General features: G+C 52.9%; 56 protein-coding genes and 12 tRNA genes (1 of these 68 running past the window's edge). 53 read left to right on the forward strand and 15 right to left on the reverse strand.

The window, feature by feature from the left end; genetic code table 11:
• The first annotated feature begins 14 nt into the window (after positions 1–14).
• The 12 genes from ACFQ88_RS37010 to ACFQ88_RS37065 all read left to right on the forward strand — a co-directional run bounded on the left by ACFQ88_RS37010 (position 15) and on the right by ACFQ88_RS37065 (position 1088).
• A tRNA-Asp gene (locus tag ACFQ88_RS37010) sits at positions 15–91 on the forward strand.
• An 18-nt stretch (positions 92–109) separates the two neighbouring features.
• Positions 110–185: transfer RNA gene (locus ACFQ88_RS37015), tRNA-Phe, on the forward strand.
• A 13-nt stretch (positions 186–198) separates the two neighbouring features.
• A tRNA-Thr gene (locus tag ACFQ88_RS37020) sits at positions 199–274 on the forward strand.
• Between the two features lie 32 nt (positions 275–306).
• Positions 307–392: transfer RNA gene (locus tag ACFQ88_RS37025), tRNA-Tyr, on the forward strand.
• Positions 393–399: 7 nt separating this feature from the next.
• Positions 400–473: transfer RNA gene (locus tag ACFQ88_RS37030), tRNA-Trp, on the forward strand.
• A gap of 13 nt (positions 474–486) precedes the next feature.
• Positions 487–562: transfer RNA gene (locus ACFQ88_RS37035), tRNA-His, on the forward strand.
• Between the two features lie 10 nt (positions 563–572).
• Positions 573–644 (forward strand) — tRNA-Gln (locus ACFQ88_RS37040).
• A gap of 8 nt (positions 645–652) precedes the next feature.
• A tRNA-Gly gene (locus ACFQ88_RS37045) sits at positions 653–727 on the forward strand.
• Between the two features lie 9 nt (positions 728–736).
• A tRNA-Cys gene (locus ACFQ88_RS37050) sits at positions 737–810 on the forward strand.
• 7 nt (positions 811–817) lie between these two features.
• A tRNA-Leu gene (locus tag ACFQ88_RS37055) sits at positions 818–906 on the forward strand.
• A gap of 20 nt (positions 907–926) precedes the next feature.
• A tRNA-Arg gene (locus ACFQ88_RS37060) sits at positions 927–1003 on the forward strand.
• A 5-nt stretch (positions 1004–1008) separates the two neighbouring features.
• Positions 1009–1088, forward strand: a tRNA-Leu gene (locus tag ACFQ88_RS37065).
• A gap of 86 nt (positions 1089–1174) precedes the next feature.
• Here ACFQ88_RS37065 and ACFQ88_RS37070 read toward each other — a convergent pair.
• The gene (locus ACFQ88_RS37070; RefSeq protein WP_239629494.1) at positions 1175–1396 is read right to left on the reverse strand and encodes a hypothetical protein; all 222 of its coding nucleotides are present in this window, start codon (positions 1394–1396) and stop codon (positions 1175–1177) included.
• A gap of 144 nt (positions 1397–1540) precedes the next feature.
• Here ACFQ88_RS37070 and ACFQ88_RS37075 point away from each other — a divergent pair, with 144 nt between their 5' ends.
• On the forward strand, positions 1541–1834 hold the full coding sequence (locus ACFQ88_RS37075) for an alpha/beta-type small acid-soluble spore protein (protein WP_239629491.1): 294 nt from the start codon (positions 1541–1543) through the stop codon (positions 1832–1834).
• A gap of 83 nt (positions 1835–1917) precedes the next feature.
• Here ACFQ88_RS37075 and ACFQ88_RS37080 read toward each other — a convergent pair whose 3' ends face one another.
• The 3 genes from ACFQ88_RS37080 to glpX form a co-directional block, all read right to left on the reverse strand.
• The gene (locus tag ACFQ88_RS37080; protein ID WP_379462682.1) at positions 1918–2961 is read right to left on the reverse strand and encodes a polysaccharide deacetylase family protein; all 1044 of its coding nucleotides are present in this window, start codon (positions 2959–2961) and stop codon (positions 1918–1920) included.
• Positions 2962–3047: 86 nt separating this feature from the next.
• A complete protein-coding gene (locus ACFQ88_RS37085) occupies positions 3048–3857 on the reverse strand; it encodes a sulfite exporter TauE/SafE family protein (protein ID WP_379462684.1) in 810 nt (269 codons plus the stop codon).
• Between the two features lie 66 nt (positions 3858–3923).
• Positions 3924–4895 carry a class II fructose-bisphosphatase gene (gene glpX, locus ACFQ88_RS37090; RefSeq protein WP_379462686.1) on the reverse strand — a complete coding sequence of 324 codons (972 nt, stop codon included), beginning with the start codon at positions 4893–4895 and terminating at the stop codon, positions 3924–3926.
• A gap of 259 nt (positions 4896–5154) precedes the next feature.
• Here glpX and ACFQ88_RS37095 point away from each other — a divergent pair, with 259 nt between their 5' ends.
• The 3 genes from ACFQ88_RS37095 to ACFQ88_RS37105 all read left to right on the forward strand — a co-directional run bounded on the left by ACFQ88_RS37095 (position 5155) and on the right by ACFQ88_RS37105 (position 8161).
• Positions 5155–5781, forward strand: a complete 627-nt coding sequence (locus ACFQ88_RS37095; RefSeq protein ID WP_379462688.1) for a helix-turn-helix transcriptional regulator — start codon at positions 5155–5157, stop codon at positions 5779–5781.
• A 39-nt stretch (positions 5782–5820) separates the two neighbouring features.
• A complete protein-coding gene (locus tag ACFQ88_RS37100; RefSeq protein WP_239629479.1) occupies positions 5821–6627 on the forward strand; it encodes a pyruvate, water dikinase regulatory protein in 807 nt (268 codons plus the stop codon).
• Positions 6628–6841: 214 nt separating this feature from the next.
• Positions 6842–8161 (forward strand): molybdopterin-dependent oxidoreductase, encoded by a 1320-nt coding sequence (locus ACFQ88_RS37105; RefSeq protein ID WP_379462691.1) that lies wholly within the window; start codon positions 6842–6844, stop codon positions 8159–8161.
• Positions 8162–8178: 17 nt separating this feature from the next.
• Here the strand turns inward: ACFQ88_RS37105 and ACFQ88_RS37110 are convergent, their stop codons facing one another.
• A complete protein-coding gene (locus ACFQ88_RS37110) occupies positions 8179–9318 on the reverse strand; it encodes a GerAB/ArcD/ProY family transporter (protein ID WP_239629473.1) in 1140 nt (379 codons plus the stop codon).
• A 184-nt stretch (positions 9319–9502) separates the two neighbouring features.
• Between ACFQ88_RS37110 and ACFQ88_RS37115 the strand changes: the two genes are divergently transcribed.
• The 4 genes from ACFQ88_RS37115 to ACFQ88_RS37130 all read left to right on the forward strand — a co-directional run bounded on the left by ACFQ88_RS37115 (position 9503) and on the right by ACFQ88_RS37130 (position 13163).
• The gene (locus ACFQ88_RS37115) at positions 9503–10147 is read left to right on the forward strand and encodes an MOSC domain-containing protein (protein WP_379462693.1); all 645 of its coding nucleotides are present in this window, start codon (positions 9503–9505) and stop codon (positions 10145–10147) included.
• Between the two features lie 8 nt (positions 10148–10155).
• Positions 10156–10818, forward strand: coding sequence for a molybdenum cofactor guanylyltransferase (mobA, locus tag ACFQ88_RS37120; RefSeq protein WP_379462849.1), 663 nt, complete (start codon positions 10156–10158; stop codon positions 10816–10818).
• 83 nt (positions 10819–10901) lie between these two features.
• Positions 10902–11906: a GTP 3',8-cyclase MoaA gene (gene moaA, locus ACFQ88_RS37125; protein WP_379462695.1), complete on the forward strand. Its 1005-nt coding sequence runs from the start codon at positions 10902–10904 to the stop codon at positions 11904–11906.
• Between the two features lie 6 nt (positions 11907–11912).
• Positions 11913–13163: a molybdopterin molybdotransferase MoeA gene (locus tag ACFQ88_RS37130; protein WP_239629465.1), complete on the forward strand. Its 1251-nt coding sequence runs from the start codon at positions 11913–11915 to the stop codon at positions 13161–13163.
• Between the two features lie 60 nt (positions 13164–13223).
• Here ACFQ88_RS37130 and ACFQ88_RS37135 read toward each other — a convergent pair whose 3' ends face one another.
• Positions 13224–13316 carry a YjcZ family sporulation protein gene (locus ACFQ88_RS37135; RefSeq protein ID WP_239629462.1) on the reverse strand — a complete coding sequence of 31 codons (93 nt, stop codon included), beginning with the start codon at positions 13314–13316 and terminating at the stop codon, positions 13224–13226.
• Positions 13317–13562: 246 nt separating this feature from the next.
• On the opposite strand from ACFQ88_RS37135, the gene ACFQ88_RS37140 reads away from it, so the two are divergent.
• Both ACFQ88_RS37140 and ACFQ88_RS37145 read left to right on the forward strand, forming a co-directional pair.
• Entirely contained in the window at positions 13563–14915 is a 1353-nt protein-coding gene (locus ACFQ88_RS37140) for an ATP-binding protein (RefSeq protein ID WP_239629460.1), read from the forward strand.
• Positions 14912–16111 carry a GNAT family N-acetyltransferase gene (locus ACFQ88_RS37145; RefSeq protein ID WP_379462699.1) on the forward strand — a complete coding sequence of 400 codons (1200 nt, stop codon included), beginning with the start codon at positions 14912–14914 and terminating at the stop codon, positions 16109–16111. The genes ACFQ88_RS37140 and ACFQ88_RS37145 overlap by 4 nt, the downstream gene beginning before the upstream one ends.
• A 4-nt stretch (positions 16112–16115) precedes the next feature.
• Here the strand turns inward: ACFQ88_RS37145 and ACFQ88_RS37150 are convergent, their stop codons facing one another.
• On the reverse strand, positions 16116–16592 hold the full coding sequence (locus tag ACFQ88_RS37150; RefSeq protein WP_379462701.1) for a hypothetical protein: 477 nt from the start codon (positions 16590–16592) through the stop codon (positions 16116–16118).
• 255 nt (positions 16593–16847) lie between these two features.
• On the opposite strand from ACFQ88_RS37150, the gene ACFQ88_RS37155 reads away from it, so the two are divergent.
• From ACFQ88_RS37155 to ACFQ88_RS37185, 7 genes are all read left to right on the forward strand, one after another.
• A complete protein-coding gene (locus tag ACFQ88_RS37155) occupies positions 16848–17150 on the forward strand; it encodes a LiaF transmembrane domain-containing protein (protein WP_239629446.1) in 303 nt (100 codons plus the stop codon).
• 42 nt (positions 17151–17192) lie between these two features.
• On the forward strand, positions 17193–17882 hold the full coding sequence (locus tag ACFQ88_RS37160; RefSeq protein ID WP_379462703.1) for a PspA/IM30 family protein: 690 nt from the start codon (positions 17193–17195) through the stop codon (positions 17880–17882).
• Complete coding sequence (locus tag ACFQ88_RS37165; protein ID WP_239629441.1) at positions 17879–18391, forward strand: PspC domain-containing protein; 513 nt, start codon at positions 17879–17881, stop codon at positions 18389–18391. Before ACFQ88_RS37160 ends, ACFQ88_RS37165 begins: the two co-directional genes overlap by 4 nt.
• A 2-nt stretch (positions 18392–18393) precedes the next feature.
• On the forward strand, positions 18394–19092 hold the full coding sequence (locus ACFQ88_RS37170) for a PspA/IM30 family protein (protein ID WP_379462706.1): 699 nt from the start codon (positions 18394–18396) through the stop codon (positions 19090–19092).
• A 206-nt stretch (positions 19093–19298) separates the two neighbouring features.
• Positions 19299–19964, forward strand: coding sequence for a cell wall-active antibiotics response protein LiaF (liaF, locus tag ACFQ88_RS37175; protein ID WP_379462708.1), 666 nt, complete (start codon positions 19299–19301; stop codon positions 19962–19964).
• 71 nt (positions 19965–20035) lie between these two features.
• A complete protein-coding gene (locus ACFQ88_RS37180) occupies positions 20036–21130 on the forward strand; it encodes a sensor histidine kinase (RefSeq protein WP_239629417.1) in 1095 nt (364 codons plus the stop codon).
• Entirely contained in the window at positions 21108–21758 is a 651-nt protein-coding gene (locus tag ACFQ88_RS37185) for a response regulator (RefSeq protein ID WP_379462711.1), read from the forward strand. The genes ACFQ88_RS37180 and ACFQ88_RS37185 overlap by 23 nt, the downstream gene beginning before the upstream one ends.
• On the opposite strand, the gene ACFQ88_RS37190 is transcribed toward ACFQ88_RS37185, so the two are convergent.
• Positions 21736–22350: a TetR/AcrR family transcriptional regulator gene (locus ACFQ88_RS37190; RefSeq protein WP_239629407.1), complete on the reverse strand. Its 615-nt coding sequence runs from the start codon at positions 22348–22350 to the stop codon at positions 21736–21738. The two genes, ACFQ88_RS37185 and ACFQ88_RS37190, sit on opposite strands and share 23 nt — an antisense overlap.
• Positions 22351–22894: 544 nt before the next feature.
• On the opposite strand from ACFQ88_RS37190, the gene ACFQ88_RS37195 reads away from it, so the two are divergent.
• The 5 genes from ACFQ88_RS37195 (at position 22895) to ACFQ88_RS37215 (ending at position 28214) form a co-directional block, all read left to right on the forward strand.
• Positions 22895–23956: a BMP family lipoprotein gene (locus ACFQ88_RS37195; protein WP_239629405.1), complete on the forward strand. Its 1062-nt coding sequence runs from the start codon at positions 22895–22897 to the stop codon at positions 23954–23956.
• Between the two features lie 99 nt (positions 23957–24055).
• The gene (locus ACFQ88_RS37200) at positions 24056–25597 is read left to right on the forward strand and encodes an ABC transporter ATP-binding protein (protein WP_239629403.1); all 1542 of its coding nucleotides are present in this window, start codon (positions 24056–24058) and stop codon (positions 25595–25597) included.
• 3 nt (positions 25598–25600) lie between these two features.
• The gene (locus ACFQ88_RS37205; protein ID WP_239629400.1) at positions 25601–26677 is read left to right on the forward strand and encodes an ABC transporter permease; all 1077 of its coding nucleotides are present in this window, start codon (positions 25601–25603) and stop codon (positions 26675–26677) included.
• Position 26678: 1 nt separating this feature from the next.
• Positions 26679–27641, forward strand: coding sequence for an ABC transporter permease (locus tag ACFQ88_RS37210; protein ID WP_379462714.1), 963 nt, complete (start codon positions 26679–26681; stop codon positions 27639–27641).
• A gap of 285 nt (positions 27642–27926) precedes the next feature.
• Positions 27927–28214 carry a hypothetical protein gene (locus tag ACFQ88_RS37215; protein ID WP_239629390.1) on the forward strand — a complete coding sequence of 96 codons (288 nt, stop codon included), beginning with the start codon at positions 27927–27929 and terminating at the stop codon, positions 28212–28214.
• Here ACFQ88_RS37215 and ACFQ88_RS37220 read toward each other — a convergent pair.
• Positions 28209–28937, reverse strand: a complete 729-nt coding sequence (locus tag ACFQ88_RS37220) for a hypothetical protein (protein ID WP_239629387.1) — start codon at positions 28935–28937, stop codon at positions 28209–28211. The genes ACFQ88_RS37215 and ACFQ88_RS37220 overlap by 6 nt on opposite strands.
• 289 nt (positions 28938–29226) lie before the next feature.
• Here ACFQ88_RS37220 and ACFQ88_RS37225 point away from each other — a divergent pair, with 289 nt between their 5' ends.
• Positions 29227–29676: a GNAT family N-acetyltransferase gene (locus tag ACFQ88_RS37225; protein ID WP_239629385.1), complete on the forward strand. Its 450-nt coding sequence runs from the start codon at positions 29227–29229 to the stop codon at positions 29674–29676.
• A 120-nt stretch (positions 29677–29796) separates the two neighbouring features.
• Here ACFQ88_RS37225 and ACFQ88_RS37230 read toward each other — a convergent pair whose 3' ends face one another.
• Positions 29797–30129: a hypothetical protein gene (locus tag ACFQ88_RS37230; protein WP_239629382.1), complete on the reverse strand. Its 333-nt coding sequence runs from the start codon at positions 30127–30129 to the stop codon at positions 29797–29799.
• 236 nt (positions 30130–30365) lie between these two features.
• Between ACFQ88_RS37230 and zwf the strand changes: the two genes are divergently transcribed.
• The 5 genes from zwf to ACFQ88_RS37255 all read left to right on the forward strand — a co-directional run bounded on the left by zwf (position 30366) and on the right by ACFQ88_RS37255 (position 36522).
• Positions 30366–31886: a glucose-6-phosphate dehydrogenase gene (gene zwf / locus ACFQ88_RS37235; protein ID WP_239629380.1), complete on the forward strand. Its 1521-nt coding sequence runs from the start codon at positions 30366–30368 to the stop codon at positions 31884–31886.
• A 214-nt stretch (positions 31887–32100) separates the two neighbouring features.
• On the forward strand, positions 32101–33162 hold the full coding sequence (locus tag ACFQ88_RS37240; RefSeq protein ID WP_379462720.1) for a metallophosphoesterase family protein: 1062 nt from the start codon (positions 32101–32103) through the stop codon (positions 33160–33162).
• Between the two features lie 31 nt (positions 33163–33193).
• Complete coding sequence (locus ACFQ88_RS37245) at positions 33194–34771, forward strand: peptide chain release factor 3 (RefSeq protein ID WP_379462851.1); 1578 nt, start codon at positions 33194–33196, stop codon at positions 34769–34771.
• Between the two features lie 65 nt (positions 34772–34836).
• The gene (locus ACFQ88_RS37250; RefSeq protein ID WP_379462853.1) at positions 34837–35352 is read left to right on the forward strand and encodes a CcdC protein domain-containing protein; all 516 of its coding nucleotides are present in this window, start codon (positions 34837–34839) and stop codon (positions 35350–35352) included.
• Positions 35353–35754: 402 nt separating this feature from the next.
• On the forward strand, positions 35755–36522 hold the full coding sequence (locus ACFQ88_RS37255) for a YheC/YheD family protein (protein ID WP_239629373.1): 768 nt from the start codon (positions 35755–35757) through the stop codon (positions 36520–36522).
• 74 nt (positions 36523–36596) lie between these two features.
• Here ACFQ88_RS37255 and ACFQ88_RS37260 read toward each other — a convergent pair whose 3' ends face one another.
• Complete coding sequence (locus ACFQ88_RS37260; protein ID WP_379462723.1) at positions 36597–38057, reverse strand: ATP-binding protein; 1461 nt, start codon at positions 38055–38057, stop codon at positions 36597–36599.
• Between the two features lie 2 nt (positions 38058–38059).
• On the reverse strand, positions 38060–38770 hold the full coding sequence (locus ACFQ88_RS37265; protein ID WP_379462730.1) for a response regulator: 711 nt from the start codon (positions 38768–38770) through the stop codon (positions 38060–38062).
• 148 nt (positions 38771–38918) lie between these two features.
• Here ACFQ88_RS37265 and ACFQ88_RS37270 point away from each other — a divergent pair, with 148 nt between their 5' ends.
• The 4 genes from ACFQ88_RS37270 (at position 38919) to ACFQ88_RS37285 (ending at position 43108) form a co-directional block, all read left to right on the forward strand.
• Entirely contained in the window at positions 38919–39992 is a 1074-nt protein-coding gene (locus tag ACFQ88_RS37270; protein ID WP_379462732.1) for a LacI family DNA-binding transcriptional regulator, read from the forward strand.
• 43 nt (positions 39993–40035) lie between these two features.
• A complete protein-coding gene (locus ACFQ88_RS37275) occupies positions 40036–41196 on the forward strand; it encodes a Gfo/Idh/MocA family protein (RefSeq protein ID WP_239629364.1) in 1161 nt (386 codons plus the stop codon).
• A 15-nt stretch (positions 41197–41211) separates the two neighbouring features.
• Positions 41212–41931: a ThuA domain-containing protein gene (locus tag ACFQ88_RS37280; RefSeq protein WP_379462735.1), complete on the forward strand. Its 720-nt coding sequence runs from the start codon at positions 41212–41214 to the stop codon at positions 41929–41931.
• A 73-nt stretch (positions 41932–42004) separates the two neighbouring features.
• Entirely contained in the window at positions 42005–43108 is a 1104-nt protein-coding gene (locus ACFQ88_RS37285) for a Gfo/Idh/MocA family protein (RefSeq protein WP_379462738.1), read from the forward strand.
• Positions 43109–43205: 97 nt separating this feature from the next.
• Here ACFQ88_RS37285 and sspI read toward each other — a convergent pair whose 3' ends face one another.
• Positions 43206–43409: a small acid-soluble spore protein SspI gene (gene sspI, locus ACFQ88_RS37290; protein WP_239629357.1), complete on the reverse strand. Its 204-nt coding sequence runs from the start codon at positions 43407–43409 to the stop codon at positions 43206–43208.
• Between the two features lie 180 nt (positions 43410–43589).
• On the opposite strand from sspI, the gene ACFQ88_RS37295 reads away from it, so the two are divergent.
• The 5 genes from ACFQ88_RS37295 to ACFQ88_RS37315 all read left to right on the forward strand — a co-directional run bounded on the left by ACFQ88_RS37295 (position 43590) and on the right by ACFQ88_RS37315 (position 48599).
• Positions 43590–44249 carry a potassium channel family protein gene (locus ACFQ88_RS37295; RefSeq protein WP_239629354.1) on the forward strand — a complete coding sequence of 220 codons (660 nt, stop codon included), beginning with the start codon at positions 43590–43592 and terminating at the stop codon, positions 44247–44249.
• A gap of 8 nt (positions 44250–44257) precedes the next feature.
• On the forward strand, positions 44258–45076 hold the full coding sequence (locus tag ACFQ88_RS37300; RefSeq protein WP_379462741.1) for a TrmH family RNA methyltransferase: 819 nt from the start codon (positions 44258–44260) through the stop codon (positions 45074–45076).
• Positions 45077–45238: 162 nt separating this feature from the next.
• Entirely contained in the window at positions 45239–45391 is a 153-nt protein-coding gene (locus ACFQ88_RS37305; RefSeq protein WP_379462743.1) for a hypothetical protein, read from the forward strand.
• 27 nt (positions 45392–45418) lie between these two features.
• Positions 45419–46162, forward strand: coding sequence for an IclR family transcriptional regulator (locus ACFQ88_RS37310; protein ID WP_379462745.1), 744 nt, complete (start codon positions 45419–45421; stop codon positions 46160–46162).
• Between the two features lie 253 nt (positions 46163–46415).
• The gene (locus ACFQ88_RS37315; RefSeq protein ID WP_379462747.1) at positions 46416–48599 is read left to right on the forward strand and encodes a malate synthase G; all 2184 of its coding nucleotides are present in this window, start codon (positions 46416–46418) and stop codon (positions 48597–48599) included.
• Between the two features lie 220 nt (positions 48600–48819).
• On the opposite strand, the gene ACFQ88_RS37320 is transcribed toward ACFQ88_RS37315, so the two are convergent.
• Together ACFQ88_RS37320 and ACFQ88_RS37325 are read right to left on the reverse strand one after the other, a co-directional pair.
• Positions 48820–50253: an NAD-dependent malic enzyme gene (locus ACFQ88_RS37320; protein ID WP_275590434.1), complete on the reverse strand. Its 1434-nt coding sequence runs from the start codon at positions 50251–50253 to the stop codon at positions 48820–48822.
• A 5-nt stretch (positions 50254–50258) separates the two neighbouring features.
• On the reverse strand, positions 50259–51038 hold the full coding sequence (locus ACFQ88_RS37325) for a fumarylacetoacetate hydrolase family protein (protein WP_379462749.1): 780 nt from the start codon (positions 51036–51038) through the stop codon (positions 50259–50261).
• 351 nt (positions 51039–51389) lie between these two features.
• Between ACFQ88_RS37325 and ACFQ88_RS37330 the strand changes: the two genes are divergently transcribed.
• The 4 genes from ACFQ88_RS37330 to ACFQ88_RS37345 all read left to right on the forward strand — a co-directional run.
• Positions 51390–52700, forward strand: coding sequence for a Gfo/Idh/MocA family protein (locus ACFQ88_RS37330; RefSeq protein WP_379462751.1), 1311 nt, complete (start codon positions 51390–51392; stop codon positions 52698–52700).
• A gap of 69 nt (positions 52701–52769) precedes the next feature.
• Entirely contained in the window at positions 52770–53669 is a 900-nt protein-coding gene (locus ACFQ88_RS37335) for an ABC transporter permease (protein ID WP_379462855.1), read from the forward strand.
• 21 nt (positions 53670–53690) lie between these two features.
• Complete coding sequence (locus ACFQ88_RS37340) at positions 53691–54569, forward strand: carbohydrate ABC transporter permease (protein WP_379462753.1); 879 nt, start codon at positions 53691–53693, stop codon at positions 54567–54569.
• 69 nt (positions 54570–54638) lie between these two features.
• On the forward strand, positions 54639–55352 hold the 5' portion of the coding sequence (locus ACFQ88_RS37345) for a mandelate racemase/muconate lactonizing enzyme family protein (protein ID WP_239629336.1). The gene runs 375 nt beyond the window's last position; the window shows 714 of its 1089 coding nt (coding positions 1–714); the start codon lies at positions 54639–54641; its stop codon lies beyond the right edge, outside the window.

The following is a 55352-nucleotide window of genomic DNA, read 5'->3' on the forward strand; positions in this document are numbered from 1 at the left end:
TTTTCTTCTAGTGTGGAGCCGTGGTGTAGAGGCCTAACATGCCTGCCTGTCACGCAGGAGACCGCGGGTTCGAATCCCGTCGGCTCCGCCATTTTCAACATTTTCATAAGGCTCGGTAGCTCAGTCGGTAGAGCAGAGGACTGAAAATCCTCGTGTCGGCGGTTCGATTCCGTCCCGAGCCACCATGTAAGTTTACATGCCGTTGTAGCTCAATTGGTAGAGCAACTGACTTGTAATCAGTAGGTTGGGGGTTCAAGTCCTCTCGACGGCACCATTGCTTTCTTAGTAAAGCGTTGATTTGAATATGGAGGCTTAGCGAAGTGGCCAAACGCAGCAGACTGTAAATCTGTTCTCTGACGAGTTCGGTGGTTCGAATCCATCAGCCTCCACCATATTTATAGGGGCATAGTTTAAAGGTAGAACAAAGGTCTCCAAAACCTTTGGTGTGGGTTCGATTCCTGCTGCCCCTGCCAATAAACTTTTGTGGCGGTCGTGGCGAAGGGGTTAACGCACTGGTCTGTGGCTCCAGCATTCGTGGGTTCAAGTCCCATCGATCGCCCCATCTTTCTTATTGGGGATTAGCCAAGCGGTAAGGCAACGGACTTTGACTCCGTCATGCCTAGGTTCGAATCCTAGATCCCCAGTATTACATGCGGAAGTGGCTCAGCGGTAGAGCATCGCCTTGCCAAGGCGAGGGTCGCGGGTTCGATTCCCGTCTTCCGCTCCATAATTACCTGGCGCCATAGCCAAGTGGTAAGGCAGAGCTCTGCAAAAGCTTTACCCCCAGTTCGAGTCTGGGTGGCGCCTCCATCTTTACGCCGGAGTGGCGGAATCGGCAGACGCACAGGACTTAAAATCCTGCGGTAGGTGACTACCGTACCAGTTCAAGTCTGGTCTTCGGCACCACAGTAACAACTATATAATATGTGCCCTTAGCTCAGCTGGATAGAGCGTTTGACTACGAATCAAAAGGTCAGGAGTTCGAATCTCTTAGGGCACGCCATACTAGCCGGTGTGGCGGAATTGGCAGACGCGCGCGACTCAAAATCGTGAGGGAAACCGTGGGGGTTCGAGTCCCTTCACCGGCATACAAAAGACCAAGAATATTCTTGGTCTTTTTTGTTTTCGTATTATGCTGCCAAACTGCACTGCATGATTAAGCTCACTAAGCTCTCTACAATCGGGCGTAATATTGATTCAAGGAATCCAATATTTCCTCGCAATAGGCCGTCTCCTCTTCGCTGTTCGATTCAGAAGAGTCGTCCTTTTGAATCTGCTCGAAACGTTGAACCAATGCATCTGTAACGAATTCGGCACTAACTCCGTAATGCTTGATAATGGCAAACAATCCATCCAGGTTCTCATGGTTATCTATGATTTCAGATAAGTGGCTCATTGGGTTTGTAATCCTCCCGTTCGTATTAAGGTGATGGCCCTTCGTTAGTGTTCTCGTGAAGAAATCATTTTATGTAGAGTATAGTGTTAGGCTCAAGCGCTCATTCTATAAATAATCTGCAGACATAAGGGATGGTGCCCAAGCATGGCTAGAAGAAGGAGCAGTAACAGGTTAGTCGTTCCTAACGCATCTCAAGGCGTGGAACGGTTCAAGGCAGAGGTCATGAAGCAGCAAGGGTACACGGTCAATGTGAACAGGCCGGAGGACGTAAAGTATGAAGTAGCCCGTTCCTTAGGGATCCCTCTACAGTCGGGAAGCAATGGACAGCTAACTACGGAGCAAGCGGGTAAAATCGGCGGCCAAATTGGCGGATCGATGGTACGCGAAATGATCCGCATGGCGCAGCAGAAGCTGCTGGAAAACCAAAGCAGAACATAAGGCTGATCAACAAGAAAGAGCCTGGCGTGACAGCCAGACTCTTTTTTTATGCAAAAACAGAAAACAAACAAAAGCTAGTCGCGCTATAACCGCTCGGATACTTTAAGAAGCTCAGGTAAGGTTACGAGCTCGTAACCGCGGTCTCGAAGCGTTTTGATGATGACAGGGAGTGCGGAGACAGAACCAGACAAGTTTTGATTGGGTCCCCCTCCAGAATGCTGCAGTATTATGGAACCGGATCCTGCATGGTCCAGTACATTAGATGTCACCTGGTCCTGGCTCAGCTGTCTCCAGTCCTTGGAGTCCACATTCCAGTTCACAATGACATAGTGGTTCCGTGAAGCCCATAGAAGCTGGCTCTCCGATATTTCCCCATAAGGCGGGCGAATAAGCTTTGGGGTGTAGCCGACTTGATTTTGGATAATCTTCTGCGTTTTCGTAATTTGCGATTGAAACTGGCTGTCGGACAATTTGGTTAATAACGAATGATTATACGTATGATTTCCGATCACATGGCCTTCCCGGCTCATTCTTTTGATCACATTCGGATGGCGCTCCGCCATTCGTCCGACTACGAAAAAAGTAGCCTTCACATTATGCTGCTTTAAAATGTCCAGCACTTGCAGCGTATACTTTGTATCCGGAGCATCATCGAAGGTAAGGGCGATTTGCTTCTTTTGAGAGGAACCCTTCAGGAGAAGCAAATTCGGATATTTTTTTACGAGCTGGGAGAGGGTTAGTGCTTTGGAGCTCGTGCGTTTGGTGCTTTCTGTCGATGTCGGCTTTCCTTCGCGCCGCTCAATCGGCTTCTTATTCGCCTGGCGTTCCGGCTTCGGTGAAGGAGCGGCCGGCTGAGCGGAAGGAAGAGGTTGCTCCGGGCTTGGCGCAGGCGTTGTCACTGGTGCAGGCGTTTCCTTGGCCTTGGCTTGCTGCGTCAGCGATTTTTGCAGCAGATCGGCACGATTCGGCGCCGCAGACTTCGGCTGTGGATTCGTTTGTTCGGCTTCCGTATGTAGAGACGGAGGCAGCGGACTGGCGTCCTGCGGATGCTGGGCCGTACATCCTGTTACCACTGCAGCTCCAATCGTAATGGATAAAGTGATTTTGCCAAGGGATGTCAGTTTCATTTCAGGCTCCTCCTTACACAGTGATGTACTTAGTGTTGGTGGTGCGAAGCCCGATTATCCTTCCCAAAAAATATGATAATGATACGTCAGACGCCTTCCCAAATCATTTTGAGAGCAACGAGGAAAAAGGTTACTCGAAGTACCCAGAGCAGTACTTTGCTGCTCAGCTTGCTGGCAATTTTCGCGCCTAACCAGCCTCCTACAAGTGCGCTTGGGGCCAGACCAAGCACCATCCAGCCGTCAATTTCGCCTAATGACAGATGGGTTATGGAGCCCATAATGGAGGAAAGAAAAATAACAAACATCGATGTCGCCGTAGCAATATGCGGCGGATAACGAAAAATGATCACCATCGCGGGAACGAACAAGGAGCCGCCTCCGATCCCGAACAAACCGGATATAAAGCCGACACAGAGGCCGATAGCAAGCGCTGGGACAACGCCATAACCGTATTCATGCGTGCTGCCCTTATAGTCCGTAAAGGACCTCTGGATGCCCCATTGAATGTTGAGTGGCTTCATATAATCCCGGGCGACTAACAAGCTGGCCATCAGGAGCATAAACAGGCCGAATATAAGCTGAAACGATTTGGCGTTAACAAATTGGGTCGTGTAGGAACCAAGCATGGCGCCGGGACCGCAAGTGATGAAATACAGCCAGCCGCTTTTGAAGTCGACGCGTTGTTGTTTATAGAACGTAAGGGTGGAAGAGAATGCGGTAAAGATCAGAACGGCAAGAGAGGTGCCGACGGCGGTAGCGACCGAGACTTCTTGACCGATCAATAAGGGGCCCAAATATACAAGCGCAGGAACGATGATCACCCCGCCTCCCAATCCGACCAGGCTACCGAAGGTAGCGGAGAGCAGACCGATGACCGAGTAAAACAAGATGGACATAAAAAGACCTTCTTCCCTGTAGTAATGTCCAACACATTGTATCATACAAGGAAGAAGATCGTTTGATTATAATTTGAAGCCGATTTGCGGCTTGTTCGGCAAGAAATGGATGGAACGGATGAAGCGGACGGTTTTCGTTTTGGCTCTCATCACAATCGAGTGGGATTCAGCACGCTGGTTGCCCAAATACTGCACTCCGCCCAAAAATTCACCCGGCGTAATCCCGGTAGCGGCAAAAATAACATCCTCGGTACCCACCATATCCTCCATAGTGAGAAGCTTCAGAGGGTCTGTAATGCCCATTTGCAGGCAGCGGTTATATTCTTCGTCATTGGCCGGCATCAGTCGTCCTTGGAGCTCTCCTCCCAGGCAAGAGAGCGCTGCGGCAGCCAATACCCCTTCGGGCGCTCCGCCGGAGCCTACATACAAATCAATACCGGATTCAGACAACGCTGGCGCCATCGCACCGGCTACATCGCCGTCGCTAAGCAATTTGATGCGCACGCCGACCTGCCGAAGCGTTTGGATCATCTCTTGATGACGTTCCCTGTCCAAGATCATTACGGTCAAATTACTCAGAGGCTTATCCAGATGCTCGGCAGCCTTTTTCAAGGTCAGCTCCAGCGGATCGTTCAATTGCAGCTTTCCAGCCAAAGCTGGACCTACGGCAAGCTTCTCCATGTACATGTCAGGCGCATGCAGGAGGCAGCCTTTATTCGCAATGGCAATAACGGCCAAAGCATTATTGAGCCCTTTGGCAACAAGCTCGGTGCCTTCCAACGGATCGACGGCGACATCCACCTCCGGTCCTTGACCGTTGCCCACTTGTTCGCCTATATAGAGCATCGGGGCTTCATCCATTTCGCCTTCCCCGATAACGACTGTCCCTTGAATGGATACGGAGTCAAACATCGTTCTCATGGCCGTTGTAGCGGCTCCATCCGCCGAAATTTTGTCCCCACGGCCCATCCATTGTGCTGCAGACAATGCTGCAAGCTCCGTTACCCGTACGATTTCCAGTGCCAGTTCTCTTTCCATTCTGCTTGCCTCCATATCCGAAAAGTAGTTGTCTTTTATCTAATGAGAAAATAGGATATACTATTACTGAATACAGTATAATAATTAACGATAAAACGTGCAATATATTTTCGAATAATGACACATTTATAGGTCATTTATGTCCTAATTGTAGACACTAATATATTATTTATTCAACTAGAGTTCAATATTTGATACAATACAAGTAATACAACGGTTAGGTTGGGAGGTTAAGGCTATCGAACTGACAGCACGGCAATTGCAGATTGTAGAGATAATCAAGCAGCACTCTCCCATCACAGGAGAGCAGATCGCAGAGATGCTGGGGCTGAGCCGGCCGACATTGCGCTCCGATTTGGCGCTGCTTGTCATGCTGGGGTATGTGGATGCGAAGCCGAAGGTCGGCTATTCGCCGGGCTCTGCCATGTCCACCGGAAGCCAGGCTTCCCGTAAGCTGCAGACGATGAAAGTAAAAGACGTGCAATCGATGCCGGTCATCGTGCGTGAGAATGCTTCAGTGCATGATGCAGTAGTATCGCTTTTTATGGAAAATGTTGGTAGTCTCATTGTGGTTGATGAAGAGAACTGCTTGTCCGGAGTGATATCGCGAAAAGATTTGCTGAAGTTCACGCTGGGGAACACCGCGGCGGCTTCGATGCCGGTCAGTATGGTAATGACCAGAGAGCCTAACGTTATTCATGCCGAGCCGGATGAGACCGTCATTGATGCGGCACGCAAAATGATTCATCACCAGGTTGACAGCCTTCCGGTCGTAGTCCGCTCCAAGCAAGAATCCGTACAAGGCCGCAATCGCTGGGAAGTCGTCGGACGGGTGACGAAAACGATCATGACGCAAATTTTGCTGGAGCTCGCCACGGAGCCTTAACACCAGGCAAAAGCAAGAGGTAAAGGAGAATACCGGACAATGAATGACAACCAACATTATGAAATCACGATATGCTCGGATTCGGTTGGGGAAACGGCCGAGGCGGTTGTAAAGGCGACGATGCGGCAGTTCAACGCTCAGCAGGTCAAGACCAAAAGGATCGGACACATCAAGCATGAAGACGAGATCCGCAGCATCATGGAGGAAGCGGCCAAGCGAGGGGGCTTCGTGGCCTATACGCTCGTCCAGCCGGAGCTGAGAGAAATGATGCGGGAGGAAGCGGTGCGCCTGGGGGTCCGGGCTGTGGACATAATGGGACCCATGATGCAGGCGTTCATCGATACGTTCAACGATTCGCCCAAGAGAAAGCCGGGGCTGCTCCACGAGCTGGACGACGATTATTTCAAGCGCGTTGAAGCTATTGAGTTCGCCGTCAAATGCGATGACGGGCGCGATACGAGCTCGCTGCTGAAAGCGGATATCGTATTGATAGGCGTATCGAGAACCTCCAAAACGCCGCTGAGTATTTTTTTGGCGCATAAGGGGATGAAGGTGTCCAATCTGCCGCTCGTTCCGGAGGTAAAGCCTCCGAAGGAGCTGTTTATGCTGCCGGGCAACCGGATTGTAGGTCTTATTATGGATGCAGACAAGCTGCTGAAAATACGGACCGAACGTCTCAAGGCCGTCGGCTTGCCGTTCGGCGCCAAATATGCCGCGATGGAGCGGATTATGGAGGAGCTGGATTACGCGCAGAAGCTGATGAAGCAGGTAGGCTGCCCTATCATTAACGTGACCGACAAGGCGATCGAGGAAACAGCAGGCATTATTATGGGTTATCGGCAATAAGAGCAGCAATGAATAACTAAGGTGTGCGGACCGACGCTGTGTGGCGTTGACTGCATGCTTTTTTTATGTGAAATCCATACGATTTAATGTTTTTGTAATATTCCCAAAGAGCCGATATGCTACAATGAAAGCGATAAAAAAAAGATGCTGGGTATGACCCGCGAGCGGAAACATTATTAGGGTAAAAGAATCTTGAAGGGCGGGCGGTGTCTGGATGGACGCATGGAGAAGCTGGTTGAAGGAGTCTTTTGGTAAAAAGCTGGTAAAGCTCCACAGTTGGAACGCATGGCTCGTACTGCTGCTCACGGTAACCGGGATTGTGCTGTTCATCCCTGCGCTGCGCGGCGAGATGGGCGGATTTCGCGTATGGTTGAAGCAGCTGCATATTGTGCTTGGGATTGTGTCCATCGCAGTTATCGCCTTTTACATACCGTTAATCCCCAAGCATTGGAGGCAAATTCGGAAGCAGGCGAATCAGAGGTGGAACTTAGGTATTGTTCTGCTGCTGCTGGCGGGCTGGAGCATTACAGGGCTTATCCTGTGGCAATTTCGCCAGCTGCCGCCGGCATGGAGCAATGCGGCGCTCGTACTGCACGACCTGTTCACCTGGGTCGGCGTGCCGTATGCCATCTATCACTCCGTTTCGCGGAGCCGATGGCTGAAGCGGATGCGGCAGCAAGAGCAGCGTGAAGCGATTGCTGCGCGGCAAAGTACTGAGCCTGCAGAGAGTGAAACGGAACGCACGAACGGGGCCGGAAGCCTCTCTCCTCAGGCGTTCGTAGATTATTTGAAGAAGGCGCCGATTTCGCGTTCGGCTTTTATTAAACTGGTGGCCGGATTGCTGATCGTGTTCGGAATCGGGCCCGCATTTTACCGGTGGCTGAAGACATTGGGCGATTCCGGAGGTTCTGCGCTGGAACACATTGCCGCCTCCGATGATAACCGGATGGTTCCCGCGCCCGAAGCGCTTCCCGATTCAAGTCCGCCTGTAGGCGGCGGGGGGCAGGGTCAGTTTCGGATTTATACCGTAACGGATATCCCTGCTTTTACAAGCGATAATTGGCAGTTCGTCATTTCCGGTCTTGTCGAAAAGCCGCAGTCCTGGAATTGGGAGCAGTTTTTGAAGCTTAAGAGGAAGGTGCAGGTTAGCGATTTTCACTGTGTAACCGGCTGGTCGGTTTATAAAATGACATGGGAAGGCATCCTGCTGTCGGACCTGCTTGATATCGCTCAAGTCAAGGCTAGCGGCAAATTCGTCAAGATGTACTCCGGAGATAAGGTGTATACCGACTGCTTGTCGCTGGAACAGGCCCGTATGGACGATGTCATGGTCGCGGTGCTTATGGACGGTCAGCCAATCCCACAGAAGCTGGGCGGTCCTGTCCGGTTGATCGTTCCGAAAATGTATGCCTACAAGTCGGTGAAATGGCTGCAGGCGATCGAATTGATCGACAAGGAGCATATGGGGTATTGGGAAGTTCGAGGGTATGATAACGATGCATGGGTAAACGGAAGCAACGGTTATAAGGCATAATTAAGAAAGAGGAGAGCTTAGCCCTCCTCTGAAGAAGCCCTTGGGACGGCGGATCCCCCGGGCTTGTTTTGTTTTTGAAACCGTGCTCGGATGAAGGCTGCGGCGAAAATTACGGTTGGGATAAAAACCTGGATGAAAATGTAAAAGAAAACATAACTGGTGGATAGCATGACGGCTAAGGTATGAAGGTTCGGCGCGATCCAAAGGCTGAAAGGCAGCAAAGCAAAGGCGAGAGGCAGTACGATCGGGTGATAATCAGGAAGCTTCAGCCATTGGGATACCATGAGAACCAGCACATAATAGACGACGCAAATTTTAATAAACATGGCCAATACCCATATGGCCATAGCCACGGATTCCAGATGCGTTAGAAAATCCGCTAAACTGATATAACGAGCTACAAGCATGATGGGGTAGCTCACTTCGGACGTTAAGTCGCCGAGCAAAAGCAGAGCAACCAGATTGGAAACAACCATCGAGATCATGACGGCTAGCACAGAGAGCATGCCCAAGCGGAAGCTGTCTTTGCGATTGACTACAAAAGGAAGCAGGAATGACACGTCTACAAACTCGCTAAACCATGTATGAGTTGGGATAGCAGCCATGAGGGACGGTGTTATACCATTTTCAAACATTGGAATCAGGTGGTGCGGATCAAGATCGGGAATGACGAGGAACATGATCAGCAGGATCAGCACGATAACAATGGGTACGAAGATTTGCGCGCAAAAGGCTAACGTCTTCAATCCGCCGTGTATGGCATAGGCACATACGAGAATCATGCTGCCCATCACTATGATGACCGGAGTATGCTGAAGAAAAGCGCCTGTGACAAATTCTCCGTATTCTCTAAGAATGATGCCGTCGTTAATAAAGTAGGCGAATATATAAATCAGGCCGAGCAGTTTTCCTGCGATTTTGCCGATAATGCGCTCGCTGTATTGGATCAAGCTTTCATTCGGGTACAGCCGGTTTAACCAATATAAGATGTACACGAGATACACACCTACCGGCGCTGCCCATATAGGAGCTATCCATGCATCCTTGCCGGAATATTCCGCATCGATTCTAGGGATGACAAGAATTGCGGTTGCAATGATTGTCGGGTACATCATGACGGCCATCTGGAATGCGGTAATCTTGCCTTTCTCCATCATGCTGCCGGTTACCTCCATCCATGGTACTTTTAACAGCTTGTCCTTTAAGTAAATCCCTTAAACCGGCGGAGGAACGTTCCTAAAAATAATGTGGCTTTGCGGGTCGTTTTCTTTTATAGTAGTAAGAAATTATTAGCAGTCGGTTCAAGGAGAGCCCGATCAAGCATAAGGAAGGTTGATTCTAATGCAATTGCTGTCGCTTAACCTAGGGAAGCCCGCCGTCGTCCAATATAACGGGAAGCCGGTAGAGACGGGAATTTATAAGAGACCGGTTGAAGGTGCCATAACTTTGTCCTCCGTCCAATTGGAGGGGGATGGTCAAGCCGATAAGGTGAATCACGGAGGCGAGGATAAGGCGGTCTGCGTTTACTGTGTGGAGCATTACCCTTACTGGCGGAAGGAGCTGAATGCGGAGCTGCCGTATGGAGCGTTCGGCGAAAATTTCACGGTAGCCGGCATGGTGGAAACGGATGTGCATATCGGGGATATATTCGAAACCGGCGGCGCCCTTGTGCAGATCAGCCTGCCGAGAAGGCCCTGCTTCAAGCTAGGGGTAAGGCATAACCGGCCGGATATGCCGCTTTTATTCCAAAACACCGGATATACAGGATATTATTTACGCGTGTTGAAAGAGGGAGCGGTCACCGGCGGCACGCCGATCCGGCTCGTGGACCGGCATCCGAAGGCTATATCGGTGGCGGAAGTGAACCGGCTCAAATATCATGATAAAGACGACCTCGAAGCGATTAAGGCGCTGCTGGAGGTTAAAGAGCTGGCGGAGGGCTGGCGCGAATCGTTCCGCAAGAGACTGGACGGGAGCGGGGAATAAAGGTGGAGATGGTGAACGGTATCGTTAAACCGATGACCGGCGTCGTGCTGGCGGGAGGACAAAACCGCCGTATGGGAGGCAGAATGAAGGCTCTGTTACCGATGGACGGGCGTTTGTTCATCGAACGTCAGCTGGAAGAGCTCGCCAAAGTATGCGGCGACATATGGATTGCGGTGAGTGAACACGCGCCATTCGAGCGCTGGCTTACGCAGGAGCAGCCGGGGCTGCCAAGCGGAGTGCCCGTTAGGGCGGTTCGCGACATGCATCCGGGCAGCGGTCCGCTGGCGGGCCTGCAGGCGGCAATGGCAGCCGCACAAGCCGAGACGCTCTGGGTTGTTGCATGTGACATGCCATTCGTTTCCGCCGATGCGGCAAGGGCGATGGCGCAGCTGCTGCATGCGAGAGAAAGCGCCGATGCGGTAGTACCTGTGATCGGCGGCAAGGTTCATCCGCTGCATGCGGTATACCGCAGACGATGCGGCAAGGTTGTAGATGAGCTTCTGGAGCAGGGACAGTACAGAGTGATGGAGCTGCTGCGCAGGCTGAACTATACGGCGGCAGAGGAGGAATTCTTCTCGAGCCAGGGGATTTCGCCGCGATTTGCCGTTAATGTCAATGGGCCGGACGATTACGAGAAATTGCAGCGACAAACGGATGAGTCAGGTGTGTGAGATTATATCACACAACCTATGCATATTTATTGAATTATGACATAATAAGAGAAAACGGTCTGCGGTTATGGAGGTGATCGGTTGTGTCAGTCATATTAACGGATCGTTTCGGAAGAGTTCACGATTATTTGCGAATTTCGGTTACAGACCGCTGTAATCTGCGCTGCGTGTATTGCATGCCGGAGGAAGGGATGCAGTTCGAGCCGGAAGAGCATATGCTTACCTTCGATGAAATCGTGGACGTCGTCAGGGTGCTTGCCAAGCTCGGATTGCGCAAGCTGAGAATTACCGGCGGCGAGCCGCTGGTCAGAAAGCATATAGAACAGCTGATCGCCCGTTTGTCAGCGATTCCCGGCATTGAAGATATCGCTGTGACGACCAACGGCATCTTCTTCGCCGCCAAAGCGGAGCAGCTTCGTGCCGCGGGCTTGACGCGGATTAATATCAGCCTTGATTCACTGCGGGCGGACCGTTTCTCGCTGATCACCAGAGGCGGAGATATCCGCAAGGTTCTGGATAGCATTGAGGCGGCCTATCGTGTCGGTCTAGATCCCATCAAATTGAACGTAGTGCTGATGAAAGGGATCAATGACGACGAGATCGATGACTTCTTGCAAATGACGATAGACCGCAAGGTGCAGGTCCGATTTATTGAATATATGCCGATCGGTCATGACGATTCCGGATGGAAGTCGAGGTATGTGCCGCTTAGCCTCGTTACGGAACGGTGCGCTGAAAAAGGATGGACGGTCCAGCCATACGGGGAAATTTACGGCAACGGGCCGTCGCAAAACTTCCAGATCGAAGGCGCTCTCGGCACGTTCGGCTTGATCCATCCCGTAAGCGATCATTTCTGCGAAACGTGCAACCGGCTGAGACTGACGTCCGACGGGAACATCAAGCCGTGCTTGTATTGGTCCGACGAGTTCAATGTGCGCCGCTACATCGGCGATGACGAGGCGCTGGCGAATTTGTTCCTGAAGGCGCTCGACGTCAAGCCCGAGAGCCACGAGATGGCCAAGGCGCTGCTTAACGAGCAGCAGAGCCATATTCCAACCCTGCGCAGAATGTCGCAAATAGGAGGCTAGTCGGGAGTGTCCGGATTAAGATTTCACCGCAAGGCACTGCAGGTTGAAGAAGCCCAGCAAGCTGTGCTTTCCTATACACAAGTGCTGGAGACGGAGCATGTGGCTCTGGCCGAGAGCTTCGGCCGGCGGCTCGCTGCCGACATATCCGCCGGCCATCCTGTGCCGCATTTCCGGCGCTCGGGCATGGACGGCTATGCCATTCGGGCGGCTGACAGCCTGGAGGCCTCGCCTGAACGGCCAGTGCCTCTCCAAGTTGTCGAAACGATATATAGCGGAGCGATGCCCGCTAAGGAAGTGGAGCTAGGCCAGGCAGCAAAGATTATGACGGGAGCTGCCGTTCCCGAAGGTGCGGATGCCGTCATAATGCTGGAGATGACGGCGGCGGATGGAGATACCGTCCATATCCGCAAACGGATGACGGCCGGGGACAATATCACGCCGATCGGGCAGGAAGTCGCCGCAGGCGAGCTGCTGCTCCGTTCCGGCACAAGCATCGGGCCAGGCGAAACGGCTCTGCTGGCATCGTTCGGCTACTCGAGTGTGCCTGTGTACCGTAAGCCGAGAGTGGCTATTTTCCCAACCGGATCGGAGCTGCTGGATGTAGACCGTCCTCTCGCACCGGGAAAAATCCGCAACAGCAACAGCTATATGGTTGCATGCCAGGTTCGGGATGCGGGGGGAGAAGCGATCCTTATGCCAGTTCTTCCCGACCAGCCTGATTTGGTGGAGCGGGAGCTGCGAGCCGCGCTGGCTCAGGCGGATTGCATAATAACGTCGGGCGGCGTCTCGGTAGGGGACAAAGATGTGCTCGTCGACGTATTCGAGCGATGGGACGGCACCTTGCTGTTCAATAAAGTGGCCATGCGGCCCGGAAGTCCGACATCGGCCGGCGTATGGAACGGCAAGCTTCTGTTCGCCTTATCCGGCAACCCGGGGGCGTGCTTCGTCGGGTTCGAGCTGTTCGCGGGTCCCTGTCTCCGGGCGATGCAAGGGCACCCTGTACCGCTGCTGCCCGAGACGGTGGCCCGCCTGAGCGCGGACTATGCCAAAGGATCCGCGTACAGCCGGTATGTAAGAGGAACCATGGATTGGACGCAAGGCGAGCTCGCAGTAAGACCCGCCGGGACGGATAAATCCAGCGTGATGGTATCGATCAAGGATACGGATTGCCTGATCCGTATTCCGGCCGGAGGCAGAGGCGCCTCCTCCGGGGATCGGGTTCGTGTTCTTTTGCTCGGCCGGCCAAGCGCCAAATAAATAGGAAAAGCCCCCGAAGAGGCAATGCATTGCCTTTTCGGGGGCTTTTGTCAGCTGCTATTAGTATACGAAGCCACGAAGTACGATAACCAGCAAAATGAACAATACAAGAATAATCGCTGAACTTGTAAAAAGACCGCCAACACCGCTCATTCGACATCCCCCTCTCAGAAGACATACTATACCATATGTCACAGGAATGAATGCTGATTGGATTAAAGCCCGTTTTGCTTTGGAATATCGCCTACTTTTTGTCCACGAGAGAGAAGATCTGGAATTAATCATTCAGTGTGGTAAAAATAAACAGAATTAAGGAATATAGCCTATTAACGAATAGGCAAATTGCCTTCATAATGAGAAAATACCTGTATTTATTCCAATTGGCGGATGCATAACGGTATGGTGATTCAACGCAGCATCAATCGAAAAGCGGCAGTTACTAAGTCCATGAAGGGAGGGCGTGCTGACGAGTTGAATCATTTGCTGTTGAACGTACTTATCATTTGGGCATGCATCTTTTTGTACCAGGTTCTGTGGCTGGACAGGCCGAATCATAACGAGAAGCTGGATAAGCCCATATTCACCGGATTGCTTGTCTTCGGTATGCTGGCCTTGATGTCGTTTCCTATCGGTTATTTTCCCGATTACCCGTTTCAATTAAGCGGCGTGCTGGTGCTTGTTGGCAGTCTTTACGGGGGGATGCGTGTAGGGCTCGTCTTGTCCGTCACGATTGTTCTGGTCCGGATAGCCCAGGGGTTTAGCGATATTGGGGTCATTGCGGGGATTATTTTCTCCTTATGGGTGCTGATCGCCGTCCTTCTCCGGTATTATCCTGCTCTTTCGGTGAAAAACAAGCTGCTTGCAGGGACATTGTTTGCGGCGGGCGACGGAATGATCATTATAGGCTCGGTGTATACGTTTAAGCTGAATCAGCCGATAGGCTGGGATTTCCATTCTTTATCCTATATCGCAGCTTTCGGCCTGCTTCATGCGGCATCCGCTTACATGAGCATTTATTTTATAGAAAAAATGCGGGAGAACGCGGTAATGCAGGCGGAAATTCAGCAGAGGGAAAAAATGCAGATGCTGGGAGAGCTGGCGGCGTCGGTTGCACATGAAATTCGCAATCCCATGACGGTCGTGCGCGGATTTATGCAGCTGATGAACGGACATGACTCTTCATTGAAACGTTTTAACGAATATTCTCCTCTTATCATAGAAGAGCTGGACCGGGCCGAATCGATTTTAAGCGACTACTTGTCATTTGCGAAACCGCAAGAGCACGCCTGGGAACAGCTTGAATTGATTCAGCAGCTTACCCAAGTCGTACATATGGTAGCGCCGTTCGCCAATATGCATCAGGTTGAAATCCGTACGTGCTGGCAAACGTCACTGACGATTTATTTTGACCGTAAAAAGTTAAGACAGCTGATGGTTAACCTGATGAAAAACGCTATCGAAGCTATGCCTGAAGGCGGGAGTCTTGACGTGGAGCTGTACAGAGAGAAGGAACAAGCCGTGATCCGACTGATCGATACGGGAATCGGGATGTCGGAGGAGGAGCTGAAGCGGTTGGGCTCGCTGTTTTATTCGACGAAGACGAAAGGAACGGGCATCGGCATCATGATTTGTTATAAAATAGTAGAAGCGGCGGGCGGTACCCTTCAATTAAACAGCAGGAAAGACAAGGGTACGACAGTGACGATCCGAATGCCGCTATTAGCCGAAAACGTAATGGAGGAAACCCGATGAAACCGTTTGAAATTCACCGCATTCCCAAAGAAGATTTTCACGACAGCTTGTCGCTGTCCGAGTTTGCGTTTCAATATGAGGTTCCGAAGGAAGACAGGGAGAGACGAATTTCGCTTCTCAAGGAAAAAGAGTGCTGGGGCGCTTACGTGGAAGGGAAGCTGGCTGCGCGTCTGAGCATCCATGATATGCATACATGGGTAAACGGCAAGCGGTTTGCCATGGGCGGTATTGCTTCCGTGGCGACATGGCCGGAATACCGCAGAGGCGGCATGGTAGCTTCCTTGATCGGCAACGCTTTGCAGGTGATGCGTGAGCAGGGGCAATACCTCTCGTTTTTGCATCCGTTTCAGTTTGCGTTTTACCGGAAATACGGATGGGAGACGTATACGGAGACGAAGAAGTATGAAATTCAAACTGCATTGCTGCCGAAGCTTCCTGCCCAACCAGGTCGTGTCGTTCGTGTGAACGAGAATATCGAGCTTCTGAATTCGATTTACAGGCAATATGCCGTACGGTATAACGGAGCACTGGATCGAGACGAGGCTTGGTGGACGAACCGGATCTTTGCCAACAAAAAAGGGAGCGCCGCAGTCTATTATGACGAGTCCGGCGCTCCGGCAGGCTATGTCCACTACATAGTGAAAGACCGCATATGCCAAATTCATGAGCTGGTATATTTGCATCAGCAGGCATGGAGAGGGCTGTGGAAGTTTATAGCCGACCACGATTCGATGATCGAGAAGGTCAAAGTAAACGTGCCTGCGGACGACCGGCTGCCTTTTCTGCTCGATAATCCGCGGATCCAGCAGGTGCTTGAGCCGTACTTCATGGCGCGGATCGTCGATGCGGAGCGCTTTATGGAGCTGTACCCTTTTGCGTCGAAAGCGGACGCGGATGCGGCAGGCAAGCTCATCCTCAATATAAGCGACAGCCATGCCGAATGGAACGAAGGCGAATTCGTTCTGGATATCGGAGCGAATGGTAAGGTGACCGTTCATAAGCAGCCGGGAGGCGGCACTGCCGAAGGAATCCCTGCCGTTAGCTGCGGGATCGGCACGCTAAGCGCTATGCTGATGGGCTATCAGCGGCCGGCGTTTCTGCATGAGATCGGCCGGCTGGAAGGCGATAGCGCCGCTGTCAGGCTGCTTGAGACGATCATTCCGGACAACCAGACTTATTTGCCGGACTTTTTCTAATCGATTATTTCAAATACTCCAGCAGCCCATGCTGCTTCAGGAACGACTCCGGATCGCTCGGACAATCGAATACGTAAGGCTTGCCCTCACTGCTGAATACGAGCAGATGGGGGTTTTGTTTTTCCGCAGGATCGATAAATAAATAGATGTCGGTTGCCTGGATGGAAAGCCAGCTGTGATTGACGGGCAACGGAGGGGTGAGCGGAATATGGACGACGATACCGGACTCCGCCTCTACATTGTGCCTGGCCGATAAGCCTTTGACGGATTTCAGCCAAGCGGCCGACTGTTCCCTGAACGAATCGGAATTGGGCAGGGTGGCGACCACCTGCTCCTGCTGCACGTTGAATACCTGGACCGGCGGTTGAGGCTCGGCGGCATCGGATGATAGAGGTGTGAGCCAAAGAACGGCGGACAGCAGCACGATAATGATGAGCTGAGCGTACCGGAGCTTGTAAGGTCGGAAGGTTAGGTTGGGCATAGGAAAATCACTCTCCTGTTCGGATGGTTCCGTTGGTAAGGTTCTATTATTCAGTATGGCTTGCCAACAGATAGTTCATCCCGGTCCGGACAAGAAAAAAGCCTCTGGTACCGTTGGTTTGACTAAGGTCGGTCGTTTGCCCCGACTTAGGTCTAGGTGCAAAAACCGACGCAGGTCCGTTTTGGGAAAAGGGCGAAAACCCTAAAATAAAGACATGAACAAACGACATCACAAAGGAAAGGCGGTGAATACATAATGAGACTGAATCGACACAGCGGTCTGGCGCTTCTGTTAATCTCCTTCGGTGCTATCATTCTGCTGAACAAGTTTGGCTTCCATATGGGACATATCATGGGCTACTTGTTCCCATTGGCAATCGCGGGATTAGGCTGGCTGGGGATTAAAAACGGACGCACCGTCATCGGTTGGATCTTGCTCGTATTCGGAGGGCTGATCTTGCTCGGCAAATTGTCCGGATTTATCGCTATCGCCATAGCTATCGGATTCATTTGCTACGGCATATCGCTTTTGAAAAAGAAATCCGGCGGCGTTTACTAAAATATAGTACCGAAATGAATACGGAGAAAAGGTGGTTAGAGCATGAGTCTTGGCAAACGATTTAGAGACATTACCGTAGCAACGTTTAATGAAATGCTGGAGCAATCGGAAGATCCGGTACGACTGATCGATAAATACTTGAACTCGCAGGCCGAGCAAGTTCGCGAGTCGGAGAGGCTTCTACAGCAGTGCCTCTCGCACGCGGCCTCCTTGAGGCAGGAATACATGAATGCGGCGCAGCTCAAAGAACGCCGCGAGCAGCAAGCGGTCATCGCCCTGAAGGCGGGCGAGGAGCAGGTGGCGCGCATCGCGCTTCAAGAGAAGCTGCAGCAGGAAGAGCGCAGCGCCCAGTACAAGGCGCTCTACGAGCAGAGCAAGCTTGGTATCGTCGAGCTGGAGGAGCAGCTGCAGCAGTTGAAGGCGGACTTCGATGAAGTCGCAGCCAAGCGCAGCTACTACATCGCAAGGATAGAGAGCGTGCGGCTGCAGCAGCGCATGAACGAGCGATTGCGCGGTATGGGCGCCGGATACGGCTCCGGGCAGCCGAGAATGTTCGACCGGCTGGAGGAGCGAGTCTCCGATCTGGAAATGTCGGCACGCACGCTTCGCGAAGTGCGGTCCCAAACCCGCGATGCGCTTTTGTCGGCAAGCCAAACCGTCTCGCAAGCGTTGGATAACGAAATGGCGAAATTAAAAACGAAATTACAGCAGGAGGGCTGGATGCGACAATGACCAGAATATACCGTTCACGCACCGACCGCAAAATAACCGGCCTCTGCGGCGGGTTATCGGATACATTAAGAATCGACTCAAACATCTTGCGATTGATTGTCGTAGTAACCACATTCTTCTCGGGCGGCGTTATTATCCCGTTGTACTTCCTGGCCGCTCTGGTCATTCCGAGCGAGCCGCACACCGGGGGCCCTTACGGCCCGGGCTACGGCTACGGAGGACCGGGAGCCAACCATTGGAACGGCGACGGCGCCCATTCCCAATGGGGCGGCTACGGACGCAAAGGCCACTGCGGCTCCGATAGACACAGCGGACGCGATGCTTATGAAGGACAGCAGGGGTACCAAGGGTATCAAGCTAAGCAGTCCCAAGGTCAAGCGGCTTCCGATCTTGACGCTATGATGAAGGATATCGAGAAAAAAGCCATGTGGAAAGAAATCGAAGAGCTTCGGGCGAAAGTCGCCAATTACGAAAAACAACAACAAAACAACATTAAAGGAGATGTGTAACCATGGGAGTATTTTCCAGAATTAAAGATATGACGAAAGCGTCGCTGCATGAGCTGTTGGACAAGGTGGAAGATCCGATCATTATGCTGAATCAATATCTTCGCGATATGGAGGAAGAGATCGCTCAAGCGGAAGTAACGGTTGCCCGTCAAATCGCGAACGAGCGCAAATTGAAGGAGCGTTGGGATGAAGCAATCCGCCTGACGGCTCAATGGGAAGAGCAGGCGAAGGATGCTCTTCGGAACGGACAGGAAGCAACGGCACGCCAAGCATTGGAGCAAAAGCTATACTATGAAGGCAAAGTAGCCGAGTATTCGGAAATGCATGCCGGCTCCAAGGCGCAAGCGGAGGAATTGGTGCAGCAGCTTCACGAAATGAAGGATGCGTTCTACCAAATGCGCAACAAGCGCAGCGAGCTCGTCTCCCGCGCCCAATTGGCCAAAGCGAAGAAGCAAATGGCTGAAGTGACGGCGAGCAACGTCATCGAAGGCGGCAGCGCAGTGAAAGGCTTCCGCCGCATGGAAGACAAAATCATGTCCATGGAAGTGGAAGCGGAGATCGCCCGCAAGCCTTATGTAAGCGGCCTGTATTCGACAGGTGCAGGAGCGGCGGCAGGCTACCCCCCGGCAGATCCGGCCAAGCAGCAAAAGGTCGACGATCAGCTGCAGCTGCTCAAAGAGAAGCTGAACTCCGAACAATAGTAAGCAGCCGTCCAAGTAGTGAAGGATCCGTTATGCGGTGTGGGTCCTTGAGGATCCGCATCCGCTGCAAATAACAAAATCCTCTTTGAGGCAAAAGTAAATTGTGATATGCTAGGAAAGGCAAAAAGCCATAGGTCATCTATGGCTTTTGTGCCTATAGTTGTCAGACGACCATGAATCGGCATAAGAAGGGAGGGACGGCGCGGATGAACAGAAATTTCCTGAAACGCAACAATAACCGGAATGTGGCGCTCATTTTGATCGGTGTAGGGATTTATCTTCTCATCGATGACCACTTCGGTTTTTTCACCGTGATGGCCCTTCTATTTATTCTTTTCGGCATTAACAAAGTCCGTTCGTCGTCTGTACGCAAAGGATATATTTTTATCGGTATCGGCTTGGTGATTTTGCTGGGAGGCAATCTTTCGCTGCTGATCGCCATTATTCTTATATCATTAGGGTTCTTTTATATACGCTCCAAACAGCTGCAAAAGGATGACAGCTATGTCAGGAAGCAAAGCTTGATCGAAAGCATCCGCTGGGGAAAAGAGCCGTGGGTACTTCGCAGCAGCTCCATATGGAACGTGCTCGGAGAGCTGCAAATCGACCTGACGTACGCTATCTTCGAGCAGCAGGAAACGACCATTGTGCTCCAAGGGGTTATCGCTGACGTAGACATCATCGTCCCGGAAGATATCGGCGTATCGGTTACATCGTCCGTCCTGTTCGGACAAACGGATATCGGGCCGAATAAAGAAGCCGGGATTTTGAATAAAACCGTTTGGCAATCCAAGAACTACGAAACGGCGGATACGCAGGTGAAGCTGCTGATCTCTTACGTCGTAGCAGATATAGATATCAAGATTGTGTAAAGATTGGATAGCAGGAAACCGCCAAGAAAGAACGCAGCGGATTTTTTTAAGAGGCTGGAGGGCTTAAGCGAATGGAAGGGCACGACAAACGGCTGACCAACATGATATGGCGAAGTATGGGCGAGTCCATAGTACTCAGCCTTCTTTTGTTTGGCGTCATCGTGTACTTTCTGCACTATAACGGCTTCGTTGAGGAATTCGCTTCGTGGCAGGAAGGCGTGAAGCTGAGCCTGACGCTGATCGTCATCGTTGCGGTCATCGGCGGTACATATGGGTTGTGGAACAGCAGTAAAACGAAGCGGAGGCTGGAACTGCTGAGGGAAGTCATGATTTCACTGGAAAAAGGAAACTTGAGCCGCAAGGTTCCGCCGCTCGGGGAGGACGAAATCGGTCGGCTCGGAGACCAGCTGAACCAGATTACGAAGAAGTGGGAAGACCAAGTGACGTCGCTTCAAAGACTGTCCAACAACAACGCGCAGCTGGCGCAGAAGGCGAAATATTCCGCCATCGTGGAAGAACGTCAGCGGCTTGCCAGAGAGCTCCATGATGCGGTCAGCCAGCAGCTGTTCGCTATCTCGATGACGGCTACGGCGGTCGGCCGGACGCTGGACAAGGACTTTGATAAAGCGCACTTTGAGAAGGCGAAGCGGCAAATTCATCTGATTGAAGAGATGGCATCCGTCGCCCAATCGGAAATGCGCGCGCTGCTGCTCCACTTGCGGCCGGTCCATCTGGAAGGCAAACGGCTCGCCGAAGGTCTGCTCGAGCTGCTGCAGGAACTGATGGCCAAGGTGCCGATGGAGATGATGTGGGAGCTCGATGAAGAAGTACGGCTGCCGAAGGGGATCGAGGATCATCTGTTCCGGATCGTCCAGGAAGCGATGTCCAATGCACTCAGGCATTCCAAGGCGACGAAGCTGGAGGTACGGCTTACGCAACCTTCGTCCGATGCGATACGTCTTCTTATTAAAGACAACGGCGTCGGCTTCGATATGGATGCCAAGAAGCATGCGTCCTACGGGATAGTAACGATGAGGGAGAGGGTCAACGAGATTGGCGGCTCCCTGAATTTGATAACGGCGCCGGGCAAAGGGACAAGGATCGATATCCGCGTACCTATCCTAGCGGAAGGAGGAAGCTTGAGTGGAGAACGAGACGGCGATTAAGGTTTTACTGGTTGACGATCATGAGATGGTGAGAATCGGCTTGGCGGCAGTGCTCAGCACCGAGGAGGATATCGAAGTTGTCGGTGAAGCGAGCAACGGCGCGGACGGAATTCGTTTGGCCCAGGAGTATAAGCCTGATGTCGTGTTGATGGACTTGGTGATGGAGGGCATGGATGGAATCGAAACGACGCGCAAGCTGCTGCAGCTGTATCCGGAATGCAAGGTCATCGTGCTGACGAGCTTTTTGGACGATGAGAAGATGTACCCGGTCATTGAAGCCGGCGCCTTCAGCTATTTGCTGAAAACGTCGCGAGCTGCAGAGATTGCCCAGGCGATTCGCGCCGCTGTGAAAGGACAATCGATTTTGGAATCGCAGGTCGCTTCGAAAATCATGAACCGTTTCCGTCAGCCGAAGCCATCCGCCCCGGCTCATGAGGAATTGACGGAACGAGAGATGGAAGTATTGAGGCTCATCGCGTCGGGCAAATCGAACCAGGATGTGGCTGACGAGCTGTTCATCGGCATCAAGACCGTGAAATTTCATGTAACGAATATCTTGGCCAAGCTCGGAGTCGAAGACCGTACTCAGGCTGCCATTTACGCTTTCAAGAACGGGCTTGTGGAGTAGTAGCCACCGGCTTCGACGCCGAAATGCCGTCCCAATAAATTCGCCAAACGCAAGAAAGGCGCTGCTCGAATTGGTCTCGGCCATAATAAAACAGCTGAACAAAGCAACCGTCCAACAAGCTTAAGTAGGACGCCAGCAATTCATTGACGGGCTCATCGCGGATGAGTCCTTTTTGTATTCCGCTCGCAAACAGGGCGGACAGCCGGCCGGCAAGAACACGTTCGGTCTCCATGAACTGCTCCCTTAAGTCTTCCTGTAAAAACGCAGGCGGGAACAGCATCGCTCTTTTTAAAAAGGTGATTTTCTCTTCATCCAGCAAATAATTTTCGCACGAATCCCGCAGTATGGTGTAAAGTTTTTCTTCGATAGGTAAATGGCTGATAGAGGAAATGAGCTGATCGATACGGGATGCATGCTCTTGCAGTACATCCTGGAATACGCTAAGGAATAATTCTTCCTTGCTGCGAAAGTGGGCATAGAGAGAAGGGGTTTTGATACCGACATCCTTGGCGATATCCGAGAGAGGGGTACCTTCGTATCCCTTTTTGGCAAAGTGGCGTAGAGCAACCGTCTTAATGGCGGTTGAAGTCATATACGAGGCTCCTTCCGTGATGATAAATTGTTAGTTTGTGTAATATATAATAACATGAAATTATGGTGAATCAATATCGTTTTAATAAAAAACAATGAAAATTGTTTGTATGTGATCTATTTTCACATTCTAGATAAGGCAACTTCATAAGTGGGACCGATTTCAGAAAGGATAGGATGTTTTCCGTATGGCAATAGGGTTGATTTATTCCGTAAAAGCCGTAGAAAGCCCGTGAGGACAAGGATTTGTCTTCACAGGGCTTTTTGTTATATTGGGCTAAAAGGCAGGGAGGGAAGCTTACACGTGTAAGGATATGGGATTACTTCCTCCCCCTGCAAGCATCATTTTCTGTTATATATTGCCTAAACGGTTAATACAATAAGTTCAAACCAGCATGTCTAAGCTTCGTTACGGAACCGGGACAGGATGAAACGATGATGAGAAAGTACTAGGGCTGCATACATAAAATGGCTCACGGATGTGGCATTATAAATTGAAAATGGTGGTCATGAATGAATTAATCCTAATGAGGGGTGTTTACGAAATGAAAAAATGGGTGGCGGTAACGACTAGCCTGGTGCTTGCTTCAGCGATAGCTTTGACAGGCTGCGGAACCAAAAACAATGCCGGAACGAACACCGGAGGAGGGACGGGGACACAGGCGGGAGCCGGAGGCGCTGCATCCAACAAAGGCGAGAAATTCAACATTGGCATGGTTACCGATATCGGCGGCGTCAATGACAAATCGTTCAATCAGAGCGCTTGGGAAGGGCTTCAGCAAATCAAATCGCAAACCGGAGCGAATGTGAAGTATCTGCAAAGTAAAGGCGACGCGGACTTCATACCGAATCTGAATCAATTTGTTAAAGATAATTACAATCTCACATGGGGAATCGGGTTCCTGATGGCCGATGCGGTCAAAACGGTAGCCTCGCAAAATCCGAAGGCGCAGCTGGCGCTAATCGACAACGTTGTGGAGCTTCCCAATGTCGAATCGGTTACATTCGCCGAGCATGAGGGCTCCTATCTGGTCGGCGTTGTAGCGGGACTGACGACCAAATCGAATAAAATCGGTTTCGTAGGCGGACTGGAAATCCCGGTAATCAAGCGTTTTGAAGCAGGGTTCAAGGCCGGCGTGGCGGCAGTGAATCCGAACGCGAAGGTGACGGTCAATTATACCGGCGCATTCGACAAGCCCGATCTCGGTAAAGCCGCTGCGGCGACAATTTTCAATGACGGCGCGGATATTATCTTTCCGTCGGCGGGCGCGACTGGCAACGGGGTATTTAATGAAGCTAAAGACCGTCTGAAAGCCGGTAAGAAGGTGTGGGTTATCGGCGTGGATAAAGACCAATCTCTCGAGTTCGGCGATGACGTTACGCTGACTTCCATGTTGAAGCGAGTCGATCAAGCGGTCATTCGCGTCTCTAACGATGTGATCGACGGCAAGTTTAAAGGCGGTCAAGTCGTTACGCTGGGCTTGAAGGAAGATGCAGTCGGCTTGCCGGAGACATCCAAGAAGAACGTTCCTGCGGACGTGTTGAAGAAAGTAGACGAATATAAGGAAAAAATCAAAAGCGGCGAAATCAAAGTGCCTGAAAAATAAAGCATCCTCATGCAGCTTTCGAATGGCCCGACAAGGCTGGTTACAAACTGGCCTTGTTGTTTCATTTACTAATATTTAAAGGATGGGCAGGAGGTTCCGATGAGTTCAACTACGGTTGTCGAACTGCGCAATATCACGAAGCGGTTTCCTGGGATCGTTGCCAACGACAGCATCAGCCTTCAGCTGCAGAAAGGAGAAATCCATGCGCTGCTGGGGGAGAACGGAGCGGGGAAATCGACACTAATGAACATCCTGTTCGGCCTGTATCAGCCGGATGAGGGAGAAATATGGATCAACGGACGCCAAACCTCGATCGACAATCCCAACAAGGCGATTGATCTAGGCATCGGCATGGTGCATCAGCATTTCAAGCTGGTTCAGCCGTTCTCGGTTATGGAGAATATTATTCTCGGCATCGAGCCTACCCGCGGAATGTCGATAGACTACAAATCCGCAGCCCAGAAAGTTAAAAGCATATCGGAGCAGTACGGCTTGAAAGTGGACCCGTATGCTTTGGTTCAGGACATTTCCGTAGGAATGCAGCAGCGGGTTGAAATATTGAAGACGCTCTACCGGGGAGCCGACATTTTAATATTCGACGAGCCGACCGCCGTGCTCACGCCGCAGGAAATTCAAGAGCTGATGGAGATCATGAAAAGCTTGGTCCAGCAGGGCAAGTCGATTATTTTGATCACCCACAAGCTGAAGGAGATTATGAGTATTGCCGATACCGTAACTATCATTCGACGTGGGCGCGTTATCGACACGGTAAAGGTTAGCGAGACAACTCCCAAAGCATTGGCGGAAAAAATGGTCGGCCGAAGCGTCTCTTTCAAAGTGGACAAGAAACAGGCGGTACCGGGGGACGTCGTGCTGCAGATCGAACGTTTGTCTTCCCAAGGCAACCAAGGGGTTCCCACCCTGCGCGAGCTAAGCCTGAAGGTACGGGCCGGCGAAATACTGGGTATTGCTGGCGTCGACGGCAATGGACAAAGCGAGCTGATTGAGGCTTTGACAGGTCTTCGACAAGTGCAGGGAGGGTCCATTCTGTTCAATGGACGCAATGTTGCCAACGAGCACCCGAGGACGATATCGGAGGCGGGGATCGCGCACATTCCCGAGGACCGTCACAAGCATGGTCTGGTGCTCGATTTTTCGATGAGCGAGAATATGGTGCTCAAATCGTATTTTTATCCGGCCTACAACAAAGGCGGCTTTCTCGATTATGACGCGATAGACAAGCACGCGGAAAAGCTGATCAAGGAATTCGACGTCAGAACTCCAAGCATCTACAGCAAAGCGAGATCTTTGTCGGGAGGCAATCAACAAAAAGCGATTATTTCCAGGGAAATTGACAAAAATCCTGACCTGCTGATCGCAGCTCAGCCAACCCGCGGACTTGATGTAGGAGCGATCGAGTTTGTACATAAAAGGCTGATCGAGCAGAGGGACAAAGGCAAGGCCGTGCTGCTCATTTCATTCGAGCTTGATGAAATCATGAACGTATCGGACCGGATTGCCGTCATTTACGAAGGGCAAATCGTCGGGGAGGTGCTGCCGGAGCGGACGAACGACGAAGAACTTGGATTGATGATGGCGGGAAGCCACAGGACGGATACCAAAGATGCGGAGGGGACTTAAAGCATGGACAAGGTTACCAAAGTATTCGTAAAGGACACGGCGCTGGTACCGCTGGTCGCTATCGTGCTCGGTCTGCTCTTCGGGGCTCTCGTCATGCTGCTTGGCGGCTACAATCCGGTTGCCGCCTACATATCGTTATTAGGCAAAGTGTTCGGCAATCCGTACAACATGGGCGAGACGATCCGGGAAATTACGCCGCTTATTTTGACCGGACTGTCCGTCGCGTTTGCCTTTCGAACCGGCTTGTTCAACATCGGCGCCGAAGGTCAATTCATGATAGGGATGACCGGGGCGACCTGGATCGGGGTCAAGCTGAGCTTGCCCTGGTTTATTCATGCTCCGCTCGCGGTTATTGTCGGAGGGCTGCTCGGAGGGCTATGGGGCGGCATCGCCGGGTATTTGAAGGCCCGCCGCGGTGTCAATGAGGTCATTACGACCATTATGCTGAACTGGATCGCCTTGTTTTTGTCGAATTACATTGTCAACCGGTTTCTGCTTCAGCCCGGACAGCAGCGATCGTACATGATTCAGGATTCCGCGTCGTTATCGATTGGATGGTTATCAGAATTATTCGGCAATTCACGGATGCACTGGGGAACGTTCATTGCTCTCGCCGGTGCGGTTATCTTCTACGTCGTTCTCTGGAAAATGAAGCAGGGCTACGAGCTGCGGGCTGTCGGCCACAATCCGCATGCGGCGCAGTATGCAGGCATGAACGTGAACCGCAACATTATTAAGGCGATGGTGATCGGAGGCATCTTCGCCGGTCTTGCCGGTGTCGTGGAAACGCTCGGTGTATTCCACTACCAGGTCATTGCCGCATCGACACCCGGTTACGGGTTCGATGGTGTCGCCGTAGCGCTGCTTGGCGGCAATCATCCATTGGGCGTCGTGCTGGCTGCCGTCTTGTTCGGGATGCTCACGTACGGATCGGCGGGAATGAGCTTCGGGGCCGACGTACCTCCCGAAATTATTCGCGTCGTTATCGCTTCCGTCATCTTTTTTGTCGCCTCCCACGGCATCGTCCGCTGGGTGCTGAAGCCGCTCATGGCCAAACGCAAAAAAGAGGAGGTGGCCTAGCATGGAAACATTGCGAATACTCGGTGAGCTTGTGAATACAACCTTGGTGTTCTCCACTGCGCTTATTTTTGCCGCGATGGGCGGCATCTTCTCCGAACGGTCCGGGGTCGTCAATATCGGACTGGAGGGGCTAATGGTTTCCGGCGCCTTCGCCTCGGCCGTTGCTACGCATGCGGTGGAGCAGGCGGGTATGGCTGGTGCGGCTCCATGGCTCGGGCTCGTGGCCGCGATACTGTTCGGCATCTTGTTCTCGCTGGTTCACGCTGTAGCAACGGTGACGTTTAACGCCGACCAGGTAGTAAGCGGCGTCGTCATTAATTTTTTGGCGGCCGGCTTTACCGTCTACCTCGTCAAGATCTTGTATGAAGGCTCGGGGCAAACGGAGACATTGAATGCGGTATTTTCCAAAGTGGCCATTCCTGTGCTTTCGTCGATTCCGTTTTTGGGTGAAGCGATTTTTAACGCTTATCCGACGACCTACCTGGCATTGATCCTCGTGGCCTTGACCTACTACATTTTGTTCAAAACCCCGTTCGGCCTCCGTCTCCGCTCGGTCGGGGAGCATCCGGGAGCTGCGGATACGGTAGGCATTAAGGTAAAGCGGATCCGTTATATCGGAGTTCTGTTAAGCGGAGCTCTTGCAGGACTCGGAGGAGCGACGATCACCTTGACGACGACCAGCAGCTTCTCTCACAATACGATTTCGGGGCAAGGCTTTATCGCGCTGGCGGCTATGATTTTCGGCAAATGGCATCCGGTCGGGGCTCTAGGGGCGGCGATATTTTTCGGACTGGCCCAGGCGGTGCGCAACTTCGTTCAGCTGTTCGATTTCGCTAAGAGCGTGCCGGTCGAGTTCCTTTACATGCTGCCGTATGTATTGACTATTCTCGTGCTGGCCGGTGCCGTCGGCCGGGCGAACGCCCCTTCCGCACTGGGCGAGCCGTATGATCCGGGCAAAAGATAAGAGACAGGTCCAATTGCGCTGTTCCTGTAGTTACGGGGACGGCGTTTTTGCGCTGCTTATTGCTTATACCAAGCAGTGTAGTGCTCCCAGGGAGCGGTCTCTAATTATTCCAAAAATGTTTTCAAAAAAAGTGAAAGAAAATCGTCATTCGAATCGTCTATATAAGTAGGAATGAAACTTGCCGAAGTCTTATCTAAAATAAATTGTGCAAAAATAATTCAATCGTCGATCCAATGGTCGCGGAGATGTATATGGAGATGAAGCGGTACGGGAGGGAGAGAAGGAATGGCTGTCCAAATGAAGCTGGCCACGGATCCGGGAGATTGCCGGGTTGTGCCGCAGGAGAAAGCTATGGTGCTGCGGGCATACGAAGCGGTCTGCTACCAGGTTGCCTTTTACATGCTGAGGGAGGAGAAGCAGGCCGCCGAGGCCGCGAAGCATACGCTTGCGGCCTTGTACCATTGCGCCGAATGGTTCGGGCTGCCGGACAGCTGCCGTTTGGCAAAGGCGAAGCGGGAAGCGATGAGGCATTCCCTTGAATATCGCAAGCGAGCGCTGAGCCAGGCCTTATAAATAGTAGTTGAGCAGGAAGCCGGTGAACGGAACGGGGAAATAAGTATGGATCCGGTTGTTCTGCCACTGCTGGTGGCGGTATTTCGAGAAAGCCTGCAGCGGAAGCTCGCCTTTGTTCAGCAGCTGATCCGGAGAAAGGGTCAGCATGCGCTCCGCCGCCTTGTTAACCGCCGAGGCCATATGAAGGATCACCGGCTCGAGGGCAAGAGGCTCGGACGAAACGGCGGGCGACTCCTCCTCCGCATCCTCGAGCTGAAGCAGTCCGGCTGCATCGGGCCGGATGCCGAGCGGCTCTAGCGCTGAGTAAGGAAGCTCGCCGAGGGCCTCTTTGGCTGCTTGATCGTTAATCGTCCCGTAGCTGTTGTCGGATGCAAGATAGAGCTGGTTGTACCCTGCAACCAGCTCTTTAAGCTGCCGCCGGATCGGATCAGGCGATGAAGGCTCTGCCGGATCTTGCAGCGGGACGGCTGCGGTGAAGTCGTATTCCTTGAGCAGCGATTCGCTGATATCCTTGAGCTGCCTGGCCGTATCCATGATTTCCGAGAGCCGCTGCGCGGCAAAACGGGCCAGCGGGTCAAAGGCATTGCTTTTGAACGGGACGGCAGGCGCAGCCGAAGAATAAGCGCGGAACGGACGGCTCTTCCGCTTCCAGGATTCATTTTCCGAATGCCATAAAATATGTGTACGATATGTACGGGTTACTTGAGCGACATGAGCAAGCAAATGCCGACACCTCCGGCCCTCACGGTAGTTTGCATTCATTATACAATGAGATTGAATTGTCGTAAATTGGTTCTTGACTTTTCGTTCCGGAGTCCTGTATGATATTTTATTAACTTTGATTAAAAGGGGCATTTTGTCATGGATTGGGTACAAACGGCCGTTATCGTGATTGTCGTCATCGTGAGCGTGCTCTTTTTAGCTTTTGTCGGTAAAAAATATTTGAAATAATAGCATTGTTCGCGTTCGCTTCATACGATAAAGTAACTCTTTATCCGGGAGGCGACGTGAATTGATCCGCAAACGTATTCCGCGTCAGGACGATAAGGTCATTTTGCAGCTGGTAGACATGCTGCTGGTTCCTTATGCCAGATTGACCCAGCCTGACTTGCGTATCGATATGTCTACGATCAAGCAAAGGCTGAAACCTTGCAGCACGTACGTGTCCGTTCATGCAGGCCGTGCCCCGCAAGGCTTTATTGCATTGAGAAAAGTGCAGGACGTTATGTATATCGATATGCTGGCGGTTCATCCGCAGTCACAGGGGCGGGGAGTCGGCTCGAGACTGATGGAGCATGCCGAGCGTGCCGCCGTTTTGGCGGGCTTTAAGGAATTGCGGCTATGGGTCGACGATACGAATACGCAGGCGCAGCGCTTTTATGCTTCCAAGCAGTATACGACGCTGCATCACAATAACGTCATCCGCTGTTATTTGATGTCCAAAGAAGTGAAGCTGGATTGATCCACAGAGATCGGGCACGGCCCGGCAGGGCTGCTGCGGTGAAGTGTCTAAACGCATCGTTATCGGACGCCGGAAGAACCGGTGGAGCTGCAGGGGCCACCGGCCTTCGGGAACGATCGGCTACGTAAGAGAAAACATCAGCGCTACCGAGGATACGTCCAGTGCGAGCCCTCTTCCGTTCGGCCCGAATCCGGGCTCGAATTCCGGTTGCGTGTACGTTTTCACAGAAGCCCTTGATTTGGTTTTGTTTTTCCCGGAACGGGTCGAAGATTTTCTCGAGTTTAATCCGAACGTGATGGAAGGCTGCTCTTCTTCACCGTTCAGCATGATTTTATTTTTGTCCATTCTGCTCAACGTAGCTACCAGCTCACTGCCGTCCCTCAATACAACGAGGACCGGTTTTCCGTAATGCTCCCGGCACGATTGTTCATTAATGGGAGTAATATGTTTCATCGTTTGCACCTCCATAATTGTTATCTACACTCCAGTCTATGCGTTCCTGGTAAGGGCGACTGGTCAAAAGCCCATCGAGCGAAAGCCCATTTTGTGTATAAAGCCCGGACGCCCGGGGCAACCTGTTACGAGTTTGCAGGAAAATATTGAATCCTTCAGCGGATTTCGTTATGCTAAAGGGGTTCGTACTTTATGGAAAAAAAGCGTGAAAAAATACATATGAAAGAATGATGAACATGACCAATACTGTATTTTTCCTTTTTGGGGCAACCGGAGATTTGGCACGCCGCAAGCTGTTTCCTGCGATTTACAGCTTGTACCGCGAGCGCAAGCTGGGCGATCGCTTCGCTGTAGTGGGATTGGCGCGGCGTCAGAAGACGAATGAACAGTTCCGCGAGGACGTGCTGGATTCCATCAAAGAATTCGCGCGGTATAACGTAACGAAGGACGAGCAGTGGGCATCGTTTGCGGAGCATTTCGAGTATATGCCGCTCGATATTCACAACCCGGAATCGTTCAAGGAGCTGCGCACTGTAGCGGAGCGGCTGGACAACAAGTTCGACGTCGGCGGCAACCGTCTGTTTTACTTGGCTTTGGCGCCGGAGCTGTTCGGCAGCGTCTCGCACAATTTGCAGGCCGGAGGTCTGTTGGAAACGTCGGGCTGGGCTCGCCTTGTCATCGAGAAGCCGTTCGGCTACGACCTGCCGTCGGCTGAGAAGCTGAATGCGGAAATCCGCCAGGTGTTTGAGGAAAAAGACATTTACCGCATCGATCATTATTTAGGCAAGGAAATGGTTCAGAACATTAGCGTCGTCCGGTTCGCGAACGCCTTCTTCGAGCCGCTGTGGAACAATAAATATATTTCCAATATTCAAATTACGCTGTCCGAAACCGTCGGAGTGGAAGAGCGCGGCGGATATTACGATCATTCCGGCGCTCTGCGCGATATGGGGCAAAACCATATGCTGCAAATGCTCGCCATGATGGCTATGGAGCCGCCTAGCCGATTGTCTCCGGAAGATATCCGGGACGAGAAGGTGAAGGTGTTCCGCTCGCTGCGCGGCTTCCAAACGGCAAGCGAAGTGCGTGCCAATACGGTTCGCGGGCAATATGCCGCCGGCAACCTGAAAGGGAAGCAAGTGCCGGGCTACCGCGAGGAAGAATCCGTTAATCCGGAATCGACAACGGAGACGTATTTTGCCGCGCGGGTGTTTGTCGACAATTTCCGCTGGGCCGGAGTGCCGTTCTATATCCGTACAGGCAAGCGGCTGCCGGTAAAAACGACGGAAGTCGTCGTCGAGTTCAAAAACGTGCCGAATAACGTTTATTTGGCGAAAAAGCATAAGCTGGAGCCGAATCTGCTTGTATTCCGCGTCAATCCGATGGAGGGCATTTACTTCAAAATGAACGCGAAGCAGCCCGGATCGGAAGGGACGATCGTGCCGGTGGCCATGGATTTCTGCCAAAGCTGCCAGGTCGGCTTGAATACGCCGGAAGCTTACGAGCGGCTGCTGCATGATGCGGCGCGCGGGGATTCGACGTACTTCACCCGTTGGGACGAAGTGGCTCTCGCTTGGCAATTTGTAGACAAGATCGCAGCCGCATGGGGCGAGCGCACGGATAATCTGCATCTGTACCCTGCCGGAACATGGGGACCGGATCAGGCGCAGCAGCTGTTGTCCGAGGACGGGTTCAAGTGGTGGCCGGTTAACGGGCAGGATGAGGGCGAGGTAGCCTGGGAGTTTATCCAGCGCTAAGCTTAAGGCAAAGCCGCCGTGTAAAGGTTCTTATAACCGATGGGCTTGTACTTGTAACGGGTACGGGCCCATTTCTTTTTTGCCATCGGAAAAATGTGCACGCAGACACATAAATAGCTATAATAAAGAGGCGAGTCTTGCAGGTTGAGTTTATAATAGCTTAAAGAGAGAGATAGTACGTGGCACCATAGATAAGTAGGGGGTTCATAACAACATGACGCGTCGAATTTTCATACGTTGGATGGTCGTTCTGTTCGCGCTTATTGCGGCTGCTTTAACCGGGCTGTTCAAGCTGCTGCAGCGCTCTATCGATTCCCAGCAGACCGGCGGGGGCGGCGGGCTAGGCGATCTGCTGCCGGGCAAGCCGGAGCCTGCACCCAAGCCGTCGTCTACGGACGGGAACGGTCCGGTATTTTCCTTTATGATATTAAGCGATCTTCATATCTCGGTGTACGATCCCAATACGATTAAGCATATGAAGGAAGCGCTGGAGGATATCAAGCAGTTCGAAGCCCCGATCGATACGGTGATTATTACCGGGGATTTGACCGATTTCGGAGGCGAGGACGGCTACAAGGAGCTGCAAAAGCTGCTGTCCGGCTACAAGCTGCCTCCGCTGTATGCGAATATGGGCAACCACGATTACTATGATATTTGGGTTGATAAGAAGGGTGCCTTCAACAAGGATACGGCGCCAAACGGCAAGACGGACTGGCAGGCGCGCGAACGGTTTCAAAAGTTTTTTAAGCAGGATAAAGTATATAGTGCGGCGTCGATTAACGGGTATCCGGTCATTCTGCTGTCGCAGGAAGCCTATGTGCAGGAGAAGCCCGAAGTGGGAGAAGGGGCATGGTACTCCGATGAACAGCTCGCATGGTTCGAGCAGCAGCTGGCTAAGCACAAGGACGGCAAGCCGATATTCGTCATGACGCACCAGCCGCTGCCGGCCATCGGCTCCGACGGAGGCACGCATCAGCTGATCAGAGCGAAGAAATTCCGCGATATGTTGAAGCCGTATCCGAATGTGTTCGTTTTCTGCGGCCACCGGCATCAGGACTTTCAGAACGGTGCGGAGCACTATGTGAAGGAAACGTTTCATTATTTCCACAACTCCTCGGTGGGGCGCGTGCTGAACCGGAATTTTCAAAATGCGGGCCAAGACAAGTCACAAGGCTTGTATGTTCAGGTATATAAGGACAGAGTGCACGTAAGAGGCCGTGAATTCAGCAACCGTACGTGGCTGAAGGAAGCGGACTGGAGCTTGAAGCTAACTTAATGACAAGGAAGGATTTGCAAAGCAGATGAGTATGGATACGAAGCAAAAAATGATAGAAGAAGTTCATAAACGGCGTACGTTCGCCATCATTTCTCACCCGGATGCGGGGAAAACGACGTTAACGGAGAAGCTGCTCCTGTTCGGGGGCGCCATTCGTCTCGCCGGTACAGTCAAAGGACGCAAAGCGAGCAAGCATGCGACCTCCGACTGGATGGAAATCGAGAAGCAAAGAGGGATTTCGGTTACCTCCAGCGTGATGCAGTTCGATTATGAAGGACATCGCGTCAACATTCTCGATACGCCGGGTCACCAGGATTTCTCCGAGGATACGTACCGCACCTTGACCGCGGCGGACAGCGCCGTGATGCTGATCGACTCCGCCAAAGGGGTCGAAGCGCAGACGAAAAAGCTGTTCCAGGTATGCCGCATGCGCGGAATTCCGATCTTTACGTTCATTAACAAGATGGACCGGGAAGGGCAAAATCCGTTCGACCTGCTGGAAGAGCTGGAGCAGGTGCTCGGCATCCGCTCGTACCCGATGAATTGGCCTATCGGCTCGGGCAAGCAGTTCCGCGGCGTCTACGACCGCAAGCTGACGCAGGTGGAGCTGTTCCAGGGCGACGATCATAAGGAGATCCAAGTCCGCAAGGTGAGCGGATACGACGATCCTATCGTGAAGGAAATCGCCGGAGACTATTTCTACGACCAGCTCGTTTCGGATTTGGAGCTGCTTGATGTCGCAGGCGACGAGTTCGACCTGGAAAAAGTCAAAAGCGGTGAGCTGACTCCGGTATTTTTCGGCAGCGCAATCAATAACTTCGGCGTGCAGACGTTCCTTGAGAACTTCCTGCAGCTTGCCCCGACACCGACGCCGCGCGGCAGCAGCGCAGGTGCTATCGATCCGATGAGCGAGAAGTTTACCGGCTACATCTTCAAGATTCAAGCGAACATGAACCCGGCGCACCGCGACCGGATTGCGTTCCTCCGCATTTGCTCGGGCAAATTCGAGCGGGGCATGTCGGTGAAGCACGTGCGCGCCGGCAAAGATATTAAGCTCGCCCAGCCGCAGCAGTTTCTGGCGCAAGACCGCGATATCGTCGAAGAGGCGTATCCGGGCGATATTATCGGTCTGTTTGATCCGGGCATTTTCCGCCTGGGCGATTCGCTCAGCCAAGCGGGGAATATCGAATTTAACGAGCTTCCGACGTTCTCGCCGGAGCTGTTCTCCAAGGTTACGGTGAAAAATGCGCTGAAGCATAAGCAATTTCAGAAGGGTGTCGACCAGCTGACGGAGGAAGGCACGATTCAGGTGTTCCGGACGATCGGGTTCGACGATCTGATCCTGGGCGTTGTCGGCCAGCTCCAGTTCGAAGTGTTCGAATACCGGATGAAAGGGGAGTACGGGGTCGATGTCCAGCTGCAGCGGACGAACTTCCAGTTCGCCCGGTGGATTGTCGATGAAAATATCGATCCGGGCAAGTTCCGTATCAACTCCCAGCTAGTCAAGGATAAGAACGATAACTATGTCGCTTTGTTCGAAAGCGAATATGCCATGCGTTCGGCGATGGAGAAAAATCCGAACGCGAAGTTTCTGGAGAATGCTCCGTAACGGTTACCTTTTCGTCTCTTATATCAAAATGATCACATAAGGAGTGAGATGTCATCGAACACTTGGTGCCTACTCTGCTGATCGCCCTTCTCATTGGGCTGATGATGTACCGGAGGACCAAAAGGACGATCGGAGCACAAAAGCTCGTACGCTCCAGACTTTGGTTCCGTACGATCGTCTTTGGTATTATCGGCTGTATGTTTCTGTATGCAAGCTTCCTTCATCCGGTGAATTTCATCGCTGATTTCGTTGGTCTTGCTTGCGGCCTGGTTCTTGCGTTTTATGCGGTGAAGCATACGGAATTTGAGAAGAGGACCGACGGATGGTATTACCGTACGTCCCTATGGGTCAACATAGCCGTTATGGCCCTGTTCATCGGCCGGATTGCGTATAAGCTGCTCTACCATGGCGCGATGAATGCGCCTGCGCCTGCGCCGGTGAATCCAATGGAAATGTACGGCAGCGATCCGCTGACGATCGGTATTTTCTTCGTGCTGGTTGCCTACTATATCCGCTTTTTCACCTTTTTGCTGTTCAAACACAAGGAACTGAACCGTACCGATTCTTCGGCGTTGTCTTGAATCGCCATGTAAGTGACACGACTTGAAGCGAAGCGATGCTTCGTTCAAGACGCCGTTACCTTTCTCCCCATCTTATCGATGGGGTTTTTTGTGTTTGTACCGGGCGCGGGCTGGCGGCACTTTTCGAGCAAAAACCCTAACCACCCGAGCCTCCGCTGCATACAATATGATGTTTGGATTTCCGGGAATGGTTCGTGAGGAGCAGTTGCGTAAATGGGATTATTGCAACGGTGCGCGCAAGCCCTGGTGCTGCGGCTGGCCGGAATTCATGAGAGAGGCGACAAGAGGTAAAGTTGCGGGAACCTAAATGCGACCTGATCCAAATAGATAATCGCGTCCCGATCTTATAACGATCAAGTGGAGTGCTGCAGCTGCAGCTAAAGGAAAAGAAAGGTGGATCCCATGGTTAAAGTCAAGCACAGCCGTTATGTTGCCAGTAAATGGAAAAAGACGAGCGTTTTGCTGGCAAATCCAAAGCTCCGTACATTCATTCCCGATACGGAGAAAATGACGCGTTCATCCTTGTGGAACATGCTGAACCGGTATCAAATGGTGTATATCAAGCCGGACTTCGGTACCTTCGGCAATGGCGTCATGCGGGTGGAGCTGGTCAAGGAGAACTCCAGAACGGCATACCGATACCAGAGCGGAGTGGAGATCAGACAATTCTCGTCTTATGACGACATGTATGATTCGATTTTGGAAAAAACAAAGAACCGGTTGTACCTTGTACAAATGGGCATTCATCTGACCAAATATAAGAACAAGAACTTCGATATCCGCGTGCACGTACAGCAATCGCCTAGTCATGTATGGGAAACAACGGGGGTAATAGGGCGTGTAGGCGACCCGAAAAAGGTCGTTACCAATGTTCATAACGGCGGGACCATCAAATCCATAGAACAGCTGCTCGGCGCTTATTTGCCCAAGGATAAGCAGCGGATTTTCATTCGCGGACTGGAGAACCTCGGCCTGCTGATCGCCAAGGAGCTGCACGAGAAATTTGTCGGCATTAAGGAGATCGGACTGGATGTGGCGCTGGACAAAAAGCTGAATCCTTGGCTGCTTGAGGTCAATACGAATCCGGACCCTTACATTTTCAGAAAATTAAAGGACAAAACGATGTACAAAAAAGTATACCGTTACGCCAAAGCTTACGGAAGAGTGTAGGCGGAAGGGTTCAAAGCGGAAAAAGAACATAACGCGACTCCGGCTTACATTGGAGGGCGTTATGTTCTTTTATTTCAAGACGCTGCTTCCTCGGCACGTGACGGTTCTTTGGGAAGGGTGATCAGGAAGGTGGAGCCCAGGCCGGGCACGCTCTGCACTTCAATCGTTCCTTGATGCGCCTCTACGAGCTGCTTGACAATGGACAAGCCGAGTCCGGTCTCGCTGTTGCTCTTGGCGCGGGAAGCGTCCGCTTTGTAGAAACGCTCCCATATGAGCTCCATTTCCTCCGGAGTCATTCCGCGACCTGTATCCGTTACTTCGATGATCGTCTTCTCTTCGCTCTCCAATCCGATAATCCGGATGGAGCCGTATTCGGTAAATTGAATGCTGTTCTTAATCAGGTTAATCATTATTTGCGTTAACCGGTCGTAATCGCCGTAGACCATATGCTCCGGCTCGCATTCGATTACAAGCTGCAGACGCTTGGCTTCGATTAGCACATCGAGCGATTCGTTTACTATCTCCAGCAGGTCGCGCAGAGGAGTGCTAGTTTTATTCAGCGTTATCATTCCGTTCTCGATCTTCTCCATGTCGAGCAGCTCGTTAATGAGACGAATGAGCCGGAACGTTTCCTTCTCGATTATGCCGTAATATTTGTGCGTATCCTCGGGCTCGGATACCAGCTCGTTCTTCAAAGCTTCAATAATCCCGCGGATCGAGGTCAGAGGAGTGCGGAGCTCGTGTGTCACATCCATAATGAACTGGCGCCGCCGCGTTTCGTACTGCTCCAGCTTCTGGGAGGTCGCCTCCAGCTGGACAGCCATGGCGTTGAAATCAATCGACAGATCGCCAAGCTCATCGGTACGGTTGACGGGAAGCCGCGTCGAGTAATGTCCGGCGGCGATTTGCCGGGTCGCTGAACGGAGCGGCCGAATGCTTTTGCTCAAATTGCGGGAGATGAGCCAGCTTACGAGCACAGCGAGAAACAGCACGACGGCAATCATGTAGAGCAGCGAGCGGTTGAACGATTTCATCATCTCCTCATAGCCGTCCAGAGGGGAGAACACGAACAAGTACATATCGCCCTTTTGGCTTTTGGGCCGGACCGGCTTGCTAACTACGATAAGAGGGTCGTCCGTATTCGTATTGACCGTGAAGCTTTCGTTGTCCTTGACCGAAAATATTTTGGCGCGCAGGCCGTCGACAAACGGCTTGGAACGAAGGGCTCCCGTCATCTTCGGATCGCGGTATAAGATTTCGCCTTTTTTATCGAAAACAAGGAACGAAATTTGCCTCTCGCTCAACAAATTCCGGTATGCCTGAAGCTGGGGAGCGGGGTCTTCCTCTTCGCGGAGCAGCAGCTTTGCGATCACTTTGGATGCATTGGTTAGCTCGACCGTCCGGTTATTGTCCGCTTGCTGCTTGTTATAGTAGGAGAAGCCCAGGCTCAGCAGTCCCAACGAAAGCAGAGATACGATTAGATGACTTATAAAATGCCGCTGGAACAAGGTGAACCGGTATGGTATTTTCTTCATTCTTACTCCTCCAGCTTGTAGCCTACGCCCCATACGGTTGCGATGAGCATATGGTCCGGTGTGGAGACCTTGTTGCGCAGACGCTTGATATGCACGTCCACCGTACGCTCTTCGCCGATATAATCGTAGCCCCAAATGCTCTCGAGCAGCTGCTCGCGGGTAAACACCTTTCTCGGATAACGAACGAACAGGCAAAAAAGCTCGAATTCCTTCGGCGTCAGGTTCGTAATTTCATGATTATGGATTATGACGGACCGTGATTCGAGGTAAACGGTTATATGCTTATGGCGCAGCTGCGTCGTTCCGGATTCCTCTTCCGTTCGGGATGGAGGGAGCTGTCCGCTCGTCACGCCGATATGATATCGTCTCCATACCGCCTTGATGCGGGCGATGAGCTCCATCGGGCTGAACGGCTTCGTCACGTAATCGTCGGCGCCGAGCTCGAGACCGAGAATCCGGTCCTGCTCCTGATCCCGTGCGGTGAGCAGAATGACCGGCGTCGGGCTGCTTTTCCTTAAGTCCCGGCACAATAGAACGCCGTCCTTGCCCGGCAGCATCCAATCGAGAATGACGAAGTCCCAGCTCTCCTTATCGATAAGCCGTTGCGCCGCAAGGCCATCATGAACAAAGGTCGCATCGTATTGCTCCTTCTGAAAAAAAATGCGCAGCATTTCACAAACGGAAGGATCGTCTTCGGCAACAAGCAGCTTCACAGAAATAACACTCCTCGAATGTGTACTTTGGATAAAATGGATCGGATACTTTCAGCATAGTCACTTCGTTCCGGAATAGCAAGATGTGCAGGATACCCCCATTGGTCGGCAAATTAGGCAATTGACATCTGCATTGTGACATGAGAAAATGAACGCGTGTACATTAAATGGAAATAAAAAGAAGGGGGGAGCCCGTATCGTAACTCGAAAGGAAGTTGCTGAGCTTGCGCAAGTATCCGAGGCGACCGTTTCCCGAGTCTTCAACGGCATTGGACCGATGAAGGAGGAGACGAAGCAGCGGGTGCTGGAAGCAGCCAAGACACTTAACTATCATCCCAACGCGATTGCTCAGAACTTCGCAAGACGCCGCAGTGGAAATCTGGGCGTAGTTCTTCCCTATGTGCCTAAGGTGCATGTATTTTCAACATACTTTTTCTCCGAAATTTTGAGCGGTATCGGCTCGAAGGTGCGGGAGAAAGGCTATGACCTGCTGTTGATGCTTCGGTCTCCCGAAGAGGAAAGCGATTACATTGATATTTTTCGTTCGCAAAAAGTAGACGCCTGCATTATTCTCGGCTCCGGCGATACTCCTGAGGAACGGGCGCGGCTGAAAGGGCTGCAGGATGCCGGGCATCCGTTCTGCCTCGTGAATCAGCATTATCCGGGCGAGAGCTTTAACGAGGTGGATGCGGATCATACCTCGGGTAGCTACAAGGCTGTCAAGCATTTGCTGGAGCAGGGCTTCCGCCGCATCGCCTTCTTGAACGGCTCGCCGCAGTTCTCAAGCAGCCGCGACCGAAGAGAAGGCTACCGGCGCGCGTTGAGCGAAGCGGGGATCGATCCTGATCAGTACCATCACTGGTACTATGAGGGGAACTACAGCCGTACCAGCGGCTATAGGGCCGCCGAGGCCTTGTACGAGCATCGGCACGAGATCGATGCCGTCTTCTCCGCCAATGACCGGATGGCTACCGGTCTAATGCAGGGCTTGAGGGAGCGGGGCTGGGAGGCAGGCCGGGATTACGCGCTCATCGGCTGCGACAATTCCGATGCCGCCCGGGTTACCGACCCGCCGCTCACCAGCGTCGGCGCGCCGTTCTACGAGATGGGCAGCCTTGCCGCCGAGCGGCTGCTCGCGCAATTGAACGGCGATAAGGAAAGCTTCCGGCTGAAGCTGGACACGGAGCTCGTCCTTCGGCAGTCCAGCCGGAAGCGGCCATGATCTGAGCATTATCCTAACCTGTACAAATGGGAGGACTTTTACGATGAAACAGATCCGTATCGGGATGGTCGGCTATAAATTTATGGGCAAAGCCCACAGTCATGCTTACCGTGATTTGCATATGTTTTTTCCGCGCGTGCCGAAGCCGTCGATGAAGCTTATTTGCGGGCGCGACGAAGCGGGAGTGTCACAGGCCGCCGAGCAGTTCGGCTGGGAAGGCTATGTCACCGACTGGCGCGAGCTGCTCCAACGCGACGATATCGATGTCGTCGACATCAACGCGCCGAGCGACGCGCACAAGGAAATCGCGATTGCCGCAGCGCAAGCCGGCAAGCATCTGTTCTGCGAGAAGCCGCTCGCGCTGACGCTCGAAGATTCGCGCGAGATGCTGCGCGCGGCGGAAGAAGCCGGCGTGAAGCATATGGTCGGCTTCAACTACCGGTTTGCTCCGGCTGTGCAGCTGGCCAAGAAGCTGATCGAAGAAGGAAGGCTCGGCCAAATTTATCATTTCCGGGCCTGGTTTTTGCAGGATTGGATCGTCGATCCGGATTTTCCGCTCGTATGGAGGCTTCAGAAGGAAGTAGCCGGTTCCGGCTCGCATGGCGACCTGGGCGCCCATCTGATCGACCTGGCGCATTACCTGGTCGGCGAGATGACCGAAGTGATCGGGATGAGCGAGACGTTCGTGAAGGAGCGGCCGCTGCCTACAACCATGACCGGCTTGAGTGCCAAAGGAAGCAAAGACGCTCCGCGCGGAGCGGTTACCGTGGACGACGCGACCTTGTTCATGAGCCGGTTCGCCTGCGGCGCGCTCGGCAGCTTCGAGGCGACGCGGTTCGCTCCGGGTCATCGCTGCACGAATTCTTTTGAAATCAACGGCAGCAAAGGCAGCGTCAAATTCGACTTCGAACGGATGAACGAGCTGCAGGTGTATTTTACCGGCGATGCGGAGGATGTGCAGGGCTTCCGCAGGGTGCTCGCAACCGATGCGGCGCACGCCTATATGGATGCATGGTGGCCGGCGGGGCATACGATCGGCTACGAGCACACCTTCGTGCATGAAGTAGTGGAGCTGATGCAGGCGCTGGAGGAGGACCGGCAGCCGGTTCCGAACTTCGTCGACGGGGTCAAATGCCAGGAAGTGCTGGAAGCGGTCGACCGTTCGATTGCCGAACGCCGCTGGGTCAAAATCGAGGAAATGTAAAAGGAGCGTGCAGCCGTGAAAAAAGCGTTGATTGTTCAAGGTGGCTGGCAAGGGCATGAACCGAAGGAAGTGGCCGCCTTATTCCGCGGCATTCTTGAGGAAGAGGGCTTTGAAGTGGAAGTGTCCGATACGCTGGAGGCGTTCGCCGACGGGGAGAAGCTGCGGGCACTCGATTTGATAGTTCCGGTCTGGACGATGGGAGAAATAACGAAGGAGCTCGTGAAGAATGTATCCGAAGCGGTGCAAAGCGGCGTCGGATTGGCGGGCTGTCACGGCGGGATGTGCGACTCATTCCGCAACAACGTCGATTGGCAGTTTATGACGGGCGGACAATGGGTCGCCCATCCGGGCAACGACGGAGTCGAGTATGCAGTCAACATCAAGCACAGCTCCAGTCCGCTGGTGGAAGGCATTGAAGATTTCACCGTAAAAAGCGAGCAGTATTACTTACATATCGATCCGGCTGTGGAAGTGCTCGCTACAACGCGCTTTCCGGTCGTAAGCGGGCCGCATTCGCTCAATAAGGCCGTCGATATGCCCGTGGTATGGACGAAGCGGTGGGGCGTCGGAAGAGTGTACTACTGCTCACTAGGGCATCATGCCGATATCGTTGACATGCCGCAGGTGAAGGAGCTGATGCGCCGCGGCTTCCTGTGGACGGCCGAAGGCAAGAAGGCGGACGCCGGCGGCTCGTCCGCGGAGAATAAGTATACGGGAATGGGCGACAGCCAGTAAGAGAGCTTAAACCAGTAGGCTCAGCTTAAGAATAAGCCAAGATCTAATGATGATCAGGGAGGAATCGTTTGTCATGGAGAAGGTAAGAGTAGGGATTATCGGCTGCGGCAAAATAAGCGGCATTTATTTTAAAAATTGCAAGTCGTTCCAAGCTCTCGAGGTTGCAGCCTGCGCGGACTTGAATCTGGCCCGCGCCGAAGCAAGCGCCGAGGAGCATGGCATTCCAAAAGCCTGCTCGGTGCAAGAGCTGCTGGCCGACCCGGATATCGATCTGGTGATCAATCTGACGATTCCTGCCGCACATGCCGAGGTGTGCATCCAGGCGCTGGAAGCCGGGAAGCATGTCTACGTCGAGAAGCCGCTGGCAGTGACACGCGAGGAAGGACAGCGCATTTTAGCCACGGCTCAGAGCAAGGAGCTGCTGGTAGGAAGCGCGCCGGATACGTTCCTCGGAGGCGGCATTCAAACCTGCATCAAGCTGATTCAGGACGGATGGATCGGAACGCCTGTAGCCGCTTCCGCTTTTATGATCGGACGGGGACATGAGCATTGGCATCCGGATCCGGAGTTTTATTATGCACCGGGCGGCGGGCCGATGTTCGATATGGGGCCGTATTATTTGACGGCGCTTGTCGCCATGCTCGGGCCGATTCAGCGGGTAACCGGCTCGGCGAAGGCAAGCTATTCCGAACGGACGATCACAAGCCAGCCGAAATTCGGACAGAAGATCAAGGTCGAGACGCCTACCCATGTGGCGGGAGTCATCGATTTTCACAGCGGCGCCATCGGAACGATCATCACGAGCTTCGATGCTTTCGGCGGGGCTCAAGTGCCACGCATTGAAATTTACGGCAGCGAAGGGACGCTTAGCGTACCGGATCCGAATACGTTCGGAGGACCGGTTCTGGTTCGCAGGCTGGATGCCAAGGAGTTCAGTGAAATTCCTCTTATGTTCGGCTATGCGGACAACAGCAGAGGTTTGGGCGTACTGGACATGGCCTATGCCATCCGCAACAAGCGAATCAACCGGGCGAACGGTGAGCTGGCTTACCACGTGCTGGAAGCGATGCACGGGTTCCATGACGCATCCCGCGAAGGCAAGCACTACGTGATGCACAGCAGCTGCGAAAAACCGAAGCCGATGCCGTCGGGTCTCGTAAAAGGCGTTCTGGACTAATTTGAATATAATAATTTTAAACGGTATTAAAAAGCCGCGAAAGCTTGGAAGATCTTGCGCCTATGTATCGGCGAGTCCCCATGCATCGCGGCTTTTTCTATGACAAATGATCCTTCAATGTGGAAACGAGTTGTGATTGCGTATCCTGGTTGCTGTGCTGCCAGATGATTTCGAACAGAACGCCCAACCCGGGAAGCACCTGCTCCTGTCCTCCGATGGAATCCTCGATTACCCCGAATAGCTCCTCATTGCTTTTGTCTGTCACGCGTTGAATGATGGCCTGTCTCAGGTTTAAGTTCATGGAAGTTGTTTCGCCCTTTCCTCACATGGTCTACCCGATTACTATGCACCAAAAGCACCGGGTTCATGCCTTCGTTTGATTCGGGCATTTTATGGTATAATAATCTCGCACGCAATTCTTCATGAACAAATGATCGCCGATCTCCGGCATCACTACGATTAACACTTGGGAGATGGTTCCATGAAAAGGCAATTCGCCGTTATCGGAATGGGACGCTTTGGTTCAAGCGTAGCGAAGACGTTATCCGACTTCGGTTATGAGGTTTTGGCAATCGACAGCAGCGAGCAGCGCACTCAGGAAATTTCCAATATCGTCACGCATGTCGTCCAAGCGGATTCTACGGACGAGGAAGCGCTGCGTGCCTTGGGGCTGCGGAATTTTGACGTCGTTATCGTCGCCATTGGACAGGATATTCAGTCCAGCATCCTGACGACGATTATTTTAAAGGAAATCGGCGTACCGAAGGTCGTCGTCAAAGCGCAAAATGAGCTTCACGGGAAAGTCGTCAAAAAAATCGGAGCCGACAAAGTCATCTTCCCCGAGCGGGATATGGGGCAGCGCGTGGCGCATCATTTGATTTCATCCAACATTATTGACTATATCGAGTTATCCGACGATTACAGCATTATCGAAGTGCAGGCTGCAAAAGGATTGGCAGGCAAAAATCTGCGGCAGCTGGACATCCGCGCCAAATACGGCTGCAATGTCATGGCCATCAAAACGGGCACTCAGATGAATATCGCTCCCAATGCGGAGGATTTGATCAAGGAGAACGATGTGCTTGTTATCGTCGGGAAAAACGAAGATTTGAAGCATTTTGAAAAAACATTTGCGGAGTAGGCTGTAGTATGAGATTGCTGGATTCAACGATTACGTCCGTTCACAATGCCCGCGTGAAGGCATGGGCTCAATTGCTGGACAAAAAAGGCCGCGACAAGCAAGGCCTGTTTATTATTGAAGGGGTGCACCTCATAGAGGAGGCGCTGGCGTCGGGGCAAGCGATCGAAACGCTTGTCGTGGCGGAGGAGCGGCAGAGCGAGCTGCCTGCCGGCCTGCTGGAGCAGGCAGTCGCGGCAGGCGTGGAGTGCATCGCCGTAACGGAGCAGGTGCTCGCCAAGTGCACCGACACGTTGGCGCCGCAGGCTGCGTTCGCCGTCCTGCCGAAGCTGGCGTGGACGCCGGACGACCTGGCGGGCGACGCAACGGCGCCGAGCCTGGTTGTTGTCATCGACGGCATCCAGGACCCGGGCAATCTCGGGACGATTATCCGCAGCGCGGATGCCGTAGGAGCTACAGGTGTCCTGCTCGGCAAGGGCACCGTCGATTTGTACAACCCCAAGACCGTCCGCTCCACGATGGGGTCGCTGTTTCATCTTCCGATCGCGCTGGGGGATCTGCGCGAGGAGCTCCCGCTGGCGGCGGGTCAAGGCGCCGCGATCGTGACGACCAGCTTGCAGGGCAAGGCAAGCTGCTACGATTACGACTTCCGCGGCCACGTCTGGTTCGTTGTCGGCAACGAAGGGCAGGGGGTCTCGGCGGAAGTGTCCGCTCTGGCTACGGAGCATATCCTGATCCCGATGCAGGGCCGGGCCGAGTCGCTGAATGCGGCGATGGCCGCAACCGTTGTGCTGTTCGAAGCGATGCGGCAGCGGCGGGCTGTTAAGTAATAAATACATATTTGTTTTGTCAGTTATAAGTGAGAAAACCAAATGGCAGCAAAGCCCTTATCATACAAGGATTTGCTGCCATTTGGATTATAATGGTAAGGGTATTTGAACGCGACTGCACGGGCGCCGGATGGAATGAGCTCCGGTCATAGGTAGATCCGAATGAGACGTTTGCCGCGGCGGCAAGGTGCTTCCAAGACGGCATGGCGATTGGTAAGCGAACGACAGCCGTTCCGGGAGCAGGTTCCGGCATCTGCATTGACCCGCATTACGGGCCGTGATACGATCGAAGGAATAGATTGTCCTTCCCGATGATCACAATTCACATAGGACGTGATGTTTATGGACGTAAAATATGCGGTCCCTGCTCTGGACAGGGCACATGCGGTGCTCGGTCTGCTTAGCGAGGAGCCTTATCAATGGAAGCTGTCGGACTTGTCTAGGGAGCTCGGCATCAGCAAAAGCACGCTGTACTCGTTACTGCAGACGATGGAACGGCTGCAGTGGATTAACCGCGACTCGAACGAGACGTATGCGATCGGCAAATCGGTCGGCGATTTCGGAAGCGCCTACTTTCGTCAATTCGATCTGATCGAGGAATTCAGACGGCTCGCCAAGCCGGTGATGCGCAGGCTGCAGGAGTCGATCCAGCTGGCCCGGCTCGACGGAAGCGATGTGCTGTATTTGGCTAAAGTAGAGGCGCCGTCGCCCGTACAGATGGTGTCCGGGCCGGGTGTCCGGGTGCCCGCGCATTCCACCGGACTCGGCAAATCGCTTATGTCGGACATGAGCGCCGAGCAGGTGCGCCTGCTGCTGCCCGAAGAGCAGCTTCCCAAACGTACGGCGCACACGATAGACAATAGAGAGCAATTTATCCGTGAGCTGGAGCAGGTTCACCTTGACGGCTATGCGCTTGATGAGCAGGAAGGGGTTATGGGCTTCTGCTGCGTTTCCGCTCCGATTCGCCGGCGCAACGAAATTGTTGCGGCGGTCAGCTGCTCGCTGCCGCTTTACAACTGGGAAACAGGGAAAGAGGAGGCGCTTCGGGAAATACGCAGCCTCGCTGCGGAGCTATCGTCGCGATGAATAAGTAACATCAGAATGCATGATACACGAATGAACCGGTCGCCCCCGATGGCAGGCCGGTTTTTTTGTTGTTAAAAGTTTCAGAAAGTTTAAGCTTCGTTGATTGTTCGATCTTCTAGATAAAGTGAAAGTATTGACAACGGTAACCGGGTATGGGAAGATAAAAACAAGTGTTATTATGAACATTGTTCAAAATAATGAACAATAAAGTTGGACTTTTTTCAATCTAAACCTACTATGAAGGAGATGCTCTATGGAAACTTATATCCAAGTAGGCAGTCTGCAAGTAGCCAATGCTTTGTATCAATTCATTCAAGCGGAAGCGCTTCCGGGAAGCGGGCTGAATGCCGACCTGTTCTGGCAGCAGTTCGAAGAGCTGCTCGCAGATTTGGCGCCGATCAATAAACGTCTGATCAAGAAGCGAGACGAGCTGCAGGACGCGATTCACGAATGGCACAAACGGAACCGGGAGTCGTTCGATTTTGCCGCATATAAATCGTTTCTCCACGAAATCGCCTATCTGGAACCGGCGCCAACGGATTGCATGGTGACCACGGAACAGGTCGACGATGAGATCGCGCTTCAGGCGGGACCGCAGCTGGTTGTCCCCGTTAACAATGCCAGATATGCGCTCAATGCGGCGAACGCCCGTTGGGGCAGTTTGTACGATGCGCTGTACGGTACGGATGTAATCGGCGAGGAGGACGGCGCCGAACGGACGCAAGGGTACAATCCGGTTCGCGGCCGGCAGGTCATTGCTTATGGCAGAGCGTTCCTCGATCAGGCTGTTCCGCTGGCAGGAGCTTCCCACCAGGACGCTTCTGCTTATGCGATTGTCGACGGGCAATTAGCGGTTGCTTTGAGCGGTGGTCATACCGCCGGTTTGCAGGATGCCTCCAAGCTGGTCGGCTATCGGGGCAGCGAGAGCGAGCCTACGGCTATTTTGCTGACTAACAACGGCCTGCACATCGAAATTCAAATCGACCGTCATCACGCCATTGGCTGCACCGATGCCGCCGGTGTGAAAGATATCGTGCTGGAAGCGGCCGTTACGACGATTATGGATTGCGAGGATTCCGTGGCGGCTGTAGATGCGGAGGATAAAGTCGAAGTATACCGCAACTGGCTTGGCTTGATGAAGGGAACATTGACCGCGACCTTTAAGAAGGGGGACGGCGTTATGACCCGGTCTCTGCAAGCGGACCGCAGCTACACCTCGATTGCCGGACAACCGCTCGAGCTGCGCGGCCGCTCGCTTTTATTCGTACGCAACGTCGGCCATTTGATGACCATTGACGCGATTGTGGATCGAGACGGCCGCGAAATTCCGGAAGGCATCCTCGACGCCGTCGTGACAAGCCTGATCGCCAAGCACGATTTGCTAAGAAACGGCACCCTTGCGAACTCCACGAAAGGCTCCATCTATATCGTGAAGCCGAAGATGCACGGATCGGAGGAAGCGGCATTCGCCAATACGTTGTTCAACCGGGTGGAAGATATGCTCGGGCTGACGCGCAACACGATCAAAATCGGCGTGATGGACGAGGAGCGGCGGACTTCTCTCAATCTGCAGGCATGTATCGCCCAGGTGAAGGAAAGAATCGTCTTTATTAATACAGGCTTTCTGGACCGTACCGGGGATGAAATGCATACCTCACTGGAAGCCGGGCCGATGATTCGGAAAAACGAGATGAAGGCAGCGGCATGGCTCCAAGGGTACGAGCGCTCGAACGTAGCGACCGGCTTGGCGTGCGGCCTGCAGGGCCGGGCTCAAATCGGCAAAGGGATGTGGGCAATGCCGGACTTGATGAAGGAGATGCTGAAGCAGAAGATCGGCCAGCTGGAAGCGGGCTGTACGACCGCATGGGTGCCTTCGCCCACGGCCGCCGTGCTGCATGCGATGCATTACCATCAAGTCGATGTGAGAGAAGTGCAGAACAGGCTGAAGCTTACGAAGGCGGACTATACCGATCAAATATTGGACATTCCGGTAAGTGCGGACCGGGCATGGACGTCGGAGCATATTCAGCAGGAGCTCGATAACAACGCACAGGGCATACTCGGCTATGTCGTCCGCTGGGTAGAGCAAGGAATCGGCTGCTCCAAAGTGCCGGACATCAACAACGTCGGACTAATGGAGGACCGCGCTACGCTGCGGATTTCGAGCCAACATATGGCGAACTGGCTTCTCCATGGCATCTGTACGGAGCAGCAGGTCGTTGCTACGATGAAGCGGATGGCTCAAGTGGTCGATGAGCAAAATGCAGGCGACGCCGCCTACCGCCGGATGTCGGACGATTATGAGGCTTCCGCAGCGTTCCAGGCTGCACTTGCGCTGGTGCTTCAAGGCTACGAGCAACCGAACGGCTATACGGAGCCGATTTTGCACAAGTATCGCAGGGAGTTCAAGGCAAAGCAAGCATCGCTGCGGGTGTAGCTCGAACGGCCGTCTATACGCCAATGCATGTGGCTTTCAGCCGAGGCGGTCAGCTGCCTCACCTACACGGTCAGCCGAGATGATCCGACTGGCCTTTTCATCCTTGTGCAGAGGTCCCGCGCAGACGAGCGGGCTGCGCTTGTGAGCTCGCATCATATAAGAACGAGGAAGAGCCTGCCGCCCGGCAGGCTCTTCTGCGTATGAAAGGCGCTTTAATCGGCTAAGACATGGCAACGGCGGATTTATCGGGGCGAAACTCTTTCGGAATCCGGGTCGCTATTCCCGTATCGATGGCGGCTTGCACGACGGCATCGCGTACGCTTCGCACCACCTGGTCGTTAAAGATGCTCGGAATGATGTATGACTCGTTCAGCTCGTCCTCACTCACGATCAAGGCGATCGCCCGAGCGGCTGCCAGCTTCATCTCCTCGTTGATGCGGGAAGCCCGGCAGTCGAGTGCGCCGCGGAAAATGCCGGGGAAGCAGAGCACATTGTTGATTTGATTCGGGTAGTCGCTTCTGCCGGTGGCGAGCACTCGGATATAAGGCTCTGCGAGCTCGGGATCGATCTCGGGCTCTGGATTCGCCATGGCGAATACGATCGGGTCGCGCGCCATGCTTTGTACATCCGTGACCTTCAATACATTCGGGCCGGATACGCCGATGAACACATCGGCTCCTTGAATCACATCGCTTAACGACCCTTGCGCCTTTTCGGGATTCGTCACTTTGGCGATTCGATCCAGAGTGGGATGATCGTAGCTGACACCGGGAACGAGCGCGCCGGGGCGGTCGACGGCAATCAGCCGTTTGACCCCGGCGGCGAGCAGCATTTCGATGCAGGCCGCGCCGGCAGCGCCGACTCCGCAGACGACGACGCGGATGTCGGTAATTGCTTTGCCGACAAGCTTCAGCGCATTGAGCAGGCCGGCTAATATGACGACAGCCGTGCCGTGTTGATCGTCATGAAATACCGGGATGGATAGTTCCTCCTGAAGACGGCGTTCAATCTCAAAGCAGCGCGGGGAGCTGATGTCCTCCAGATTGATTCCACCGAAGGTCGGCGCGATCGCCTTGACGATTCGGACGATTTCGTCGGTATCCTTGGACTGCAAGCATATCGGAAACGCGTCGATATCGGCGAACTGCTTGAACAGCATCGCCTTGCCCTCCATGACGGGCAAAGCGGCTTCGGGACCGATGTCGCCCAAGCCGAGCACAGCCGTGCCGTCGGTCACGACGGCTACGGTATTGCGCTTGATCGTCAGCGAGAACGCTTTGCTCGGATCTTCATGAATAGCCCTGCTTATTCTGGCTACTCCCGGCGTATAAACTCTGGATAAGTCGTCGCGGTTTTTGATCGGCGTCTTCGGCGTCATCTGGATTTTGCCACCCAGATGCGCAAGGAAGGTGCTGTCCGACATGTGAACGATTTTTACCCCAGGCAGCGCTTCGATGGATTCCATTAACCGGTCGTGAATGTCTATGTTCATCTGTACGGTAATATCCCGTACGGTGACATCTTTGCCTGCCCGAATGACATCGACTGCGATAATGTCTCCGCCGGAGGCATTAATCGCAGTCGCCAGCTCCCCGAACGACAGCTTCGCTTTCTCAATTTCCATGCGAAAAATAACGCTTGTATGGATAGCCATCAGAATCACTCCGTTTCCGAAATTTGCGATGCTTGAACCGGATTGCTTAACCGTCCGATGCCTTCAATGATGCAATCGACACGGTCGCCTTGCTGGATGTTGACGGCTCCAGGCGGCGTCCCGGTTAACAGAACATCGCCCGGGGACAATGTCATGAAGCGGCTTATATAGGCGATCAGCTGATCGATCGGCGTAATCATCCGTTCGATCGCGCAGTTTTGCTTGAGAACGCCGTTGACCTCCGATTGAATCCGGGCGTTTCGGTAATCGAATTCGGTTTCGATAACCGGTCCGAGCGGGCAGAACGTATCGAAGGATTTGCCGATCGTCCAATGTCCGTCCGAATGATAGTAGCTTGAAGCACTTACATCGTTGGATACGGTAAAACCGAAAATGACGCTGGCGGCGTCTTCCGCCGAAATGTTCCGGACTGTTCGCCCGATGACGACGGCGAGCTCAGACTCATACTTGACCGAGCCCGGAACAGGGGGCAGCACAATCGGTTCTCCAGGCCCGATCACGCTCGTTTGCGGTTTGAAGAAGAGCACCGGCAGCTCGGGGACAGGCGGCTTCTCCGCATGGTCGGCAGCGAAATTTTTCCCTACGCCGATAATATGCCTCGGCAGCAGAGGCGCCAGCAGGCGGGCATCCTGGAGAGCATATTGCCGGCCGGTGTAATCGAAGCGACCGAACAAGTCTCCCGTGAATTCGCGAATGACGGCATGTTCGACCGTACCGCTGCGCACCGCAGTGTCACCGGGAATCGTGAAGCGAATGAATTTCATAACAATCACCTCTTTGTTCATAATGACGAACGATGTTTATTATATAGTACAAATTATAGTGTCCTACACATTCGGTTTGGTGTCAATGGGTTTCAGCGAGATGTTTATTCAATGCCGATGATCGTTAGCGGCGGACGTTATTTGCTGCGGTATCTCTAAGGAGTATGACATGCAGCGCTCAGGATTATCGGGGCGGGAGAGGCGCGTTTTTTCGCTTCTGAAGCCAGGCTGCGCACGCTTGTCGAACTATCTCTATTAGGATTGTAGCCTTTTACCCCGATGTGAGAAATAATGAAGCCATCCCGAAGAGGAAATGCAAACAAGAAACGGGGAAATGAGGTGCCTCTTGATATGAAAAAAAAATACGCCATATGCGGGGTCAGCAACCGGAGCATGAAGATGTTCATCGGCCCGATGTTGAAAACGTTCTCCAATCAGACGGAGATTGTCGGCCTGCTCGACATCGATCCGAGACGGTTCGAGGTATGCAAGGAGAAATTCCCGCAGCTGAACGACGTTAAGGAGTACGGTCCCGATCAGTTTGACCTGTTGGTGAAGCAGACGCAGCCTGATGTCATCATTGTAACGGGGCGCGACGATACGCATGTGACTTACATTTTGCAAGCGTTGGAGCATGGGCTGGACGTTATCACGGAGAAGCCGATGGCGACGACCGGCGCGGACTGCCGCCGAATTCTCGACGCCGAACAGCGGAGCAAAGGCAAGGTCACGGTCGCGTTCAACTACCGGTATGCCCCGATTCACAGCCGGATCAAAGAGCTGGTGCTGGAGGGAAAAGTCGGCCGGGTCACATCCGTTGACTTGAACTGGTACATCGATACGTACCACGGGGCCAGCTATTTCAAACGGTGGAACCGCAATCGCGAGCATTCCGGAGGGCTTTCCATTCATAAGAGCTCACATCACTTCGACCTGGTGAATTGGTGGATCGGCCAGCAGCCGGTGCAAGTATTCGCCTTCGGGGCGCTAAATTATTATGGTCCGGAAGGACCGCTGAACCCTAAGAAGGAAGACGGCCGTCACTGCGAGACGTGTACGGTCAAGCCGGATTGCAGCTACTTTATGCGCTGGTCGACGCGAAGCAGGGAAGTGACGGTGAAGGACGATCATCTCGGTGCCGTCAGCTCCGGGCTCGCTGTTGCCCCTTACAGCGAATACCGCCCGGATGCGTGTATTTACGATTCCGCCATTAATATTGAAGATACGTATTCCGTCAACGTGAAATACGACGGCGGGGCGCTTTTGTCGTACTCGGTCAACTTCTCGCTTCCTTATGAAGGCTACCGGCTTGCGATTAACGGGACCAAAGGTCGCATCGAAACGACGGAGTTCCACTCGGCCAGCCGTGTACCTTTCCCGGTTCCGGTTCAGACGATCGACTACTTCCCGCTGTTCGGCTCGAAAGAAACGATCCATGTCGTTCACCGCGAAGGAGGACACGGCGGAGGCGACCCGGTGCTGCTGGAAGACATTTTTTTGGGGCCAGATCCTGGCAGGGCGTACCCGATCTTATCCGGCTCGCAGGACGGCGCCTATTCCATCGGCACCGGTGAAGCTGTATGGCGGTCGGTGAAGGAAAACCGCCCGATTCGTATCGATGAGGTGCTAAGGGCGGATACGGCAGCAACAACAGCCACATGAAGGGAGGGATGACGATTGAGAACGCAAACGGCTCCAGCCGTGAAAGTCAGCTTCGGCAGTAAGCTCGGCATGCTGACGAAACGAATATGGAAGAGCCCGCATTTATACGTCATGGTCGCTCCGGGGCTGCTCTATTTCCTGTTGTTCAAATATTTGCCGATGTGGGGCGTGCTGATCGCCTTCAAGGATTACTTACCGTACCGCGGCTTCTGGAGCAGTCCTTGGGTAGGATTCAAACATTTCGACCGTTTTTTCCATGATCCCGTATTTTGGCTGCTGCTCAAAAATACGTTCATACTCGCCGTCTATAACATCGTGTTCTTCTTCCCGGTTCCGATCATTATTGCGCTGATGCTCAATGAGCTTCGAGTGGAATGGTTTAAACGGTCGATTCAGACAGCCGTCTATATTCCGCACTTTGTTTCGTGGGTCGTTGTAGTCGGGATGGTGTATACGTTTTTCTCTTCCGAAGGCGGCATCTTTACGAGCATGCTTGCGCAGGCAGGGATGCCGGTGCCGAACTTCCTGATGTCGAACGATTGGTTCCGGCCGATGATCGTATTGGAAGTGATCTGGAAGGAGTCCGGCTGGGGGACCATTATTTTCCTTGCGGCACTGGCGGGCGTAGACCCAACCTTATACGAAGCGGCCAAAATGGACGGCGCCAGCAGGTTCCGCCAGCTTTGGCACATTACGCTTCCCGCCATTCGCAGTACGATCGTCATTCTGTTCATTTTGCGTCTCGGCAACTTCCTGGATACGGGTTTCGAGCAAATCTTCCTGATGTTGAACTCGACGAACCGTCAGGTGGGAGAGGTGTTCGATACGTACGTATATGTGAATGGGGTGCAGCAGGGGCAGTTCAGCTTCAGTACGGCGGTCGGTCTGTTCAAGTCGCTGGTCGGACTTTGTCTGGTGTATGCAGCCAACAAGGTTGCGAAGAAGCTTGGGGAAGAAGGCGTCTATTAACAAGTAAAGGAGGCGATAGCGATGGTACGACCGTCTCTAGGCTCGCGTTTGTTCGATACGATTAATATTATGCTGCTTCTCGCGTTCGCTATATTTACAATCGTGCCGTTTCTGTTCGTACTGTCCGGGTCTTTCACGGCCTCGGAAGAGCTGCTTCAGCGCGGAGTCGTCCTGTTTCCGACGAAGTTTTCGCTGGACGGCTACCGGTATATTTTTTCCACCAATACGATTCTGTGGAGCTTGGGCGTGACCGTGTTCATTACGTTGATTGGCACGCTGATCAATCTGATTTTCACGACATTGATGGCTTATCCGCTCGCCAGAAAAGAGTTTGTCGGACGCCGCCCGATCATGATGCTCGTCCTGTTTACAATGCTGTTCAGCGGGGGCATGATTCCGACGTTTCTCGTCGTCAAGTCGCTTGGCTTGCTTAACAGCTACAGCTCGCTGCTTATTCCCGGAGCGATCAGCGCATTTAACTTAATTATATTGCGCAACTTCTTCCAGCAGCTGCCGGACGGACTAGAGGAATCGGCCAAAATCGACGGCTGCAACGATTACCAAATTTTAATCCGAATCGTGCTTCCTTTATCTTTGCCCGCTATGGCGACATTCTCTCTATTTTATGCGGTTGGCCATTGGAACACGTTCTTTAACGCGGTTCTGTATATTAACGACAGCACGAAGTGGCCGATTCAAGTGTGGCTGCGGCAAATCGTCATTTTGTCGCAGGGAGGGGTCGGCGACTCCCAGCAGATGGGCAGCGATTTTGTCGCTCCGCCGGGAGAAGTGATCAAGATGGCCGTTATCGTCGTATCGACGGTGCCGATCCTGCTCGTGTATCCGTTCCTGCAAAAGCATTTCGCCAAAGGCGTGCTCCTCGGTTCGGTGAAAGGATAAAGAGGCTTTGTCCTCCGCTTTCCTCTTATGCCGGGCTTGCCAATACCAATTCATTCCCGGGAGGCTCTTATGAAAATTACAAACATTACGTGCTACAAAAAAGAAATGGGCTTGTTCTATGTGAAGGTGGATACCGACGAAGGCGTATACGGCTTCGGAGAATCCAGTCCGATGCGTCCGGACGTGCTGTTGCAAATTATGAACACCGTGATCAAGCCGCAGGTGATCGGTATGGACCCGTTCCAGCTGGAGCGGATTGAAGAAGCGGTTCTGCGCAGAAACTATAAAATATCGGGGCAGCTGCTTGCCTCCGCGTTCAGCGGTCTCGAAATCGCGCTGTGGGACTTGAAGGGACGCTATTTAAACCAGCCGGTTTACAATTTGCTGGGCGGGTTGTACCGCGAAAGCATTCCGCTGTATGCTTCAAGTATGAGCCGCGATTTAACGCATGAGGAAGAGGCTGACAAAATTCGCGATGCTATCGAACGGCTCAAAGTGAAAGCGGTAAAAATCAAAGTCGGACCGCGCTACGGTACAGGCTTGCCGGTCGATTTGAAGGACGACGAGATGAAGGTTAGAGCGGCCCGCGAGGCGATCGGCCCCGACGTGAAGCTGATGATTGACGGCAACAGCTCGTATACGTACATTCAAGCGGTGCAGCTGTTCGAGCGGATCAAGCAGTACGACATTCATCATTTCGAGGAGCCTTGCCCGTATTATGACATCGATACGTATATTAAGCTGGCTGGCACGCTTCCGGTGCCGATCCACGTCGGCGAGCAG

It is taken from the genome of Paenibacillus sp. NPDC056579 (assembly GCF_042793215.1).
In the GTDB taxonomy this organism is placed as follows: domain Bacteria; phylum Bacillota; class Bacilli; order Paenibacillales; family NBRC-103111; genus Paenibacillus_S.

Excerpts from the sequence above, each read along its gene's own strand:
- ACFQ88_RS37070 (WP_239629494.1), bottom strand. The coding sequence starts at position 1,396 with ATGAGCCACTTATCTGAAATCATAGATAACCATGAGAACCTGGATGGA.
- ACFQ88_RS37075 (WP_239629491.1), top strand. The coding sequence starts at position 1,541 with ATGGCTAGAAGAAGGAGCAGTAACAGGTTAGTCGTTCCTAACGCATCT.
- ACFQ88_RS37080 (WP_379462682.1), bottom strand. The coding sequence starts at position 2,961 with ATGAAACTGACATCCCTTGGCAAAATCACTTTATCCATTACGATTGGA.
- ACFQ88_RS37085 (WP_379462684.1), bottom strand. The coding sequence starts at position 3,857 with ATGTCCATCTTGTTTTACTCGGTCATCGGTCTGCTCTCCGCTACCTTC.
- glpX (WP_379462686.1), bottom strand. The coding sequence starts at position 4,895 with ATGGAAAGAGAACTGGCACTGGAAATCGTACGGGTAACGGAGCTTGCA.
- ACFQ88_RS37100 (WP_239629479.1), top strand. The coding sequence starts at position 5,821 with ATGAATGACAACCAACATTATGAAATCACGATATGCTCGGATTCGGTT.
- ACFQ88_RS37105 (WP_379462691.1), top strand. The coding sequence starts at position 6,842 with ATGGACGCATGGAGAAGCTGGTTGAAGGAGTCTTTTGGTAAAAAGCTG.
- ACFQ88_RS37110 (WP_239629473.1), bottom strand. The coding sequence starts at position 9,318 with ATGATGGAGAAAGGCAAGATTACCGCATTCCAGATGGCCGTCATGATG.
- ACFQ88_RS37115 (WP_379462693.1), top strand. The coding sequence starts at position 9,503 with ATGCAATTGCTGTCGCTTAACCTAGGGAAGCCCGCCGTCGTCCAATAT.
- mobA (WP_379462849.1), top strand. The coding sequence starts at position 10,156 with ATGGTGAACGGTATCGTTAAACCGATGACCGGCGTCGTGCTGGCGGGA.
- ACFQ88_RS37135 (WP_239629462.1), bottom strand. The coding sequence starts at position 13,316 with ATGAGCGGTGTTGGCGGTCTTTTTACAAGTTCAGCGATTATTCTTGTA.
- ACFQ88_RS37140 (WP_239629460.1), top strand. The coding sequence starts at position 13,563 with ATGGTGATTCAACGCAGCATCAATCGAAAAGCGGCAGTTACTAAGTCC.
- ACFQ88_RS37145 (WP_379462699.1), top strand. The coding sequence starts at position 14,912 with ATGAAACCGTTTGAAATTCACCGCATTCCCAAAGAAGATTTTCACGAC.
- ACFQ88_RS37150 (WP_379462701.1), bottom strand. The coding sequence starts at position 16,592 with ATGCCCAACCTAACCTTCCGACCTTACAAGCTCCGGTACGCTCAGCTC.
- ACFQ88_RS37155 (WP_239629446.1), top strand. The coding sequence starts at position 16,848 with ATGAGACTGAATCGACACAGCGGTCTGGCGCTTCTGTTAATCTCCTTC.
- ACFQ88_RS37160 (WP_379462703.1), top strand. The coding sequence starts at position 17,193 with ATGAGTCTTGGCAAACGATTTAGAGACATTACCGTAGCAACGTTTAAT.
- ACFQ88_RS37165 (WP_239629441.1), top strand. The coding sequence starts at position 17,879 with ATGACCAGAATATACCGTTCACGCACCGACCGCAAAATAACCGGCCTC.
- ACFQ88_RS37170 (WP_379462706.1), top strand. The coding sequence starts at position 18,394 with ATGGGAGTATTTTCCAGAATTAAAGATATGACGAAAGCGTCGCTGCAT.
- liaF (WP_379462708.1), top strand. The coding sequence starts at position 19,299 with ATGAACAGAAATTTCCTGAAACGCAACAATAACCGGAATGTGGCGCTC.
- ACFQ88_RS37180 (WP_239629417.1), top strand. The coding sequence starts at position 20,036 with ATGGAAGGGCACGACAAACGGCTGACCAACATGATATGGCGAAGTATG.
- ACFQ88_RS37190 (WP_239629407.1), bottom strand. The coding sequence starts at position 22,350 with ATGACTTCAACCGCCATTAAGACGGTTGCTCTACGCCACTTTGCCAAA.
- ACFQ88_RS37195 (WP_239629405.1), top strand. The coding sequence starts at position 22,895 with ATGAAAAAATGGGTGGCGGTAACGACTAGCCTGGTGCTTGCTTCAGCG.
- ACFQ88_RS37200 (WP_239629403.1), top strand. The coding sequence starts at position 24,056 with ATGAGTTCAACTACGGTTGTCGAACTGCGCAATATCACGAAGCGGTTT.
- ACFQ88_RS37205 (WP_239629400.1), top strand. The coding sequence starts at position 25,601 with ATGGACAAGGTTACCAAAGTATTCGTAAAGGACACGGCGCTGGTACCG.
- ACFQ88_RS37210 (WP_379462714.1), top strand. The coding sequence starts at position 26,679 with ATGGAAACATTGCGAATACTCGGTGAGCTTGTGAATACAACCTTGGTG.
- ACFQ88_RS37215 (WP_239629390.1), top strand. The coding sequence starts at position 27,927 with ATGGCTGTCCAAATGAAGCTGGCCACGGATCCGGGAGATTGCCGGGTT.
- ACFQ88_RS37230 (WP_239629382.1), bottom strand. The coding sequence starts at position 30,129 with ATGAAACATATTACTCCCATTAATGAACAATCGTGCCGGGAGCATTAC.
- zwf (WP_239629380.1), top strand. The coding sequence starts at position 30,366 with ATGACCAATACTGTATTTTTCCTTTTTGGGGCAACCGGAGATTTGGCA.
- ACFQ88_RS37240 (WP_379462720.1), top strand. The coding sequence starts at position 32,101 with ATGACGCGTCGAATTTTCATACGTTGGATGGTCGTTCTGTTCGCGCTT.
- ACFQ88_RS37245 (WP_379462851.1), top strand. The coding sequence starts at position 33,194 with ATGGATACGAAGCAAAAAATGATAGAAGAAGTTCATAAACGGCGTACG.
- ACFQ88_RS37255 (WP_239629373.1), top strand. The coding sequence starts at position 35,755 with ATGGTTAAAGTCAAGCACAGCCGTTATGTTGCCAGTAAATGGAAAAAG.
- ACFQ88_RS37260 (WP_379462723.1), bottom strand. The coding sequence starts at position 38,057 with ATGAAGAAAATACCATACCGGTTCACCTTGTTCCAGCGGCATTTTATA.
- ACFQ88_RS37270 (WP_379462732.1), top strand. The coding sequence starts at position 38,919 with ATGAACGCGTGTACATTAAATGGAAATAAAAAGAAGGGGGGAGCCCGT.
- ACFQ88_RS37275 (WP_239629364.1), top strand. The coding sequence starts at position 40,036 with ATGAAACAGATCCGTATCGGGATGGTCGGCTATAAATTTATGGGCAAA.
- ACFQ88_RS37285 (WP_379462738.1), top strand. The coding sequence starts at position 42,005 with ATGGAGAAGGTAAGAGTAGGGATTATCGGCTGCGGCAAAATAAGCGGC.
- sspI (WP_239629357.1), bottom strand. The coding sequence starts at position 43,409 with ATGAACTTAAACCTGAGACAGGCCATCATTCAACGCGTGACAGACAAA.
- ACFQ88_RS37295 (WP_239629354.1), top strand. The coding sequence starts at position 43,590 with ATGAAAAGGCAATTCGCCGTTATCGGAATGGGACGCTTTGGTTCAAGC.
- ACFQ88_RS37300 (WP_379462741.1), top strand. The coding sequence starts at position 44,258 with ATGAGATTGCTGGATTCAACGATTACGTCCGTTCACAATGCCCGCGTG.
- ACFQ88_RS37305 (WP_379462743.1), top strand. The coding sequence starts at position 45,239 with ATGAGACGTTTGCCGCGGCGGCAAGGTGCTTCCAAGACGGCATGGCGA.
- ACFQ88_RS37310 (WP_379462745.1), top strand. The coding sequence starts at position 45,419 with ATGGACGTAAAATATGCGGTCCCTGCTCTGGACAGGGCACATGCGGTG.
- ACFQ88_RS37315 (WP_379462747.1), top strand. The coding sequence starts at position 46,416 with ATGGAAACTTATATCCAAGTAGGCAGTCTGCAAGTAGCCAATGCTTTG.
- ACFQ88_RS37320 (WP_275590434.1), bottom strand. The coding sequence starts at position 50,253 with ATGGCTATCCATACAAGCGTTATTTTTCGCATGGAAATTGAGAAAGCG.
- ACFQ88_RS37325 (WP_379462749.1), bottom strand. The coding sequence starts at position 51,038 with ATGAAATTCATTCGCTTCACGATTCCCGGTGACACTGCGGTGCGCAGC.
- ACFQ88_RS37330 (WP_379462751.1), top strand. The coding sequence starts at position 51,390 with ATGAAAAAAAAATACGCCATATGCGGGGTCAGCAACCGGAGCATGAAG.
- ACFQ88_RS37335 (WP_379462855.1), top strand. The coding sequence starts at position 52,770 with ATGCTGACGAAACGAATATGGAAGAGCCCGCATTTATACGTCATGGTC.
- ACFQ88_RS37340 (WP_379462753.1), top strand. The coding sequence starts at position 53,691 with ATGGTACGACCGTCTCTAGGCTCGCGTTTGTTCGATACGATTAATATT.